General features: G+C 64.8%; 53 protein-coding genes and 1 tRNA gene (1 of these 54 running past the window's edge). 31 read left to right on the top strand and 23 right to left on the bottom strand.

What is annotated here, in order from left to right; translation table 11 throughout:
* Nucleotides 1-5309, bottom strand: the 5' portion of a protein-coding gene (locus ACED18_RS15850; protein WP_377293958.1) for a beta strand repeat-containing protein. Its footprint begins 1771 nt before the window's first position; 5309 of the gene's 7080 nt are visible here — the first part of the coding sequence; its start codon is at nucleotides 5307-5309; its stop codon lies beyond the left edge, outside the window.
* 222 nt (nucleotides 5310-5531) lie between these two features.
* Nucleotides 5532-6413 (bottom strand): LysR family transcriptional regulator, encoded by an 882-nt coding sequence (locus ACED18_RS15845; RefSeq protein WP_377294214.1) that lies wholly within the window; start codon nucleotides 6411-6413, stop codon nucleotides 5532-5534.
* Nucleotides 6414-6666: 253 nt separating this feature from the next.
* On the opposite strand from ACED18_RS15845, the gene ACED18_RS15840 reads away from it, so the two are divergent.
* The 3 genes from ACED18_RS15840 to ACED18_RS15830 all read left to right on the top strand — a co-directional run bounded on the left by ACED18_RS15840 (nucleotide 6667) and on the right by ACED18_RS15830 (nucleotide 10545).
* Complete coding sequence (locus ACED18_RS15840; RefSeq protein ID WP_377293956.1) at nucleotides 6667-8163, top strand: CoA-acylating methylmalonate-semialdehyde dehydrogenase; 1497 nt, start codon at nucleotides 6667-6669, stop codon at nucleotides 8161-8163.
* Nucleotides 8164-8369: 206 nt separating this feature from the next.
* Entirely contained in the window at nucleotides 8370-9473 is a 1104-nt protein-coding gene (locus tag ACED18_RS15835; protein ID WP_377293955.1) for a YjgN family protein, read from the top strand.
* A complete protein-coding gene (locus tag ACED18_RS15830) occupies nucleotides 9463-10545 on the top strand; it encodes a M48 family metallopeptidase (protein ID WP_377293953.1) in 1083 nt (360 codons plus the stop codon). Before ACED18_RS15835 ends, ACED18_RS15830 begins: the two co-directional genes overlap by 11 nt.
* A 160-nt stretch (nucleotides 10546-10705) precedes the next feature.
* On the opposite strand, the gene ACED18_RS15825 is transcribed toward ACED18_RS15830, so the two are convergent.
* Nucleotides 10706-11752: a Fe(3+) ABC transporter substrate-binding protein gene (locus ACED18_RS15825; RefSeq protein WP_377293951.1), complete on the bottom strand. Its 1047-nt coding sequence runs from the start codon at nucleotides 11750-11752 to the stop codon at nucleotides 10706-10708.
* Nucleotides 11753-11921: 169 nt separating this feature from the next.
* Between ACED18_RS15825 and rirA the strand changes: the two genes are divergently transcribed.
* Nucleotides 11922-12386: an iron-responsive transcriptional regulator RirA gene (gene rirA, locus ACED18_RS15820; protein ID WP_377293949.1), complete on the top strand. Its 465-nt coding sequence runs from the start codon at nucleotides 11922-11924 to the stop codon at nucleotides 12384-12386.
* 41 nt (nucleotides 12387-12427) lie between these two features.
* Here the strand turns inward: rirA and ACED18_RS15815 are convergent, their stop codons facing one another.
* Nucleotides 12428-12850, bottom strand: a complete 423-nt coding sequence (locus tag ACED18_RS15815; protein WP_377293947.1) for a hypothetical protein — start codon at nucleotides 12848-12850, stop codon at nucleotides 12428-12430.
* A gap of 154 nt (nucleotides 12851-13004) precedes the next feature.
* Complete coding sequence (locus tag ACED18_RS15810) at nucleotides 13005-13718, bottom strand: LuxR C-terminal-related transcriptional regulator (RefSeq protein ID WP_377293945.1); 714 nt, start codon at nucleotides 13716-13718, stop codon at nucleotides 13005-13007.
* Nucleotides 13719-14008: 290 nt separating this feature from the next.
* On the opposite strand from ACED18_RS15810, the gene ACED18_RS15805 reads away from it, so the two are divergent.
* The 7 genes from ACED18_RS15805 to ACED18_RS15775 all read left to right on the top strand — a co-directional run bounded on the left by ACED18_RS15805 (nucleotide 14009) and on the right by ACED18_RS15775 (nucleotide 20741).
* Nucleotides 14009-15604 carry an ABC transporter substrate-binding protein gene (locus tag ACED18_RS15805; protein ID WP_377293943.1) on the top strand — a complete coding sequence of 532 codons (1596 nt, stop codon included), beginning with the start codon at nucleotides 14009-14011 and terminating at the stop codon, nucleotides 15602-15604.
* Between the two features lie 102 nt (nucleotides 15605-15706).
* The gene (locus ACED18_RS15800; protein ID WP_377293941.1) at nucleotides 15707-16711 is read left to right on the top strand and encodes an ABC transporter permease subunit; all 1005 of its coding nucleotides are present in this window, start codon (nucleotides 15707-15709) and stop codon (nucleotides 16709-16711) included.
* 10 nt (nucleotides 16712-16721) lie between these two features.
* Nucleotides 16722-17612, top strand: coding sequence for an ABC transporter permease subunit (locus ACED18_RS15795; RefSeq protein WP_377293939.1), 891 nt, complete (start codon nucleotides 16722-16724; stop codon nucleotides 17610-17612).
* Nucleotides 17612-18460: a hypothetical protein gene (locus ACED18_RS15790; protein ID WP_377293937.1), complete on the top strand. Its 849-nt coding sequence runs from the start codon at nucleotides 17612-17614 to the stop codon at nucleotides 18458-18460. The genes ACED18_RS15795 and ACED18_RS15790 overlap by 1 nt, the downstream gene beginning before the upstream one ends.
* A complete protein-coding gene (locus ACED18_RS15785) occupies nucleotides 18460-19314 on the top strand; it encodes an ABC transporter ATP-binding protein (RefSeq protein WP_377293935.1) in 855 nt (284 codons plus the stop codon). Before ACED18_RS15790 ends, ACED18_RS15785 begins: the two co-directional genes overlap by 1 nt.
* Complete coding sequence (locus tag ACED18_RS15780; protein ID WP_377293933.1) at nucleotides 19311-20138, top strand: dipeptide ABC transporter ATP-binding protein; 828 nt, start codon at nucleotides 19311-19313, stop codon at nucleotides 20136-20138. Before ACED18_RS15785 ends, ACED18_RS15780 begins: the two co-directional genes overlap by 4 nt.
* A 258-nt stretch (nucleotides 20139-20396) precedes the next feature.
* On the top strand, nucleotides 20397-20741 hold the full coding sequence (locus tag ACED18_RS15775; RefSeq protein ID WP_377293931.1) for a RidA family protein: 345 nt from the start codon (nucleotides 20397-20399) through the stop codon (nucleotides 20739-20741).
* A 93-nt stretch (nucleotides 20742-20834) separates the two neighbouring features.
* Here ACED18_RS15775 and ACED18_RS15770 read toward each other — a convergent pair whose 3' ends face one another.
* Complete coding sequence (locus ACED18_RS15770) at nucleotides 20835-21236, bottom strand: hypothetical protein (protein ID WP_377293929.1); 402 nt, start codon at nucleotides 21234-21236, stop codon at nucleotides 20835-20837.
* A gap of 230 nt (nucleotides 21237-21466) precedes the next feature.
* Here ACED18_RS15770 and ACED18_RS15765 point away from each other — a divergent pair, with 230 nt between their 5' ends.
* Together ACED18_RS15765 and ACED18_RS15760 are read left to right on the top strand one after the other, a co-directional pair.
* Nucleotides 21467-21640 (top strand): hypothetical protein, encoded by a 174-nt coding sequence (locus tag ACED18_RS15765; protein ID WP_377293927.1) that lies wholly within the window; start codon nucleotides 21467-21469, stop codon nucleotides 21638-21640.
* A 188-nt stretch (nucleotides 21641-21828) separates the two neighbouring features.
* Nucleotides 21829-22965: an AI-2E family transporter gene (locus ACED18_RS15760; RefSeq protein ID WP_377293925.1), complete on the top strand. Its 1137-nt coding sequence runs from the start codon at nucleotides 21829-21831 to the stop codon at nucleotides 22963-22965.
* 137 nt (nucleotides 22966-23102) lie between these two features.
* Here the strand turns inward: ACED18_RS15760 and ACED18_RS15755 are convergent, their stop codons facing one another.
* On the bottom strand, nucleotides 23103-23900 hold the full coding sequence (locus ACED18_RS15755) for a response regulator (RefSeq protein WP_377293923.1): 798 nt from the start codon (nucleotides 23898-23900) through the stop codon (nucleotides 23103-23105).
* A 261-nt stretch (nucleotides 23901-24161) separates the two neighbouring features.
* On the opposite strand from ACED18_RS15755, the gene ACED18_RS15750 reads away from it, so the two are divergent.
* On the top strand, nucleotides 24162-24374 hold the full coding sequence (locus ACED18_RS15750) for a NepR family anti-sigma factor (RefSeq protein ID WP_377293921.1): 213 nt from the start codon (nucleotides 24162-24164) through the stop codon (nucleotides 24372-24374).
* A gap of 98 nt (nucleotides 24375-24472) precedes the next feature.
* On the opposite strand, the gene ACED18_RS15745 is transcribed toward ACED18_RS15750, so the two are convergent.
* Together ACED18_RS15745 and ACED18_RS15740 are read right to left on the bottom strand one after the other, a co-directional pair.
* Nucleotides 24473-24721 carry a glycine zipper domain-containing protein gene (locus ACED18_RS15745; RefSeq protein ID WP_377293919.1) on the bottom strand — a complete coding sequence of 83 codons (249 nt, stop codon included), beginning with the start codon at nucleotides 24719-24721 and terminating at the stop codon, nucleotides 24473-24475.
* A gap of 65 nt (nucleotides 24722-24786) precedes the next feature.
* The gene (locus ACED18_RS15740) at nucleotides 24787-24939 is read right to left on the bottom strand and encodes a DUF3309 family protein (protein ID WP_149738324.1); all 153 of its coding nucleotides are present in this window, start codon (nucleotides 24937-24939) and stop codon (nucleotides 24787-24789) included.
* Nucleotides 24940-25157: 218 nt separating this feature from the next.
* On the opposite strand from ACED18_RS15740, the gene ACED18_RS15735 reads away from it, so the two are divergent.
* Nucleotides 25158-25487: a hypothetical protein gene (locus ACED18_RS15735; RefSeq protein WP_377293917.1), complete on the top strand. Its 330-nt coding sequence runs from the start codon at nucleotides 25158-25160 to the stop codon at nucleotides 25485-25487.
* Nucleotides 25488-25611: 124 nt separating this feature from the next.
* On the opposite strand, the gene ACED18_RS15730 is transcribed toward ACED18_RS15735, so the two are convergent.
* Nucleotides 25612-25821 (bottom strand): hypothetical protein, encoded by a 210-nt coding sequence (locus ACED18_RS15730; RefSeq protein ID WP_377293915.1) that lies wholly within the window; start codon nucleotides 25819-25821, stop codon nucleotides 25612-25614.
* 281 nt (nucleotides 25822-26102) lie between these two features.
* Here ACED18_RS15730 and ACED18_RS15725 point away from each other — a divergent pair, with 281 nt between their 5' ends.
* The 3 genes from ACED18_RS15725 (at nucleotide 26103) to ACED18_RS15715 (ending at nucleotide 28243) form a co-directional block, all read left to right on the top strand.
* Nucleotides 26103-26267 (top strand): DUF1328 domain-containing protein, encoded by a 165-nt coding sequence (locus ACED18_RS15725; RefSeq protein WP_149738321.1) that lies wholly within the window; start codon nucleotides 26103-26105, stop codon nucleotides 26265-26267.
* Between the two features lie 157 nt (nucleotides 26268-26424).
* Entirely contained in the window at nucleotides 26425-26931 is a 507-nt protein-coding gene (locus tag ACED18_RS15720; protein ID WP_377293912.1) for a TIGR00645 family protein, read from the top strand.
* Nucleotides 26932-26989: 58 nt separating this feature from the next.
* Nucleotides 26990-28243 (top strand): NAD(P)/FAD-dependent oxidoreductase, encoded by a 1254-nt coding sequence (locus ACED18_RS15715; RefSeq protein ID WP_377293910.1) that lies wholly within the window; start codon nucleotides 26990-26992, stop codon nucleotides 28241-28243.
* Nucleotides 28244-28307: 64 nt separating this feature from the next.
* Here the strand turns inward: ACED18_RS15715 and ACED18_RS15710 are convergent, their stop codons facing one another.
* Nucleotides 28308-28859: a hypothetical protein gene (locus ACED18_RS15710; protein ID WP_377293908.1), complete on the bottom strand. Its 552-nt coding sequence runs from the start codon at nucleotides 28857-28859 to the stop codon at nucleotides 28308-28310.
* A gap of 198 nt (nucleotides 28860-29057) precedes the next feature.
* Here ACED18_RS15710 and ACED18_RS15705 point away from each other — a divergent pair, with 198 nt between their 5' ends.
* A complete protein-coding gene (locus ACED18_RS15705) occupies nucleotides 29058-30218 on the top strand; it encodes a fumarylacetoacetate hydrolase family protein (RefSeq protein WP_377293906.1) in 1161 nt (386 codons plus the stop codon).
* On the opposite strand, the gene prmB is transcribed toward ACED18_RS15705, so the two are convergent.
* Nucleotides 30215-31150, bottom strand: coding sequence for a 50S ribosomal protein L3 N(5)-glutamine methyltransferase (gene prmB / locus ACED18_RS15700; RefSeq protein WP_377293904.1), 936 nt, complete (start codon nucleotides 31148-31150; stop codon nucleotides 30215-30217). The two genes, ACED18_RS15705 and prmB, sit on opposite strands and share 4 nt — an antisense overlap.
* 314 nt (nucleotides 31151-31464) lie before the next feature.
* Between prmB and ACED18_RS15695 the strand changes: the two genes are divergently transcribed.
* Nucleotides 31465-32208 (top strand): pseudouridine synthase, encoded by a 744-nt coding sequence (locus tag ACED18_RS15695; protein WP_377293902.1) that lies wholly within the window; start codon nucleotides 31465-31467, stop codon nucleotides 32206-32208.
* Between the two features lie 4 nt (nucleotides 32209-32212).
* Here the strand turns inward: ACED18_RS15695 and ACED18_RS15690 are convergent, their stop codons facing one another.
* From ACED18_RS15690 to ACED18_RS15665, 6 genes are all read right to left on the bottom strand, one after another.
* Nucleotides 32213-33085 carry a DMT family transporter gene (locus tag ACED18_RS15690; RefSeq protein WP_377293900.1) on the bottom strand — a complete coding sequence of 291 codons (873 nt, stop codon included), beginning with the start codon at nucleotides 33083-33085 and terminating at the stop codon, nucleotides 32213-32215.
* A gap of 298 nt (nucleotides 33086-33383) precedes the next feature.
* A complete protein-coding gene (locus ACED18_RS15685) occupies nucleotides 33384-33674 on the bottom strand; it encodes a hypothetical protein (protein WP_377293898.1) in 291 nt (96 codons plus the stop codon).
* A gap of 383 nt (nucleotides 33675-34057) precedes the next feature.
* Complete coding sequence (locus ACED18_RS15680) at nucleotides 34058-35650, bottom strand: ABC transporter ATP-binding protein (RefSeq protein WP_377293896.1); 1593 nt, start codon at nucleotides 35648-35650, stop codon at nucleotides 34058-34060.
* 16 nt (nucleotides 35651-35666) lie between these two features.
* The gene (locus ACED18_RS15675; RefSeq protein ID WP_377293894.1) at nucleotides 35667-36806 is read right to left on the bottom strand and encodes an ABC transporter permease subunit; all 1140 of its coding nucleotides are present in this window, start codon (nucleotides 36804-36806) and stop codon (nucleotides 35667-35669) included.
* On the bottom strand, nucleotides 36799-37722 hold the full coding sequence (gene oppB, locus ACED18_RS15670) for an oligopeptide ABC transporter permease OppB (protein ID WP_377293892.1): 924 nt from the start codon (nucleotides 37720-37722) through the stop codon (nucleotides 36799-36801). Before oppB ends, ACED18_RS15675 begins: the two co-directional genes overlap by 8 nt.
* A 163-nt stretch (nucleotides 37723-37885) precedes the next feature.
* Entirely contained in the window at nucleotides 37886-39487 is a 1602-nt protein-coding gene (locus ACED18_RS15665) for a peptide ABC transporter substrate-binding protein (protein ID WP_377293890.1), read from the bottom strand.
* Between the two features lie 179 nt (nucleotides 39488-39666).
* Here ACED18_RS15665 and ACED18_RS15660 point away from each other — a divergent pair, with 179 nt between their 5' ends.
* The 5 genes from ACED18_RS15660 to arsK are packed head-to-tail and all read left to right on the top strand — an operon-like array spanning nucleotide 39667 to nucleotide 43178.
* Complete coding sequence (locus tag ACED18_RS15660; RefSeq protein ID WP_377293888.1) at nucleotides 39667-40026, top strand: ArsR/SmtB family transcription factor; 360 nt, start codon at nucleotides 39667-39669, stop codon at nucleotides 40024-40026.
* A gap of 8 nt (nucleotides 40027-40034) precedes the next feature.
* Nucleotides 40035-40727 carry an aquaporin gene (locus tag ACED18_RS15655; RefSeq protein ID WP_377293886.1) on the top strand — a complete coding sequence of 231 codons (693 nt, stop codon included), beginning with the start codon at nucleotides 40035-40037 and terminating at the stop codon, nucleotides 40725-40727.
* 17 nt (nucleotides 40728-40744) lie between these two features.
* A complete protein-coding gene (arsC, locus tag ACED18_RS15650; RefSeq protein ID WP_377294211.1) occupies nucleotides 40745-41170 on the top strand; it encodes an arsenate reductase (glutaredoxin) in 426 nt (141 codons plus the stop codon).
* Between the two features lie 16 nt (nucleotides 41171-41186).
* Nucleotides 41187-41939: an arsenical resistance protein ArsH gene (arsH, locus tag ACED18_RS15645; protein ID WP_377293884.1), complete on the top strand. Its 753-nt coding sequence runs from the start codon at nucleotides 41187-41189 to the stop codon at nucleotides 41937-41939.
* 18 nt (nucleotides 41940-41957) lie between these two features.
* Nucleotides 41958-43178 (top strand): arsenite efflux MFS transporter ArsK, encoded by a 1221-nt coding sequence (gene arsK, locus ACED18_RS15640; RefSeq protein WP_377293882.1) that lies wholly within the window; start codon nucleotides 41958-41960, stop codon nucleotides 43176-43178.
* Between the two features lie 65 nt (nucleotides 43179-43243).
* On the opposite strand, the gene ACED18_RS15635 is transcribed toward arsK, so the two are convergent.
* A complete protein-coding gene (locus tag ACED18_RS15635) occupies nucleotides 43244-44758 on the bottom strand; it encodes an aldehyde dehydrogenase (NADP(+)) (protein ID WP_377293880.1) in 1515 nt (504 codons plus the stop codon).
* 215 nt (nucleotides 44759-44973) lie between these two features.
* Between ACED18_RS15635 and ACED18_RS15630 the strand changes: the two genes are divergently transcribed.
* The 4 genes from ACED18_RS15630 (at nucleotide 44974) to ACED18_RS15615 (ending at nucleotide 48702) form a co-directional block, all read left to right on the top strand.
* Nucleotides 44974-45879, top strand: coding sequence for a LysR family transcriptional regulator (locus tag ACED18_RS15630; protein ID WP_377293878.1), 906 nt, complete (start codon nucleotides 44974-44976; stop codon nucleotides 45877-45879).
* 138 nt (nucleotides 45880-46017) lie between these two features.
* Nucleotides 46018-47052: an L-glyceraldehyde 3-phosphate reductase gene (mgrA, locus tag ACED18_RS15625; protein WP_377293876.1), complete on the top strand. Its 1035-nt coding sequence runs from the start codon at nucleotides 46018-46020 to the stop codon at nucleotides 47050-47052.
* 62 nt (nucleotides 47053-47114) lie between these two features.
* Nucleotides 47115-48185 (top strand): aldo/keto reductase, encoded by a 1071-nt coding sequence (locus ACED18_RS15620; protein WP_377293874.1) that lies wholly within the window; start codon nucleotides 47115-47117, stop codon nucleotides 48183-48185.
* Between the two features lie 232 nt (nucleotides 48186-48417).
* Nucleotides 48418-48702, top strand: coding sequence for a hypothetical protein (locus tag ACED18_RS15615; RefSeq protein WP_377293872.1), 285 nt, complete (start codon nucleotides 48418-48420; stop codon nucleotides 48700-48702).
* Between the two features lie 16 nt (nucleotides 48703-48718).
* Here the strand turns inward: ACED18_RS15615 and ACED18_RS15610 are convergent, their stop codons facing one another.
* From ACED18_RS15610 to ACED18_RS15600, 3 genes are read right to left on the bottom strand one after another with little or no spacing between them, the layout of a single operon-like run.
* A complete protein-coding gene (locus tag ACED18_RS15610) occupies nucleotides 48719-49102 on the bottom strand; it encodes a VOC family protein (protein ID WP_377294209.1) in 384 nt (127 codons plus the stop codon).
* Nucleotides 49102-49899 (bottom strand): RlmE family RNA methyltransferase, encoded by a 798-nt coding sequence (locus tag ACED18_RS15605; RefSeq protein WP_377293870.1) that lies wholly within the window; start codon nucleotides 49897-49899, stop codon nucleotides 49102-49104. The genes ACED18_RS15610 and ACED18_RS15605 overlap by 1 nt, the downstream gene beginning before the upstream one ends.
* Nucleotides 49896-51401, bottom strand: coding sequence for a hypothetical protein (locus ACED18_RS15600; RefSeq protein WP_377294207.1), 1506 nt, complete (start codon nucleotides 51399-51401; stop codon nucleotides 49896-49898). Before ACED18_RS15600 ends, ACED18_RS15605 begins: the two co-directional genes overlap by 4 nt.
* A 1101-nt stretch (nucleotides 51402-52502) precedes the next feature.
* Here ACED18_RS15600 and ACED18_RS15595 point away from each other — a divergent pair.
* Both ACED18_RS15595 and ACED18_RS15590 read left to right on the top strand, forming a co-directional pair.
* Nucleotides 52503-52576, top strand: a tRNA-Gln gene (locus tag ACED18_RS15595).
* Between the two features lie 157 nt (nucleotides 52577-52733).
* Nucleotides 52734-54761 (top strand): integrase, encoded by a 2028-nt coding sequence (locus ACED18_RS15590; RefSeq protein WP_377293868.1) that lies wholly within the window; start codon nucleotides 52734-52736, stop codon nucleotides 54759-54761.
* Nucleotides 54762-55003: 242 nt separating this feature from the next.
* Here the strand turns inward: ACED18_RS15590 and ACED18_RS15585 are convergent.
* On the bottom strand, nucleotides 55004-55301 hold a 298-nt coding region (locus ACED18_RS15585), incomplete at its 5' end, for a hypothetical protein (RefSeq protein ID WP_377293866.1).

The following is a 55301-nucleotide window of genomic DNA, read 5'->3' as shown; positions in this document are numbered from 1 at the left end:
GCGCTGAAGGCAGCGATCTGGTCGGCGGTGAGTGCGGCAAGCGCGTCCGTGGAGATACCGGCAATGGCGGAGGCCGTGATGGCGGCGATGTCGGCCGTGGAGAACGTATCGAGGTCATCCGCTCCGAGCGCTGCCATCTGGGTCGATGTCAGCGAGGCGATCTGCCCGGCCGTCAGCGCCTCTGCCTGTGCGGTCGTCAGCGTCTGCAGGGCCTGTGTGCCCAGCCCGCGAACGGCGCCGGAATCAAGCGCCGCCACCTGTGCCGTGGACAGCGTGGCAATGTCGTCCATGCCGAGGGCGGCGACCTGCCGCGATGTAAGCGCAGCCACCTGCCGGGTGGAAAGGGCGGCAATCTGCAGGGTGGAGAGCGCAGCGATCTGGTCGCTCGTCAGGCCCGAGATGGCGAGCGTCCCGAGCGCATTGACCTGATCGGCCGACAGCGCTGCGATCACGCCGGTCGCCAGTCCCGAAACGGCCGACGAGCTGATCGCCGCAAGATCGTCCATCGCGAAGACCGCGATGTCGTTGATTTCGAGGGCGGCCATCTGCGACGACGAAAGGGCTGCCACCTGCGCAGGCGTCAGTGCACCCATCTGCAGGGACGACATGGTGTTGATCTGGGCCGTCGAAAGCCCCGCGATCCCGGCCGGTGTCAGGGCTGCCACCTGGGCGGTGGAGAGCGCTGCAATGCCGTCGCTGCCAAGCGCCAGCACCTGGCGCGAGCTGAGCGCGGCGATCTGTGCCGTCGACAGCGCGGAGATCGAGGCCGATCCGAGTGCGCTGACCTGCGCGGTGGAAAGGCCGGCCAGAGCCGCACTGCTGAGCGCGCTCATCTGCTCGGAGCTGAGAACGGCCAGCACGCTCGCCGAAAGGCCCGGTATGGCCGCAGAGCTGATGGCCGCGATCTCTGCCGTGGTGAAGGTCGCGATGTCGTCGCTGGTCAGAACGCCGATCTGGCGCGAGCTGAGCGCCCCGATCTGCGCGGCCGTCAGCGCCTCGACCTGCTCGGCCGACAGCGCGTTGACCTGCGTCGTGCTCAGCCCGGCAATGCCGTCCGTTGAGAGCGCCGCGATCTTGATGGCGGAGAGTGCTGCGATGTCGTCGGTTCCGAGCGCGGCGACATGGCGCGAGCCGAAGGCGCCGATCTGATCGCGTGTCAGCGCCGCAACCTGTCCGGTTGTCAGCGCACCCACCTGGCGGGATGTCAGCCCTGCAATCCCCTGCGTGGAGAGGGCACCGATATGGGCACTGGACAGCGAGGCGATGACCTCGGTGGAAAGCCCGACGATCGCATCCGCGCTGATGGCCGCGATCTCGGCCATCTGGAATGTGGCGATGTCGTCGGCGCCGAGCGCCGACAGCTGTGCCGAACTCAGGGCGCGGATCTGCGTCGTCGTCAGCGCTTCGACCTGTCCGGTCGTCAGGGCGGCGACCTGTGCCGTGCTGAGCTTGGCGATGGATGCCGTGCCGAGCGCGTTGATCTGCGCTGTGGTCAGCGTTGCGATCGTCGCCGTCGGCATGCTGGAAATCGCATCCGCATTGAGCGCCGCCAGATCGGCGGTCGAGAACGTCGCCAGGGCGGATGCATCAAGAACGCCGATCTGCGTGGCGCTCAGCGCTGCCACCTGCGTCGGGGTCAGCGCCCGCATCTGGTCGCTCGACAGCGCCGTGAGCTGGCGCGTGGTCAGTCCGGAAATGCCTGCCGTGCCGAGGGAGGCGACCTGAGCGGTCGAAAGCGCGGCAAGGTCGTTGGTGCCAAATGCCCCGACCTGCGCGCCCGTCAGCGCCGCCATCTGCCGGGTTGTCAGCGCCCTGACCTGATCGGTCGTCATCGCATCCATCTGCCGGGTGCCGAGCGCGGCGAGCGCGTTGGTCGAAATCGCGGCGATCTGCTCGCTCGAAAGGCTCGCAATAACGCCCGTCGAAAGCCCGCCGATCGCATCCGGCGTGAGCGCGGCGATCGCGCGCGTCGAAAGCGCCGCAAGGTCCGCGGTATCGAGTGCAGAGACCTGAGAGGCTGTCAGGGCGGCGATCTGGCCCGTGGTCAGCGCCTGCAGCTGCTGGCTGCCGAGCACGTCGATCTGCCGGGTGGAGAGTGCCGTCACGGCTCCCGTGGAAAGGGCGGCGGTCTGCGCGGCGGTCAGCGATGCAACGTCATCCGTGCCGAGCGCGGCGATTTGCGTCGCGGTCAGTGCTGCCACCTGTTTGGTCGTCAGCGTCGAAACCTGGGTGGTGGACAGCGCCTCGATCTGGGCATTCGTGAGCTGCGGCAGGCTTGCGGCATTCAGCGCCTGAAGCTCCGCCGCCGTCATCGCGGCAAGAACGCTGGTCGACAGGCCGGAGATCGCGCTCGAGCCGATGGCTGCGATTTCCCGTGTGGTGAAGACGCGGATATCGTCCGTATCGAGCGCACTGATCTGGTCGGCGCTGAGCGCCGCGATCTGCCCGCTTGCCAGCGCCTCGACCTGCGTGGACGACAGAAGCCTGATCTGGCTCGTCGTCAGCCCGGAGATGCCGGCAGAAGTCAGCGCTGCGATCTGGGCTGTGGAGAGGGCGGCGATGCTGGCGCTGGTCAGCGCGCTGATCTGGCTGGAGGTCAGCGCGGCGACCTGCTTGGCGGTCAACTGTCCGACCTGCGCCGTGGACAGCGTTGCGATCTGCTCCGTCGTCAGTCCGGGTATGGCCACGGTCGTGATGGCCGTGAGCTTGTCGCTGTCGAGCCCGGCCACATTGTCCGTGCTGATCCCGCCGACCTGACCGACGCCGAGGGCTGCGATCTGTTTGCTGTTGAAGGCGGCGAACTGAGTCGTGCTCAAGCGGTTGATCTGTTCGCTTGTCAGCCCGGCCGCACCCGCCGTGGACAGCGCGGCAACCTGCGCCGTCGTCAGGGCTGCGATCACGGCGGTCGACAGGCCACCGATGGAACCGCGCGCAAGCGCTGCCATGTCTTCGGTCGCAAAGGTCGCAATGTCATCCGGCGTAAAGACCGAAAGCTGGGTCGAGCCCATGGCGCCGACCTGTGCCGCCGTCAGTGCCGTTACCTGATCAAGGGTCAGTGCCTCGATCTGCTCGTTCGTCAGTGCATTGACGGCGCGCGTATTGAGGACGGCGATCTTGTCCGTCGAAAGCGTGGCGAGCACCTCGGGCGAAAGGCCCTTCACCGCACTTGCCGAGATCGCCATGATATGGGCCAGCGAAAAGGTCGCGAGGTCATCCCCGTTGAGTGCGCCCATCTGCGTGGCGGTCAGCGCGGCGATCTGTGTCGAGGTGAAAGACGCGACCTGCGTCGTCGAAAGCTCTTCGATCTGGTCGGCCGTCAGGCCGGCAAGGCCGCGGGTGCTCATCGATGCGATCTGCGTGGTGGTCAGCGCCGCGACCTGCTCCAGGCTCAGCGCCGCCGTCTGGCTTTCGACGAGGGCACGAACCTGGGAGGCGGTCAGGGCGGCGATCTGCGATGTCGAGAGGCTGGCAAGCTGCGCCGACTTCAGAAGCGGGACGACGCTGAGGTTGAGCGCGGCCACCTGGCCCGGAGAGAGCGCGCCGAGTATGTCCGTCGTCAGGCCGTCCGTGGCGCTGGACGCGAGCGCGGCCATGTCGGCCGTCGAGAAGGCGGCGACCCGCTCCGGGCCGAGTGCGCTAAGCTGCTTCGATGTCAGCACGCGCACCTGCGAGGCCGTCAGCGCCTCTGCCTGCGCCGTCGTCAGGGCCTGCAGCTGCGTCGAGTTCAAGGTGAAGATCGCTGCACTCGACAGCGACGAGATCTGTTCGAGCGAGAGAGAGGCGATCGCGGTCGTCGTCAGGCCCGGAATGGCCACCGAACTGATCGCGGCCGCATCGGCTGCCGAGAGAACCGCCAGATCGTCCGTTCCGAATGCCGCGATCTGTCCCGCGCTCAGCGCGCGAACCTGCACGGGCGTAAGGGCCTCGATCTGGGCGGTCGTAAGCGCCCCGATCTGGTCGGTCGTAAGCCCGCTCATGCCGATGGACGAAAGCGATGCGACCTGCGACGTGGAGAGGGCCAGTATATTCGCCGTTCCGAGCGCGGTGACATGCTCGGCATCGAACAGCCGCAGCTGGGCGGGCGTAAGGGCCGCGACCTGCGTCGAGGACAGAGCCGCAATCTGGCCGCTGCTGAGAGAGGGGATCACCGACGTGTTGAACGAGGCGATCTGCTGCGGCGACAGCGAGGCGAAGGTTTCGGCACTCACGCCGACCACAGCGAAGCGGTTGATGGCCGAAATGTCGTCCGTGGAGAAGGTGGAGATCCGCGCCGCGCCGAGGGCTGCAAGATGCTGCGAGTTCAGGTTGCGCACCTGGGCACTGCTCAACGCCTCCGCCTGCGCGGTGGAGAAGGCGGCAAACTGCGTCGCCGTCATGCTGGGAATGCCGGCCGTGGGGAGAGCGGCCACCTGCGCGCTGGTGAGCGCGCTGAGAGCGGCGGTGGTCAGTGCTCCCAGCAGGTTGCTTCGGAATGCGCCGATCTCTTCCGGCAGGAAGACCGCGAGGTCTTCCGGTCCGAGGGCTGCGATCTGCGGCGTGTTCAGCAGACGAACCTGGGAGGCATTGAGCGCTGCCGTTTGCGCCGTCGACATGCCGGCAATCGCGCTCGCCGACAGGGCCGTGATGGCTTCCGTCGAGATGGCTGCGACCTGCGTCTCCGTAAAGGCCGTCACCAGCCCGTCGGGCATCACGGCAAGCTGCTGCGCGCGCAGCGCGCGGATCTGGTTTGCGGTAAGGGCCTGAACCTGCGCCGTGGTCAGCGATGCAAGCTGCGTCGGCGTCAGCCCGGCAATCGCGCCCGTGCTCAGCGCCGCAATCTTGTCGCTGGTCAGCGTCGCCAGGCTGCTGGCCGAAAGACCGGAAATGTTGCGGCTTCCGAGCGCGGCGATGTCATCGGTCGAAAAGGTCGCAACGTCCTGCGGCCCCAGGGCACTCAGCTGGCTTGCCGACATGGTGCGGATCTGGCCCGGCTGCAGCGCCTCTGCCTGCACGGTGGAAAAGCCTTGCAGCTGCCCGGCCGTCAGCGCCGCGACCTGTTCGGAGCTGAAGCTCTGGATGTCGAGACCGTCGAGGACCGCGATCTGGTCGAGGGTGAGGCCGACGATCGAACCCTGCGCGATGGCGCGAAGCTGCTGGCTGGAAAGGACGTTGACGTCCTCGACATCGAGAGCCGCGATCTGCGCCGACGAGAGCACATTGACCTGTCCCGTGGAGAGCTGCGACACATCTTCTGTGGTCCAAGCCTGAACGGCCGCCGTGGAGAGCGACCGGATCTGGGCCGTGCTCAGGGAAGAGATGGTTGAGCTCATGCGCGACATCCTCGACTGTGCGATGCCCGCTTGCAGCGTCCTGCCGCCGGGCCCTGGCGTCCGATCCGGCGCGATGCGCATCGCTGGCCTTCGAACGCCGCCAGGGCACGAAGATCATCCCCGCGCGAGACGGACTCCGGGCTTCTGGCGTGACAACCCTAAGGCGGATGCCTTGCCCGAGCCTGTTGTCTGCCGGAGCATTGACCGCGCGCGGTGCGGGCTTCAGTCGAACATGCTGCCGGCCTCGGCGATGAGCTCGTGCAGGAAGCTGGCGACGGCGCGCACACGCACCAGATCGCGGGCGCTTTCGTGGTAGGTCGTCCAGTAGGCGCGGCGAATGGTGATGTCCGGCAGAAGCCGTACCAGTTCGGGCACGCCCTTTGCGATGTAGTTGTGCAGGATGCCGATGCCGGCGCCGGAGCGCACAGCCTCCGTCTGGCCCGTCGCGCTCGAAATCTCGAAACCGGCATTCCAGCTGCGCAGCACCTCGGATGAAAAGTCGAGGGAGGGCGTGAAGATCAGGTCTTCCACATAGCCGATCCGCCGGTGGCTCTTCAGCGCCTCTATCGTCTCTGGCCGCCCGGCTTCGGCAAGATAGTCGGCAGACGCATAGAGGCCGAGCGTGTAGTCCACGAGCTTGGAGGAAACGAGCCGACCCTGTTCGGGCCGCTCCAGCGTAATGGCGATGTCGGCCTCGCGTTGCGACAGCGAGAAGGAGCGGGGCACCGGCACGAGCTGGATCTTCAGCTCCGGATAACGCGCCGTCAGCCGTCCGAGCCGCGGTGCCAGGAAGGACACGCCGAAGCCGTCCGGCGCGCCGATGCGCACCGTGCCGGCCACCGCCGCATCAACCCGCCCGATGCTCGCCTGCGCGGCCAGCATCTCCGCCTCCATTCGCTCGGCCGCCGCAAGAAAAACCTCCCCCTCCGGCGTCAGGTCACAGCCATTGGTGCGGCGAATGATGAGGCGGGTGCCGAGCTGCTCCTCCAGCGCCGACATGCGGCGCGACAGGGTGGCGTGGTTCAGCCCCAGCCGGCGCGAGGCGGACAGAAGTTGCCCGCTGCGGGCCACCGCAAGAAAGATGCGCACATTGTCCCAGTCCATCAGCGGATGCCCGACCAATTGACGGTCTTCTCAACCGAGGCAAGCCAGGTTGCGCACAACGGTTCCTCCAGCCGATCTCCCCCCGTGCGGGGGAGATGCCCGGCAGGGCAGAGGGGGGTAAAGCCGCACCCGAAGTTTCCCGACATCCTGCACCTCCTGAACATCAATTCATGCACAACGGATGCGTAAATCATCGCATTGTCCTGTGCAAATAAAAGCGCATACTGCCGCCATCACAAAAGGGAGGCACCCCATGTACGAACTCGGTCATTTCATCGACGGCAAGCGCGTCGCCGGCACCAGCGGCCGCACGGCCAATGTCTTCAATCCCGCCACCGGCGAGGTCCAGGCAACCGTCGCGCTCGCCTCGGATGCCGAGATTGCGGCCGCCGTCGCCAGCGCAAAGGCCGCGCAGCCGAAGTGGGCAGCCATGAACCCGCAGCGCCGTGCGCGTGTCTTCATGAAGTTCGTCCAGCTGCTGAACGAAAACATGGAGCCGCTGGCCGAAATGCTGTCGCGCGAGCACGGCAAGACCATCGAGGACGCCAAGGGCGACATCGTGCGCGGCCTGGAAGTCTGCGAATTCGTCATCGGCATTCCGCATCTCGCCAAGAGCGAGTTCACCGAAGGCGCCGGCCCGAACATCGACATGTATTCGATCCGCCAGCCGGTCGGCATCGGCGCGGGCATCACGCCCTTCAACTTCCCGGCCATGATCCCGATGTGGATGTTCGCGCCCGCCATTGCCTGCGGCAACGCCTTCATCCTCAAGCCCTCCGAGCGTGATCCGTCCGTGCCGCTGCGTCTGGCTGAACTGATGATCGAGGCTGGCCTGCCGGAAGGCGTGCTCAACGTCATCAACGGCGACAAAAGCGCCGTGGACGGCCTGCTGACCCACCCGGATATCGGGGCGATCTCCTTCGTCGGTTCCACGCCGATTGCCCGCTACGTCTACGGAACGGCGGCCATGAACGGCAAGCGCGCGCAGTGCTTCGGCGGCGCCAAGAACCACATGATCATCATGCCCGATGCCGATCTCGACCAGGCCGCCAACGCGCTCATGGGTGCGGGCTACGGCTCGGCCGGCGAGCGCTGCATGGCGATCTCGGTCGCTGTTCCCGTCGGTGAGGAAACCGCAAACCGCCTCGTCGAAAAGCTGATCCCGATGGTGGAGAGCCTGCGCGTCGGACCCTACACCGACGAAAAGGCCGACATGGGCCCGGTCGTTACGAAGGAAGCCCAGACCCGCATCAAGAGCCTCATCGACCGCGGCGTCGAGGAAGGCGCAAAGCTCCTGGTCGATGGCCGCAATTTCTCGCTGCAGGGCTATGAGGACGGCTTCTTCGTCGGCGGCTGCCTGTTCGATCACGTGACGCCCGAGATGGACATCTACAAGACCGAAATCTTCGGCCCGGTCCTCTCCGTCGTCCGTGCCAAGAACTATGAAGAAGCGCTCGACCTGCCGATGAAGCACGAATACGGCAATGGCGTTGCCATCTACACCCGCGACGGCGATGCCGCCCGCGATTTCGCCAGCCGCATCAACATCGGCATGGTCGGCGTCAACGTGCCGATCCCGGTTCCGCTCGCCTACCATTCCTTCGGCGGCTGGAAGTCCTCCTCCTTTGGCGACCTCAACCAGCACGGCACGGATTCGATCAAGTTCTGGACCCGCACCAAGACGGTCACCTCGCGCTGGCCCTCGGGCATCAAGTCCGGTGCTGAATTCGTCATGCCGACCATGAAGTGAAATCGGTCCGGCGATCCGGCCGGATTTGGTTGCAATCGGAAGGGGTGCGCTGCCGGCGCGCCCCTTTTTCGTTGTCAATCCGATGGATGGCATGGCTTGACCCCTGTTTAAGGATCATTGAAGGTTCGCGGCTGAATGCATGGGCAAAGCCGGTATCCCGACCGTCTTCGCCGATGCCGTCGAGACCGGAAAGACAGGAGTACCCCATGACCGTCGTAGACAGCGCTGAGCAGCCCGTGGCCGCAACCAGTCCGACAGAAGCGTTTCACCGGCTATCCTTCACGGGAAGCGGCAAGGAATATTTCGGCATCTGGATCGTCAACATCTTGCTGACCATCGTCACGATCGGCATCTACTCGGCTTGGGCCAAGGTGCGCCGAAACCGCTACTTCTACGGCAACACCATGCTGCTCGGCCGCGGCTTCGAATACCACGCCCGCGGCGGACAGATCCTCATCGGCCGGCTCATCGTCTTCGGCTACTTCATCATCTACAACCTTGCCCTGTCGGTCTTTCCGATCGCCGGCCTCGTGCTCGGCCTGCTGATCCTGGTGGCGCTGCCCTGGCTCGTCATGCGCGGCCTGCGTTTCTCCGCCCGCGTCACCAGCTATCGCAACGTGCGCTTCAATTTCGTCGGCGGCGTCGGCGGCGCGTTCCTTGCCTTCCTGGTCGGCCCGGTCATTGCGGTGCTGACACTTGGTATTCTGGCGCCCGTCGCCAGCCGCTGGGTGGGCCGCTACGTCGGCAACAACCTGCGCTGGGGCAACAAGAGCTTCACGACGGAGCCGCCGCTGGGGCCGATCTACGGCACGTGGCTCGTCTCGGCGCTGATCGTGCTGCTCGGCCTCGCCATCCTGGCCGCCGGCGCCTTCCTGAATTCCGCCCTGGTGATTGCGGCGATCGACGGTGACGGGACGCTTCCGGCGGACATGCAGATGTCGCTGATCGGCACGGTCATCTTCGCCTACATCGCGATCTTCGTGACCTTCGGCGTTGCGAGCCTCGTCTACCGCGCCGGCGTGCGCAACGTCGTCTGGTCGGCGACCACCATGGAAGGTGGCCACCAGATCCACAGCGACATGCCCCGCTTCGGCTATGCCTGGGTGGCAATCAGCAACGTCATCCTGACGATCCTGACGCTTGGCTTCTTCCGGCCCTGGGCGGCCGTGCGGTTGGCGCGCTACACCTACGAACATACCGCGGTGCGCTTCAACGGACCGGTGGGCGACGTAATGGCGCCGCTCGAAAAGGACGGCAATGCCGTCGGTGCCGAGTTCGTCTCCTTCGAAGGCTTCGATTTTGGCTTCTGAGGCGGGCATGGTCGCGCAGGGAAGCTGGCACGCCGCAGGCTCAAGCCATGCCGTGCCGGCGCGCCTTGTGGCGGGCGGCGATGACAGCGTTGCCTGCGTGGCGGTCGGTGCGACGGACGGCGAGGGCGATGTCGCCCCGCTGGCTGCCGCACCCTTCACGCGTCTGGAAATCTGGGAGCGCATCGGCCGCCTGCCGCGCCGCATCGCCTTCCCGGATGGCTCGATCTTCGAAACGCCCGACAACGATGCCATCGATGCGCTGATGAAACGCCGCGGCCGGCGTGGCGTCAGCCTCGTCCACCGGCTGGAGCGCTTCCATCCGCGCCTCCTGCTGCTGGCCGCCGGCACCTTTCTGCTCGGCGGTGCCGTCTATCGCTACGCCCTTCCGCTTCTCGTCGAGCTCGCCGTCCTCGTCACGCCGCCGGTGGTGCCGGAAATCATGGCCACCAGCACGCTCGAAACCCTCGACCGCACGGTCTTCGACCAGACGACGCTCGACGCCGCCACGCGCGAGCGCCTGACGGCCGGTTTCCGGCAACTGGCCGCCGCGGGCGCGCGTGGTGTCGATGGCTACACGCTGAACTTCCGGGACGGCGGCGCCATCGGTCCCAATGCCTTTGCGCTTCCGGACGGCACAGTCGTCATGACCGATGAGCTGGTGAAGCTCGCCGATGGCGACGAGGACATGCTGCTCGGCGTTCTCGCCCACGAGATCGGCCATGTCGATCTCAAGCACAGCCTGCGCCAGCTCTACCGCGCCGCCGGCGTGGCCGGGCTCATCCTGCTCATTGCCGGCGACATCGGCTCGGGTGTCGAGGATCTGCTGACGCAGGGTGCTGGTCTCGTTGCGCTGTCCTACTCGCGCGAGGCCGAAAGCGAGGCCGACCGCTATTCGGTGACCCTGATGCGCGCGGCCGGCAAAGACCCCGCAGCCCTTGCCCGGTTCTTCGTCATTCTCTCGCGAAAGCTCGGCGATACCGGCAAGACCAGCATCCTCTCCACCCACCCTGGCACACCGGAGCGCCAGAAGGCCATCGAGGATCTGGCGAAAGGGGCGGGCGGAGCAAATTGAGCCCCGCCTTCTGGCAGGTCGGCGCAAACGTGCCATGCGCGCGTCAGGCACGCCTCGGCACTGGCGCCGCGGCAGTCACGACAGACTCTCGCGCGCCTCGACAAACGAAAAGGGCCCCGGATCGCTCCGGAGCCCTTGAAGATCCTGGCAATGCCGCCGCTTACTGCGTCGGGCCGTCATTGTAGCCGACCTTGTCGACCAGTTCGGAGGCCTTCTTGCGGTTGGCCGCGATTTCGGCCAGCGGCAGGCTGTCCGGCTTGATCTCGCCGAAGGACTTCACAATCGCCGACGGTTCGGCGCCCGGCATGACCGGATATTCGAACACCTGCTCGGCGTAGATCTTCTGCGCTTCGCCGGAGGCGAGGAATTCCATGAACTTCAGCGCGTTTTCCTTGTTCGGCGCGTTCTTGGCGAGCGCCATGCCCGACACGTTCACGTGCGTGCCGCGGTCCTTGGTGTTCGGGAAGAGAACCTTGATGGCGCCGGCCCAGTCCTTCTGTTCCGGTTCCTTGTCGTTGGTCATCATCAGGCCGACATAGTAGCTGTTGCCGAGCGCGATGTCGCATTCGCCGGCAAAGATCGCCTTGGCCTGGTCGCGGTCGCCGCCATCGGGCTTGCGGGCGAGGTTTTCCTTCAGCCCCGTCAGCCACTTTTCCGTCTCCGCTTCGCCGTGATGGGCGATCATCGATGAGATGAGACCGATATTGTAGGAGTGCTGGCCGTCACGCGTGCAGATCTTGCCCTTCCACTTGGGATCGGCCAGTTCCTCATAGGTGATGTCGTTCTGGGCGACGCGGTCCTTGGAAGCGTAGACCACGCGACCGCGGGTGGTCAGGCCGAACCAGTTGCCCTCCGGATCGCGATAGGCGGCCGGAATGTCCTTTTCGATCACGGCATCGCCGACGACTGGCTGGGTCACGCCGGCTTCCTTGGCTTCCGTCAGACGGCTGATATCGACCGTCAGGATCACGTCGGCCGGAGAGTTGGCACCCTCGGCCTGCAGGCGTTCCACAAGGCCCTTGTCGAGGAACAGCACATTCGTCTTGATGCCGGTGTCCTTGGTAAAGGCGTCGAGCAGCGGCTTGATCAGGTCAGGCTGGCGATAGGAATAGATATTGATCTCCCCATCGGCAAAGGCCGGCGCCGCAGCGCTGGCCAAGAGCGCCGCCAGACCGAAAACTTTCAATCCGCGCAGTGTGTCCCGCATGTCTCTCTCCGTTTGTATAAAACCTAACTTTCGCGCTCATCTTTAAGCGGAGGCCAATCCGGGCGTCAACAGGAAAACTTGAGTTGAAGGAGAAGTGATTTCGCTTTTGGAATTGTTCCAAACTGCAGAAGCGCCTATATCAGGGAACGAGACGGCCAAGGAGCGAGCGATGCGCCTCACCAAACAGACCAATTACGCGGTGCGGATGCTGATGTATTGCGCCGCCAACGGCGACAAACTGAGCCGCGTTCCCGAAATCGCCAAGGCCTACGGCGTTTCCGAACTCTTCCTGTTCAAGATCCTGCAGCCGCTCAACAAGGCCGGCCTCATCGAAACCGTGCGCGGCCGCAATGGCGGCGTACGTCTGCCGCGCCCGGCCTCCGAGATCAGCCTGTTCCAGGTCGTCAAGGTCACCGAAGACAGCTTCGCCATGGCGGAATGCTTCGAATCGGGCGAGATCGATTGCCCGCTGGTCGACAGCTGCGGGCTGAACTCGGCGCTGCGCAAGGCGCTCAACGCCTTCTTCGAGGTGCTGCAGCAATATTCGATCGACGATCTCGTCAAGGCCCGCCCGCAGATCAACTTCCTGCTCGGCCTGGATGAGCCCGTCGCCAAGCAGACGACGGCCGCCTAGGGCCAAAATCCGGGAACGCGCCTCTTTATCGCGTCGCGATCCTAATCCCGGATCACATATTCCCGCACGAGAAATTCCACCGCAGCCGGATCGAGCTCTGATTTGTCGATCCGGAAATCGACGCCATAATCCTCGAAGGCCTGGAAATAGGGATCGTCGAGCGATGACGAGATGACCCCGACCGGCCCGATGAAGCCTGCCTGACGCAGGGCCGGCACGCTTTCACGAAAGTCGACCGTCGGCATCAGCCTGTTGTCCATCAGCACGAGGCGAATGTCGTTGCTCTCGCGAATGAAGGCCAAAGCCTCGGCGATCGTCTCGCTGTAATGCAGCTCGATCGTATGGGTGGTCACCTTCGACGCGATCCGGCGCAGGATCACTTCTTCATTGCGATCGTCATCGACGAGCAGGATCTTGATCGTATCGGACATCAGGGTGTCGGTGCTCGGGGTGTGTGCAGTCATCGCGGTTTCCGGTCCGGAATCTGTATCGTCCAATCCCGATCGTTGCTCATTTTTCTGAAAAAGATATAGCTAAAGTTGATATTTGTCAGATCCCCTGCGGCCCGCGGACGGGATGCCGGATCATGCCGCACACCGGCGGCGCCGTGAAGCCGGTTCATTGGATGATTCTTTCCCGGATGGCCTTGGCGACCATCTGCGTGCGGTTCACGACGTTGAGCTTCTTCAGGATCGTCGCCGTGTGCGAGTTGACGGTATGCTCGGAAACCGAGACGATGAGCGCGATCTCGCTGGCGGTCTTGCCATAGGAGATCCAGCGGAGAATTTCCGTTTCGCGCGGCGTCAGCCCCATGCCGGCCTTGCTGGCCAGCGCCACGCGGTAGAAGAAGTCGAAGGCGCAGACCGTCTCGTAACAGAGGGCTGCAACCTGCGCCTGCGCAAGCTCTTCCTGATCGCCGAGATAGACGACACCGTAGCGGCTGCCCGATGTCGGGGCGGCGACCGGCACGCACATCATCAGGTCGAAGCCAAGCTGGCGAAGCAGGTTGCGCCCGGCATCCATGCCGGCATCCGATGGCGTCCAGATGGATGGAATGGCCGATGTCACCAGGCTCTCGTAGACGAGGGATTCGCTGAAGCGATGCCGCTTGTCATATTCCTCCGCCATCCCCGACGGCAGGTCGTGCAGGATGAGGCGGCCCGAAAGCAGGCTTGCATCGCTGTCATTGGTCAAATGAACGATACCGAAATGATCGAAGCCGTACCGCAGCGCCATGGCACGAAAGATGCGGAAGAAATCGACCCGGTTCAGGGCCTTGTCCAAATCCCGCTCAAGGTCGTACCGGCGGTGGTTCTTCAGAATACCTGCCACGTCATTCCCGCTCCCATCCCTTTCATCGAATGTACCGCGCAATATTTGTAAGGCAACGGCTACTTCTTGGAACCTGAACTTATTGCTGAGAAAACCGGGAGGCAATTGTCCGGCAAAAAAGAAAATTAGACTACCCTAACTTTGTCGTGAATTTTTTCCGCTTGGATAAATTTCGCCGGGCGGCTTCTTGCAAAGCGACAGCAAATGTCGTTCCATCCCGGCCTGACCGAGCAGGGGGACCTGTGCCGGCTCTGAACCAAAAGAAGCAAGAACAAACTGGGAAGCAATTCATGAAGAAGCTCACCACTCTCCTTGCCGCGACGGCTCTCGCGGGACTGATGGCTGGCACCGCCTGGTCGAAGACGCTGGTCTACTGCTCGGAAGGATCGCCGGAAGGCTTCGACTCCGCGCTCTACACCGCCGGCACGACCTTCGACGCCTCCTCGCGCACCGTCTACAACCGCCTCGTCGAATTCAAGAAGGGTTCGACCGAGGTCGAGCCGGGCCTGGCCGAAAGCTGGACCATTTCGCCGGACGGTCTTGAATACACCTTCAAGCTGCGTCCGGGCGTGAAGTTCCAGACGACCGACTATTTCACGCCGACCCGCGAGCTCAACGCCGACGACGTGATCTTCTCCTTCGAGCGCCAGTACAAGGCCGACAACGCCTGGAACAAGTACGTCGCCGGCGCCTCCTGGGAGTATTTCGCCGGCATGGGCCTGCCGGAGCTTCTGAAGTCGATCGAGAAGGTGGATGACCTCACCGTCAAGTTCGTTCTCAACAAGCCGGAGGCGCCTTTCCTCGCCAACCTCGGCATGGACTTCGCCTCCATCGTTTCCAAGGAATATGCCGACAAGCTGCAGGCCGACGGCAAGATGGAACTGATGAACCAGCAGCCGCTGGGCACCGGTCCCTTCACCTTCGTCGCCTACCAGGCCGATGCCGTGATCCGCTACAAGGCCAACCCGGACTACTGGGCCGGCAAGCAGCCGATCGACGACCTCGTCTTCGCCATCACCCCGGATGCCGCAGTTCGCGCCCAGAAGCTGAAGGCCGGCGAATGCCACATCATGCCCTATCCGAATGCCGCCGACGTGCCGGATCTCAAGAAGGATCCGAACCTGACGGTTCTCGAGAAGGAAGGCCTGAACGTCGCCTATCTCGCCTACAACACGACCCAGGCTCCCTTCGACAAGCCGGAGGTGCGCAAGGCGCTGAACCAGGCGATCAATAAGCAGGCGATCGTGGACGCCGTGTTCCAGGGCGCCGCCAAGGTTGCCAAGAACCCGATCCCGCCGACCATGTGGTCCTATAACGACAAGATCGAAGACGACAAGTACGACCCCGAAGCCGCCAAGAAGGCGCTCGAGGCTGCCGGCGTCAAGGATCTGTCGATGAAGATCTGGGCCATGCCCGTATCGCGTCCCTACATGCTGAACGCCCGCCGCGCGGCCGAACTCATGCAGGCCGACCTCGCCGCCATCGGCGTCAAGGTCGAGATCGTCACCCATGAGTGGGCCGAATATCTGAAGCTCTCCAAGGAGAAAGACCGCGACGGCGCCGTCATTCTCGGCTGGACGGGCGACAACGGCGATCCGGACAACTTCCTCGATACGCTGCTCGGCTGCGATGCGGTCGGCGGCAACAACCGCGCCCAGTGGTGCAACAAGGAATTCGAGGACCTCGTCACCAAGGCGAAGGAAACCTCCGACATTGCCGAACGCACCAAGCTCTATGAAGAGGCCCAGGTCGTCTTCAAGCGCGAGGCGCCGTGGAACACGATCGACCATTCCATCGAATCCGTTCCGATGAGCAAGAAGGTCTCCGGCTACCAGATGGACCCGGTCGGCGTTCACCGCTTCGACGGCGTCGATATCGCCGAGTAACCGACGGTCTTACACCATACACGCCGCAAAGAGCGTGTTGAGCCGGCGGCCCGACAAACACGGGCCGCCGGCTTTTCCCATAAAAACAGGGATGTTGGCTCCATGTTTCGCTTTCTTCTCGGACGGCTTGCCGTCCTGATCCCGACCTTCATCGGGGTCTCCATCATTGCCTTCTCCTTCATTCGCCTCCTGCCCGGCGATCCCGTGATGCTGATGTCGGGCGAGCGCGTGATGGCGCCGGAGCGCCATGCGGAGATCATGCACGAACTCGGCCTCGACCGGCCGCTTTACGTCCAGTATCTGGATTACCTCGGCAATCTCGTCACCGGCGATTTTGGCAGCTCCATCGTCACGAAGCGGCCCGTCTTCGACGATTTCATGCAGCTCTTCCCGGCAACGGTGGAGCTGTCGCTCTGTGCCATCATCCTTGCCGTGCTGCTCGGCGTTCCCGCCGGCGTGCTCGCCGCCGTCAAACGCGGGACATGGCTCGACCAGACCATCATGGGCACCGCGCTTGTCGGCTATTCCATGCCGATCTTCTGGTGGGGCCTGCTGCTCATCATCTTCTTCTCCGGCTATCTCGGCTGGACGCCCGTCTCGGGCCGCATTTCGCTGATGTACTTCTTCCCGCCCGTCACCGGCTTCATGCTGATCGACAGCCTGCTGTCCGGCCAGGCCGGCGCCTTCAAGTCGGCGGTCACCTATCTCATCCTGCCGACCATCGTGCTGGCCACCATCCCGCTCGCCGTCATCGCGCGCCAGACGCGCTCGGCCATGCTGGAGGTGCTCGGCGAAGACTATGTGCGCACGGCGCGTGCCAAGGGCATGTCGCCCTTCCGCGTCATCGGCGTCCATGCGTTGCGCAATGCCATGATCCCCGTCATCACCACGATCGGCCTTCAGGTCGGCGTACTGCTCGCCGGCGCGATCCTGACGGAGACGATCTTCTCCTGGCCGGGCATCGGCAAGTGGATGGTCGACAGCGTCTTCAAGCGCGACTACGCCGTCGTGCAGGGCGGGCTGATGCTGATTGCCGCCGTCATCATGTTCGTCAATCTCGCGGTCGATCTGCTCTATGGGCTGATCAATCCGCGCATCCGCAAGTAGGAGGTTCGCCATGGCCACCGTCGACACCGGCACCGTGCCCCCCTCCGGCCTTTCGGAGTTCTGGTACTATTTCTCGCGCAACAAGGGCGCCGTCATCGGGCTGGGGATCTTCCTCGTCGTGCTCTTCGTCGCCGTCTTCGCGCCCTTTGTCGCGCCGCATGATCCGAGCGGGCAGAACCGCGACATCCTGTTGCTCCCGCCGGTCTTCATGGAAGGCGGCCAGTGGGCCTTCCCGCTCGGCACCGATGCGGTCGGGCGCGACATCCTCTCGCGCCTCATCTACGGCGCCCGCTTCTCGCTCTTCATCGGCGTCGTGGTCGTCACGCTGTCGGTGCTCTCGGGCGTGCTGATCGGCCTCGTCGCCGGCTATTTCCGCGGCTGGGTCGATACGACCATCATGCGCGTCATGGATATCATTTTGGCCTTCCCGTCGCTGCTGCTCGCCCTCGTGCTGGTCGCGGTGCTCGGTCCCGGTCTCGTCAATGCCATGATCGCCATCGCGCTCGTCAACCAGCCGCATTTCGTGCGCCTGACGAGGGCGGCCGTGATGACGGAAAAGACCAAGGACTACGTCATCGCCTCGCAGGTGGCCGGTGCCGGCACGCTGCGGCTCATGTTCCTGACGATCCTGCCGAACTGTCTCGCACCCCTCATCGTGCAGGCGACGCTCGCCTTCTCCGCCGCCATCCTCGATGCGGCGGCGCTGGGCTTCCTCGGCATGGGCGCCCAGCCGCCGACGCCGGAATGGGGCACCATGCTCGCCGAAGCCCGCGAGTTCATCCAGCGCGCCTGGTGGGTCGTCACCTTCCCGGGCCTTGCCATCCTCATCACCGTTCTCGCCATCAACCTGATGGGCGACGGCCTGCGCGATGCGCTCGATCCCAAGCTGAAGAGGTCGTGATGCTCTGCACGCTGCTTCTTCAGAGCGGGGGAGGGGCCGTCGTCGCCGCGCTGATCGCGACGACGGTGGCGGCTGCCGGCTGGCTCGGAAAGAGCCTGATCGGCGGCATGCTCCACTATCTCGCCGTCTGGGGTGCTGAACTCGAGCGGCTGATTGCGCTGCGGGCCGAAGTGTCGGGAAACGTAAAGGCCCAGACGGCCTATGCGGACGACCGGCTCGTGGCGCGGCTGCGCCATCGCTACGAGACGGAGCCGGATTACCGTCACTTCATTCCGCTGGTTCGCGAAAACGCCGCCTTCGATCAGATCCGCAAGGACATCACCCGTCTGCCTGAGCAGCCGCTTCAGGCCGTGATCGACTATTACAAGGCCAGCGCCCAGTTCGACACGCTGCTCGCCGCCTTCGAAAGCGAACGCTACGAGGCGCTGGGCACCGATCGCAAGGTCGAGATTTTTGCCCAGGCCGTTGCCTCAGCCAAGATCGTGGTCTCGGAAGGAAACGTCACGCTGAACGCATTGAATGCCAGCATCGATCGGCGCCGCTTCTATCGCGGGCTGCTCGTCGCCTGCTCGATCGGGCTTGCGGTTCTGGCTGGCAGTTTCGGTCTGTCGCTGGCGCAAGGCCTTCCGGCTCTCACGCGGTGCCCGGCTGAGGTGCCAGGCGAGCCGGGCGCGCTGGCGCCGGGTCAGATCAGCGGTGGCAGAATGGGCGGTCTCATGGAAGGATCTCCTGTTAGCCCCGAACGTCCTGCATTCTATATCGTAATCGCGCATGCCGCAATCAACCGCGTGGGGGCATTGCCCCGCCTGTTGCCGGCCATGACGCCTCAAAAGGGGAGACACGCCTGATGTCCCTTCTCGAAATCAAGAATCTCGTCGTCGAGTTCGATACCGCCACCGGGCCCTTCCGGGCCGTCGATGGCGTGTCGCTGTCGGTCAATGCGGGTGAAGTGCTGGCGATCGTCGGCGAATCCGGCTCCGGAAAATCGGTCTCCATGCTGGCGGCCATGGGCCTTCTGCCCTGGACCGCGAAGGTCTCGGCCGATGTGCTGACCTTCAACGGCCGCGACATGCTGACCATGTCGGCCTCCGAGCGCCGCAAGATCATCGGCAAGGAGATCGCCATGATCTTCCAGGAGCCGGTCGCGAGCCTCAATCCCTGCTTCACCGTCGGCTTCCAGATCGAGGAGGTCTTGAAGCAGCACACCGATCTCGGCAAGAAGGCGCGCCATGACCGGGCAATCGAGCTCTTCAGGCTGGTGGGCATTCCCAATCCGGAAGATCGTCTCGCGAGCTTCCCGCACCAGATGTCGGGCGGCCAGTGCCAGCGCGTGATGATCGCCACCGCGCTTGCCTGCAATCCGAAGCTCCTGATTGCCGACGAGCCGACGACCGCGCTGGACGTGACGATCCAGAAGCAGATCCTCGATCTCCTGATGAAACTGCAGGCCGAGCATGGCATGGGCCTCATCATGATCACCCACAATATGGGCGTGGTGGCCGAAACCGCCGATCGCGTGATCGTGCAGTACAAGGGCCGCAAGATCGAGGAGGCGGACGTGCTGACCCTCTTCGAAAACCCGAAGAGCGCCTATACCCGCGCCCTTCTCTCGGCACTTCCCGACAATGCCACCGGCGATCGCCTGCCCACGATCGGCGAATTCCTGACCGACAAGGACATTTTCGAAGGAGCGGTGCGATGACCCCGGTGCTCGAAGCCAGAAACCTCGTGCGCGACTATCACGTGGCCGGCAGCCTCTTTAAGCCCGCGCGCACGGTTCACGCCGTCAAGGGCGTCAGCTTCACGGTGGAGCAGGGCAAGACGCTCGCCATCGTCGGCGAAAGCGGCTGCGGAAAATCGACGCTGGCCCGCATGGTCACGATGATCGATGCGCCGACGGCCGGCGAGATGTTCGTCGATGGCCAGAAGGTGGATATCGCCACGCAGGCCATGACGCCGGAGTTGCGTCGCAAGGTGCAGATCGTTTTCCAGAACCCCTATGGCACGCTGAACCCCCGCAAGAAGATCGGCGACATCCTCGGCGAGCCGCTGGTCATCAACACCGCCCTATCCGCCGCCGACCGCAAGGACAAGGCGATGGCGATGCTGAAGAAGGTGGGTCTGGAGGAGAAGCATTACGCGCGCTACCCGCACATGTTCTCCGGCGGCCAGCGCCAGCGCATCGCCATTGCCCGGGCGCTCATGCTCAATCCGCGCCTGCTGGTTCTGGACGAGCCGGTCTCGGCCCTCGATCTGTCGGTGCAGGCGCAGGTCCTGAACCTGCTTGCCGACCTCCAGGACGAGTTCAGCCTCACCTATGTCTTCATCAGCCATGATCTGTCCGTCGTGCGCTATATCGCCGACGATGTCATGGTCATGTATTACGGCGAGGCGGTCGAATATGGCAGCCGCGATGCCGTCTTCTCCGATCCGCAGCACGCCTATACCAGGACGCTGTTTGCCGCGACCCCGCGCGCCGATGTCGAGAGCATTAGGGCGCGGCTTGCCCGCAAGTCCGCCGCCTGACCGGCGCGCGCGACTGGCTGCGTCTCGGCGTCGCTGTCCGTCATCGGCTGTTTGCCTGTGGGCAAGGCCGGCGCGGCGCGCCTCGACCAGTCGCGGCAGTTTGCATTGACGGCGGAATCCGCTAGAGGAGCGGCAGCCGGGCAAAAGCGCCCGGCGCCGCCACCCGGACGGACGCGCGCACCAGCCGCCGGCCGCCGAAAACCGCACCATTCGCGTGGTCCCGGAGCCAGCCGGTCCCGCGCCGAGCAGGAAAAAACCATGTCCATCACGCGCTATGAAGTCGGCCCCCGCATGAGCCAGGCCGTTGTCCACAACGGCATTGCCTACCTCGCCGGCCAGGTCGGAGAAGCCGGCCATGACGTCGCAACCCAGACCGCGCAGGCTCTGGCAGAGGTCGATCGCCTGCTCGCGCTCGCCGGCACCGACAAGACCAAGATCCTCACCGCCCAGATCTGGCTCGCCGACATCGCCGATTTCGCCAAGATGAACGCCGTCTGGGACAAGTGGGTGCCCGCCGGCCACACGCCTGCCCGCGCCACCGGCGAATCGAAGCTCGCAGCCCCGGAATATCTGGTGGAAGTCATCGTCGTCGCCGCCATCTGAGGCTGACAGCGACGGAAATGAGAAAGGGCCCGCCGACTGGTGGGCCCTTTCGATTCACCGGTCATTGCTCCGTTGGAAGAGCGCCTCCCGGCTTCAGTTTCCGATGCGCGCCACGCCGGTCTGGCCGTTATCGCGCACCCATTTGACCTTGCCGGGTTCGGTGCGGCTGAGTTCGAAGCACATCGGCGCGCCGTCATACCAGACGTTGAACTGCTGGCAGAGGCGGTCGCCGTCGATCCACCATTTGCCCTTGTCCTTCGGGGCGATGAACTTGCCGAGGCCGAGCGCCTGTCCGTCGCCGTCGACGACGCCATTGGTGCGATAGTTCAGCGGAAACTCTCCGCCGACCGGCGCGGCGAGATAGATGGTCCGACCCACAATGTCGCGGCGGATGTCTTCGGCGCTCAGCCGCCCGGTGTCGGCATGGGCGCTTGCGGCCAGCATGGAGGCGAGGGCACCTGCGGAAAGCAGGGCATGAAGCAGGGTCTTCTTCATCGGTGTTCTCCGTGTTCACGTGCGTGTCGGGTCATCCGGGGTTTCGGCAGCCCGCAATGCTGTCATTTGATCCGGGATACGCGCAGAAACGATTGCGGATCACTGAAAGTTTCGTGACAGTTGATATTTTCCCGACAAAGGCCGCCAGTGGCAGGGAGGAACGGGAACCATCCGTTCTGCCGTGCGTTTAAGGGCATCTTCATACATTACAGCACTCAGGAGGATGCCCCATGCTCTACTGGATTCCCCGGATCATGCTCGCCATTGTTGCCGCTGCGATCCTCGTTTTCGGCCTTGTGCCCGACAGCGTCTCTGGCATTGCCAACATCCTTCTTGTCATGCTCGCCGGCGCTGGCGCGCTGTCGCTGACGCTGGCGGTCTTTCCGCCGGAAGAACAGCGCTGACCGTCGCTGCGGTGCGGGTACCCGGGCGCTGATCGGCGAGACGAAAGCCGATTGGCGCTCCGGCTTTTGTGCCGCAGCCCAATCCTGCCGGTCCGCGTTTCAAAGCGGCGGGATAACGCTCAGGCGCAATGATCAATGAGGGGTAGTCCTCCGACGGGCATCAGGCCGGTGGAGGCGAGGGGATCAAGATGAATTTGATGAAGCGGTTGCGCGGCGGGCGGCCCGTTCCGGCAAGTGGTCTGGAGCCGGAAACGGCACCGGAGACGCCTTCCAGACGGCAGGTAACCATCCGGCGCGACGGCTTCGACTACGCCGTCATCTGGTCGATTATCGGCCTTTTCGTGCTCGCGGCTTCGGCAGCTGTCTACACCATGAAGCCTGTGTTGATGCCGGTCACCATGGCCGTCGTCGTCGGAACGGTGCTGGGCGCGGCGGCCGACAGGCTGGGTCGCTTCGGCATTCCCCCGGTACTGGGTGGCCTGACCCTCGCTCTGCTCCTGGCATCCGTCACACTGTTTCTCGTCAACCGCCTCGCCGACCCCGTCGCCAACCTCTTCACCCAGGCGCCGCAAATCCTCGAAGGCACGTTGCAGCGGCTTCAGCCACTGCTCGGGCGGGTCCGCCTTTGGGAATTGACGGCGGGAAGCGGCGGCGATGACAAGGTCATGACCGACATGGTCATGCAGCATGCGGGCACGGTGGTCAGTTTTGCCGCGAGCGGCGTGACGCCCGCCATCATCCAGATTCTGGTTTTCATCGCCGCGCTCGGCCTCTTCCTCATCGGCCGGGTCGAGCTGCGCAAGACCCTGATCATGGCAAGCGCCCATCGCGAGCGGCGCCTTGCGGCCATCCGCATCATGAACGCCATCGAGGCGGCGCTTGGCTTCTACTTCTCCACGGCCAGCCTGATGTATGCAGCGCTTGGCGTCGTCACCATGGGCATCGCTTTCGTCGGCGGGCTGGCGCTCGCGCCGATCTGGGGCTTTTTCGCCTTTCTCTCCAGCTTCGTGCCCTATCTCGGCGTCACCGTGATGACGCTGGCGCTGGCCGCCGGCGGCCTGATGACCCATGATGCGCTGCTGATCGCGCTTTTGCCGGCCATCGGCTTCTTTCTTCTGCATCTCGTCATGGAAAACCTTCTGATGCCGTCGATCCTCGGCAGCCGGCTGGAGGTTAACCCCTTCATCATCTTCACGGCCATCATCTTCTGGACCTGGATGTGGGGTGCGGTCGGCGCCATGCTCGCCATGCCGCTCTGTCTGATCGCGATGACCATCTTTGAAGAGGTGCGCCCGAAGCCACCGGAGCGCCAGCTGCCGGGCTGAGGCAGGCGAATTCGTTCACGAAAAAACCGGCCCCGCGAGAGGCCGGTTTTCGTGTCTTGAACGCGGCTTGAAGCGTCACGCCGATCAAACCCGATCTGCACTTCAGGCCACCTTGGCCGAAGCGCAAACCGGCGCCTTCAGGCTTGCGCCGTCTTCGCATTCTCATCGAAGAACAGAGCCTGGCTGATCAGCGCCCGCACCATGTCCGGGTTGAAGGGCTTGGTCACCAGGAACGCAGGCTCCGGCTTCTCGCCTGTCAGCAGCCGTTCCGGAAACGCCGTGATGAAGATGACGGGGATCGTCGCCGATGTCAGGATGTCATTGACCGCGTCGATGCCGGAGCTGCCGTCGGCGAGCTGGATATCGGCCAGCACCAGCTTCGGCTGCGTCCGGGTGAAAAGATCGACCGCCTCGGTATGCGTGCGCGCAATGCCCACCACATTGTGGCCGAGCCCGCGCACGAGGTCTTCGATGTCGAGCGCGATCAGCGGTTCGTCCTCGATGATCATGACCGTGGTCGCCACCTGTTCCTTGATGGCGCGGGCGGCACCGTCAAGCTGAGCCTCCACGGCCTCCAAGCTCTCGTCCAGAATGAGCGCCGCCTCGGCTGCGCTGAAACCTTCGACAGACACCAGCAGGAAGGCCTTGCGTGTTTCCGGAGACATGCGGGCGAGATTGACGGAAGCCTTCTGCTCCCAGCCGAAGGGCGAGGAGACGGCCGGCTCCTCGATCGACAGCGTCGGAAACACCCGGCAGAAGAGCTGGAACGTGTTGATGCGGTCGTCGGAATGCGTGGGAAACAGGCCGATATCGGCAATCAGCGCTTCCAGCACCCCGGCCACATAGGCGTCTCCCACCGTCTGCGACCCTGTCAGGGCGCGGGAAAAGCGGCGCAGATAGGGGAGGTGGGCGGCAATACGCATAGAAAGTGACATTTTGTCTGTCCTCGCCTAGACATCTTTATGATCTTCAAAACAATCGATGTCATGATCCGCCGCGGATCACTTCAAATCGTTTTGACCATGTTTTGGTGGCGAAGGAAAGTTGGTTTGAACGCCGTTTTCCACCCTGCGCCGAAGCCGGCGTGGAAGGGCTGGAGCGTGCGGGCCAGGTCGCAAAAGGACCGGGAACAATGCCGCCCTTGAGATGTTGGCAGGCGTGATGCAAAAGCGAAGGGGACGAAAGGAGCCAGCAGCATGACGGACAGCAACGGCAGGCCTCGCGCAGGTTCGATCCCGGCGGGCAAGACGGGCGCGGACACGATCTTCCCGCCAGGCGACGCCAATCGCGACATCGCGCTGCGCCTCAAGGCCCTCTATGACGACGTCGAAAACCAGCCGATTCCGGACATGTTTCTCGACCTCCTGGAAAAGCTGGACGCAGCCGAGGCTGCCGGGCGCAAATCCTGACGAGGCGGCGCTATCCGCCATGCCGATCCGATTATCGGCCCATAAAAAACCCCGGAAGCGACTGCTTCCGGGGTTTTTGCTTAGTCCCTTCGGACCGATCAGCAGGCGTCGACGTAGCGGCGGCCGTAGCGATCGCGGTAGTAGCAGCGGCCCGGCTCGTTGGCATTGCCGATCAGCGCGCCGGCGACACCGCCGACAGCGGCACCGACGGCAGCACCGCGCACGTTACCCGTCACGGCGCCACCGATGATGCCGCCCGAGACGGCACCGATGCCGGCGCCCCGTTCGGTCTGGCTGCAGGCTGCCAGCGGCAGGATAAGGGCGGAGACGAGGAGGATTTTCTTCATGTTCGGGTTCCTTTCAGGACGCGACGAGGGTTGAGCAGGCACTTCCGGGTAGTTTCACTGTGGGCTTAGATGCGGCCCATCAGAATGAGGATAAGCAAAATCACGACGACAAGGCCGAGACCACCCGAGGGACCATAGCCCCAGGAGCGGCTGTGGCCCCAGGTGGGCAGGGCGCCGATCAGCAAGAGAACGAGAATGACGAGAAGGATGGTTGACATGCGGTACGCTCCCTATGCTCCGGCTTTGAAACTCTTGTGCCGGCATCGTTTCTTGCCGCAATAACGATCCATCAAGGAATTTGTTCCCGCACGGCCACAATCACGTCAACTTTCGGTCTGCAGCCCTCGCGCGCTGTTGAATCGCGCGCCGTCCGCGCGCGGAACCTCTGTCTCGCCTGCAACGTTTGAACGGCAAATCCCTGATGTGGAGAGCCGCCATGGAACACGTTGCAGCCATTCTCCTTCTTGTCGCCTGCGGTGAGTCCAACCTCGATTGCCGCGAAATACCTGCCCCGCTCGAAGCCTACGAGACTGTCGCCGATTGCCGTGCCGACCTGCCGGCGGCAAGCCGCGAGGCGTCACGTCTTGCGCCGCGCATCCACGGCGCCTGCGTCAGCATCGATCCCGCCATGATCTACGACAATCTCGAGATCGTCTGGGACGTGACGCCGGCCGGAAAGCTCGATGTCTCCGTCAAGGTCGATCACCCCGCCATCGTAGCGCATGCGGACCACGCCGTGCCGCGGGCAACCGCGCTGTCGAAATAGACGGCCGGCCGGCGCAGAAGCCCGCAAAAGAAGAGCCGGGGCGCCGCGTCGATGATGCCCCGGCTCTTTTTCTATCCATGTGCCGCGCGATCCGGCGAGATCGTTGAGGGGCTTCTGAAGCCCTTCAATGATCCCGCGGCTTGCGGTTCTTGATTTCCGCGTCGGCAAGACGTCCCAGCAGGCCTTCGAAGTCCACCACGGCCTGGCCGTCCGTGCTCTCGGACATCAGATGGCGCAGCGTGTGCGCGATGGGTGCATTGCCGCTCTCCGTGCGCGACACGGGGCGTCCGGCTTCGACAGCCGATTTCCATATCTGTTTGACGGGCAGGGCCATGATCATTCGCCTTCAACACTGTTACCGATACGTGATTGACTGCTTCTTCTTTCATCTTGGTAGCCGCTCAACGTATCCCCGGGGACGATGGTTCCCGCATGCCTGCTCTGCATGTGCCGAACAGGGTCAAATGCCGTCGATCATGGTTAAGTATGCGTTAATTTAAGATGGAAGAGGGATATGGGGCAGCCGTTCAAAAAGAATAGAGCGACGGGAAGCCGGAACAAAATGCCGCAGCCGGCGTTTTGCTGTCATCAATTACGGACCCCAAGGAGAAACACATGCTTTACTACGCTCTCGTCTTCCTCGTCGTGGCCATTATTGCCGGTGTACTCGGCTTTGGCGGCATTGCGGGCGCTTCGGCCGGCATTGCGCAGATCCTCTTCTTCCTGTTCCTGGCCTTCCTGGTCATCTCGCTCGTCGTCGGTCTTTTCCGCCGGGCGTAAGGGCCTGATAGCAACAGACGGATGTCTGGCAAGGGGCGGTGCGACAAGCACCGCCCCTTTTGCATGGCGTCATTGCGGGACACCCGCTTGCGGCGTTCTGAAGCCTTGGCTAATCATGGCCGCATGTTTCGCACCTGCACAATGATGGCCGGGACCCATGAAATCGCTCGAACTCCTTGTTGAACGCATTATCCTGTCCAGCCGCTGGCTGCTCGTCATCTTCTACCTCGGTCTTGTCGCCGCGCTCGGCATCTACGCCGTGTCCTTCCTCTTCAAGCTGTGGAAGGTGGCGGCGCAGATCTTCGTCTACGACGAAGCCGACATGATCCTTGCCATGCTGGGCCTGATCGATGCCGCGCTGGTCGCGAGCCTCATCGTCATGGTGATGATCTCCGGCTACGAGAACTTCGTCAGCCGCTTCGACGAGGGCGAGAAGGAGGGGGAAGTCTCCTTCCTCGGCAAGCTCGACGCCGGCAGCCTGAAGATCAAGGTCGCCTCTTCGATTGTCGCCATCTCCTCGATCCATCTCCTGCAGATCTTCCTCAACACCCAGCAGTACACGGCCGACCGGCTGATGTGGGCAACGATCATGCATCTGGCCTTCGTCGCCTCTGCCGTGTTGCTCGGCTATCTCGAGCAGATCATGGCGAAGCTGAAGAAATAGACGACCGCCGTGGCCGCGCCGGCCCGTGCTGGGCAGGCGCGTTGGAAGGGAAACCATCATGAAGACAGACGTCATCGTCCTTGGCGCCGGCATTGTCGGCATTTCCACCGCGATCCACCTGGCCCGGCGCGGAAAGAATGTCGTGCTCGTCGATCGCCGCGGCGCCGGCGAGGAGACCTCCTTCGGCAATGCTGGTCTCATCCAGCGCGAGGGCGTGTTTCCCTATGGCTTCCCGCATGATTTCGGTGCGCTGTTCCGTTACGCGCTGAACAACACGATCGACGCGCATTATCATGTGCGCGCGCTGCCCGGCCTCATTCCCTTTCTCGCGCGCTACTGGTGGCACTCCGGCTTCACCCAGCATCAGGCCATCGCGCGGCTCTATGCGCCGCTGATCGAAAACTCCGTCACCGAACATGCCGATCTCATCAACGCTGCCGGCGCCGGCCATCTCATTCGCCATGATGGCTGGATGAAGGTGTTTCGTACCGAAAAGGCCCGCGACGCCGCCTATCGGGAAGCCGAGCGCCTGTCCGCCGGTTTCGGCGTCAGCCACCAGAAGCTGTCCACCTCCGAACTCAAGACCATCGAGCCGGGCATCCGGGCCGAGCTGGTCGGCGGGCTGCGCTGGAGCGATCCCTGGTCCATTCGCGATCCTCACAGCCTCAACAAGGCCTATCTCGCCTATTTCGAATCTCTGGGCGGTCGCCTCGTATCCGGCGATGCCGCGACGCTGGAACACGTTCTGGAAGGGGCCGGCTGGCGCGTCGCCACGCCGGAGGGGCCGGTCGAGGCGCTGGAGGTTGTCGTTGCCCTCGGCCCCTGGGCAGATACAGTGACCCGCAAGCTCGGCTATCGTTTCCCGCTCGCCGTCAAGCGCGGCTACCACATGCATTACGGCACCGCCGACAATGCGACCCTGAACAACTGGGTGCTGGATGCCGAAAAGGGCTATTTCCTCGCGCCCATGCTGCGCGGCATCCGCCTGACGACCGGCGCCGAATTCGCCCATCGCGATGCGCCGAAGACGCCCGTGCAGCTCACCCGCGCCGAACGCGTTGCCCGCGAATTCTTCCCGCTCGGCGAACGCCGGGATCCGGAGCCTTGGATGGGCGCGCGCCCCTGCACGCCTGATATGATGCCAATTATCGGCAAGGCCCCCCGCCACCAGGGCCTCTGGTTCGCCTTCGGCCATGCCCATCACGGCATGACGCTCGGCCCCGTCACGGGACGCGCGCTTGCTGAAGTCATGACGGGAGAAAAGACGGTGATCGACCTCGCGCCCTACCGGCCGGAACGCTTTCTGGCATAAATAAAATCCACGACAAAAAGCCGCGCCTGATCGGGCGCGGCTTTGTCGTTCCATCGGCCTGAGGTTACTGGCCGTTGCTAAGCGGCTGTCCCTGGCCACTGGTGGCCGGAGCGGTGTCCGTCGGCGTGGTGCCCGTGGTCGGTTCCGTGGTGGAAGCCGGGGGCGTGGTGGTCGTCGGAGCCGTGTCCTGCGGCGTCGTGCCGGTGGTCGGCTGCGCAGCGTCATTGGTGGCCGGCGGGGTCGTCGTGGGCTGTGCGCCCGTGGACGGGACCGTGCCGTTGTCGGTTGAGGCGGCGGGCGGTGTCGTCGTCGTCGACTGCGTGTCGGTCGCGGCCGGCTGGGTTGCCGTGTCGCTTTGGGTCGCGACTTCCGCCGGATACCAGGCGATCAGCGCCAGGATGAGACCGGCGGCCAGCACCACGAGGATCGGCCAGCCACTGCGCCCCGGGCGCGTCTCCACGGCGTTGTAGACGTTGTTTTCAACGGGGCGCTGCGCCGTGTCGCCCGGAATGCGGCGATCAATCGGCGCGCCCGTAACGGGGTCGATCGTGGTGCGGACTTCCTCGGCGGCGAGGCGGTCACGACGGTCCTTGTCGGGCCTGACATGCTCGTTCATCGGATGTCTCCTCTGTTCGTGGACGGCCTCATGCCGTTCCCTTGAACGGCGTCATGCCGTTCTCCTGTGACAGCCAACGTGCAATTCCGGCCATTGTTCCCGATCTTGTGATGCAAAAAGGTGCAGCCCGGCGTCTTTACAGGCTCCCATCACCCTGCAACATGGCGCCGCCGGACGCCGGCATCGGGAGGAAAGACCATGGCAGGATATACGAGCGACCTCTTCAACAGCGGCCATTTCGTCGGCCGTGTGCACCGTCCGGATCGCGCCGGGCCGGCACTGGTAGCGCTCCGCGCCGGCCGCGTTATCGACATCACCACGCGCGCCCACCCCACCATGCGCGACCTGCTCGAAACCGACGATCCCGTGGCGGTTGTCGATGCCGCCGATGGCGAGGATCTGGGCGCTATCGACGATCTGCTGGCCAGCGCCTTCGAGACCGCAGGCGACCCAAAGCGCCTGCACCTCCTTGCCCCGTGTGATCTCCAGGCCGTCAAGGCCTGCGGCGTCACCTTCGCCCGCTCCATGATCGAGCGTGTCATCGAGGAAAAGGCGGCGGGCAATGCCACGCTCGCCGCATCGATCCGCACCCGCGTCACCGCCATCGTCGGCGACAGCCTTCGCGACCTCAAGGCCGGTTCCGAGGAGGCCGCCCGCGTCAAGGCGACGCTGATCGAGGAGGGCGTCTGGTCGCAATATCTGGAGGTCGGCATCGGCCCGGATGCGGAGGTCTTCACCAAGGCGCCGGTTCTCTCCGCCGTCGGCCATGGCGCCAGCGTCGGCCTGCATCCGGTGTCCACCTGGAACAATCCAGAGCCGGAAATCGTGCTCGCCGTCGACAGCCGCGGTCGCGTTAAGGGTGCCACGCTCGGCAATGACGTGAACCTGCGCGATGTCGAGGGTCGCTCGGCGCTCTTGCTCGGCAAGGCCAAGGATAACAATGCCTCGGCCGCCATCGGCCCCTTCATCCGTCTCTTCGACGCCACCTACGGTATCGATGACGTGCGCCGGGCCGATCTGTCGCTGAGCGTGGAAGGGGAGGATGGGTTCGTGATGGACGGCACGAGCACGATGCGCGAGATCAGCCGCGATCCGCTCGATCTCGTCGCCCAGACCATCGGCGACCACCACCAGTATCCGGATGGCTTCATGCTCTACATGGGTACGCTGTTTGCGCCCATTCAGGATCGCGACGTCAAGGGCCAGGGTTTCACCCACAAGCGCGGCGACCGCGTCACGATCAGCAATCCCGAGCTCGGCAGCCTCGTCAACATCGTGCGCCTCTCCACCGAATGCCCGCCCTGGACCTTCAGCATCGCCGACCTCATGCGCAATCTCGCGGCGCGGGGACTTCTTTAATCCTCCACGCCGAGGTCTTCAGCCGAGATCCAGAACACCGCGTCCTGGGATTCGGCCGTCTCGATCCAGTGGAATTCGAGCTCGGGGAACTCCTCTTCGAGGATTTCCCGGCCGGAGCCGATTTCACACAGAAGTCCGCCGCCGGGGTTCAGGTGGTCGGCGGCCTCTTCCAGAATCCGCCGCACCAGGTCCAGCCCGTCCTCGCCGCCATCATGGGCCATCACCGGCTCGGCGCGGAACTCCGGCGGATAGCCGGCCAGCGCCTCGTGGTCCACATAGGGCGGATTGGTGATGATGATGTCGTAGCGCCGGCCCTTGAGCGGCGCGAAGAGATCGCCCTGCAGCAGACGCACCTGCTCGCCTACCTCGTGCTCGGCGACGTTGAGCTTTGCCACGTCCAGCGCATCGGCCGAGAGATCGACGGCATCCACCTCCGCCGCGGGAAAGAACTTCGCGGCGAGCACGGCAAGACAGCCGGACCCGGTGCAGAGATCGACCGCGCTTTCCACGGCCAGCGGGTCCGGCAGGAAGCCGGAACCGTCTTCGCCCAGATATTCGGTGAAGAGGATCTCGCCGATGTGCGAGCGTGGCACGATCACCCGCTCATCCACGTGGAAACGCACGCCCTGGATATAGGAACGGCCAGTGAGATAGGCGCTCGGCTTGCGCGTCGTCACCCGCGCCTCGATGCGCTCCGCCATAAGACGCCGCTCGTCGGGCAGCAGCCGGGCGTCGAGGAAGGGATCGAGCACGTCGATCGGCAGGTCGAGCGAATCGAGCAGCAGGAAGGCCGCGTCGTCGCTCGCCGTTGTCGTGCCATGGCCATAGCTGAGATCGGCGGCATTGAAGCGCGAAATCGCGTAGCGCCAGTAGTCGCGCAGCGTCAGAAGCTCGGTGGTGATGGCGTCCAGCGTCGGGGAGGAATGGGTCACGGGTCTCGTCTCGCTTCCAAATTTCGGCCGCGTCCCTTATTGCCGAGGGAGGAAAGCGAGGCAAGCGGTGCGCCGCGCCTTTGGATGTGGAAACGAAAGGGCGAAAGCCGTCGATGAAGGACAGTCGCAGACAGCCATCCGGGAGAGAGACGCGCCGGGATGTCGGCAAGGCGTCCCGTGGGCCGTCGGGCAAGAACGCGAGTGGCAGCAACGACGCCGGAAAGTCCGGTGCGGCCAAAGCCAGTCCCGGAACGTCCGCAGCGACGAAGGCCGGCACCGCGAAGCGGCCACCCGCCGCAGCCTCCGGGCGCCCCGTGGCAGCCCCGCCCAGCAGGCGCGTCACCCTGCCGCGCGCCCTGTCCAAACGCGGCTTCTGCTCCCGCACCCAGGCCGAAACGCTCATCCGCGCCGGCCGCGTCAGCATCGACGGACGCGTGGAGACCGACATCGAGGCCTGGGTCGATCTCGATACGGCAACGATAGCGGTCGATGGTCAGGCGATCGCCGCCGAGGCCCCTGTCTATCTGATGCTGAACAAGCCGCGCGGCCTCGTCACCACCCGCCATGATCCCGAGGGACGGCCGACGGTCTTCGACTGCCTGACCGGCGTTTCCGCAACGCATCTCTCGCCGGTCGGCCGCCTCGACAAGGCAAGCGAGGGCCTGCTCCTCTTCACCAACGACACCGTCTTTGCCCAGGCGCTGCTCGATCCCGAAACGCACCTGCCGAAGACCTACCACGTGCAGATCGACCGCCAGGCCGACGAGGCCTTCCTCGCCGCCCTCAGGGCCGGCGTGACCCATGCGGGCGAGCGCCTGACGGCGGTCAGCGTCACGGCCCTGCGCGCCGGCGAGAAGACGGCATGGCTCGAAATCGTCCTCGACGAAGGCCGCAACCGCCAGATCCGCCGGATGCTGGAAACCCTCGGGGCCGAGTGTCTCCGCCTCGTGCGCGTCGCGATCGGCACGCTGCCCCTTGGCGATCTTGAAAAGGGTGCGGTGCGGGCGCTGACGGATGCGGAAGTGGCAATGCTGAAGCGGCAGATGCGGATGCGATAGAGGCTCAGCCGCGCACGACCATGATGATGCCGGCAAGCGAAACGCCCAGGCCCACCACCATCATCAGCGACAGCGGCTCGCCGAACAGAAGGAACGCCCAGATCATCGTCACCGGCGGCGACAGATAGAGCACGGCCGTGACGCGCGCCGGCGATGTCGTCTTCAGTGCGAAGTAATAAAGGCCCCAGGCCGCGAAGGTCGCGATGAAGGCGAGCCACAGAACGCCGCCGATGAAGCCAGCTTCGAGCAGCGGCGCGACGCGGCCTTCATGCCAGGCAAAGAGCGCGAAAACCGCCGCCGCCGCGAGGCATTGGATGCAAAGGCTTTGGTGCACGGGAAGGCTGGTCGCTGCGCTCCGCCTCAGCAGCAGCGTCACGAAAGCAAGCGATAGGGTACCAAGCAGCGGCAGGCCGTAGGCCCACAAGGGCACGTCGCCGGCATGAAGGGAACTGCTGGAGGCCGCCAGGACGCCGATAAAGCCGAGCGCCGTGCCCAGCCATTGGCGACCGCTCAGGGTCTCGCCCAGCACCGGCCATGACAGCAGCGCGACGGCCAGCGGCAGCATATCGGTGATCAGCGCCGTCAAGCCGGTGGGAACACCGTGCTCGATCGCAAGCGCAAACCCCGCGAGATAGAAGGCCATGGCGAAGACGCCGAAAACCGCCTGGGTGAGGGCGGCCCGCCATGGGATCGGCGGGCCGATCGTCAGCGCGAATGGCAGCAAGATGAGCCCCGACACAAGGCTGCGCCAGAGAAGTATGAGGAAGAGCGGCGCGTGATCGATCGCAAATCGGACGCCCACGAAGCCGCCGCTCCAGGATATCACCAGCAGCGCTTCCGCCAGAAGCGTGATCGCCAGCCCGCGGCGAGCCGTCATGGGCCCGGCGGGCGGAAGGGGATGGGTGCCAGCACTCATGCGCGTTCGATCAGCTCGCAGCCACGCGAATGCGACCGGACACATGCTGCGCAGCTTCCCGCAGGAGGATCTTGTCGAAAAGGCGTTCCGGCATCATCTCAACCCCAAATTGAGGGTATCGGTCCACCGAATTTGCCCGAATGTCAAGGCGAAGGCCCCTTCGTCCGGCCTGCGGTGCGCCGGCTCGCAAAAAAGCAAAAGACCCATGACGGCGTCATGGGTCTCGTTGCGGACGGTAAAGCGCAGGCGGTTGCGTGGATCAGTGAATCGCGGCGCTGACCATGCGGTAGGGATGCGTGGCGTTGAACTGCGAGATGATCGCCGTCGCCTCGGCCATGGCGCGGCCGGAATGCTCGGGATCCTGGCGCGCAAGCTCGTCGGCATGGACGCGGATCGCATCCGCCATGTTCTTCGACAGAACCGCAAACTGCTCGTCACCTTCGACAAAGGCTTCGCGGGCGTTCCATTCAAGCGTACGGGCCAGATTGACGAAGACTTCTTCGCGCTCTTCGATGCTCATCATGGCGATATGATCGGTGATCTGTTCCATCTTCGTCACTCACTCCTGTCAGACGTGCGACACGGCCGGGCTCTGTAAGCCCCGGCCTCATTACAGAGTTGGTGTCATGATGTGGTCATGTCAAGGGGTGATGGATTTAATGTAATGATTTCTGATGGTTATGACGATTTTCGTCGTGCTGGCGGCACCCCCCTCTGCCCTGCCGGGCATCTCCCCCGCAAGGGGGGAGATCAGCAATAGGGAACGTGCCGGCTCTATCTTGTAACCTGCGGACACAAAGGTCGTGCTGCCGCATCGCAAAGACATGGCAGTAGGGCTGAGCGGAAGCAAACAGCCGATCTCCCCCCTTGCGGGGGAGATGCCCGGCAGGGCAGAGGGGGGGGCCACGCAGGCAGACGCCCCGGCTGCCGCCATCACCCCCCGAACGCCGCCTTCATCAGGTCGCGCGTATATTGCGCGGCCGGCTGGTTGATCACCTCGTCGGCCGGACCTTCCTCCACCACGGTGCCGTCCTTCATCACGATGATGCGGTCCGACAACGCCTGGACGACGGCCAGATCGTGGCTGATGAAGAGGTAGGACATGCCGTGGCGGGCCTGCAGGTCGCGCAGCAGATCGACGATCTGGCGCTGCACGGAGCGATCGAGCGCCGAGGTCGGCTCGTCGAGTACGATGAGCTTGGGCTTGAGGATCAGCGCCCGGGCAATCGCGAGGCGCTGCCGCTGGCCGCCGGAAAACTCGTGCGGATAGCGGTTGCGGCTCTGCGGATCGAGGCCGACTTCGCGGAAAGCCTCGATGGTGCGGGCGTCCACCTCACGCTTGCCAAGCTGGGGCTCGTGGACGGAAAGTCCCTCTGCCACGATCTGCCCGGCGGTCATGCGCGGCGAGAGCGAGCCGTAGGGGTCCTGGAAGACGATCTGCGCCTCGCGCCGGAGCGGCCGCATGCCGTCGCGGTCGAAGCCGCTCACATCCTTGCCGAGCAGCACGACGCGCCCTTCGGACGGCGTGAGCTTCAGGAGCGCGCGCCCGAGCGTCGACTTGCCCGAGCCGGATTCGCCTACCACGCCCACCGTCTCGCCCCGCCGGATGGCAAGCGACACACTCTTCACCGCATGAAACTGGCCGTCCGGCTTGAAGATCGACCCGGAATCGATGCGGTAGTAGACATCGACCGCCTGCGCCGAGAGCAGGATCGGCGCGTCGGCCGGCACGGGCGGCTTGCGACCCGTGGGTTCGGCGGCGAGCAGCATCTTGGTGTAGTCGTGCTGCGGGCTGGTGAAGATCGCCTCGATGTCGCCTTCCTCCACCTTGTCGCCCCGGCACATGACGGCGACGCGGTCGGAGAAGCGCCTGACAACGCCGAGGTCGTGGCTGATGAAGATGATCGACAGCCCGATCTTGCGTTTCAGCTCGGCGAGCAGATCGAGGATCTGCGCCTGGATCGTCACGTCGAGCGCGGTCGTCGGTTCGTCCGCGATCAGCAGATCCGGATCGTTGGCAAGCGCCATGGCGATCATCACGCGCTGGCGCTGCCCGCCCGACATTTCGTGCGGATAGGCATCGATGCGCCGCTCCGGCTCTGGGATGCGCACGAGCTTCAGAAGCTCGATGGCGCGCGCCCGTGCCTCGGCCTTGCTGAGCCCGCGATGCGCCCGCATCGGCTCGGCGAGCTGGAAGCCGATCGTGTAGAGCGGATCGAGCGAGGTCATCGGCTCCTGAAAGATCATGGCGATGCGGCTGCCGCGGATCTTGTTCAGTTCCGCCTCCTTCAGCCCCACCAGTTCCTGTCCGCGGAAGCGGGCCGAGCCCGTCACGCGGCCGTTGGAAGCCAAAAGGCCCATGATCGCCATCATGGTCTGGCTCTTGCCGGAGCCGGATTCGCCCACGATCGCCAGCGTCTCGCCTTTCTTCAGCGTCAGCGAGAGATCCTTGACCGCCTTCACCTCGCCGTCGGGCGAAGCAAAGGTCACGGAGAGGTTTTTCACGTCGAGCAGGCTATCTGTCATATCAACGGTCCCCATCTCAGCGATCCCTCGGGTCGAAGGCGTCACGCAGGCCGTCGCCGATATAGTTGAGCGCCATCAGCGTCACGACGAAGAACAGCGACGGATAGAGCAGCAGCCAGGGGCTTGCCTCGATGGCGCCGGCGCCCTCGGAGATCAGGAAGCCCCAGGAGGTCAACGGCTCCTGCACGCCGAGCCCCAGGAACGACAGGAAGCTTTCGAGCAGGATGACCTGCGGCACCAGAAGGGTGACGAACACCACCACGGGGCCGATCGTGTTGGGGATGATGTGCCGGCGGATGATCGCCCAGTCCGAGAGCCCCATGGCGGTCGCCGCGCCGACGAATTCGCGGCGCTTGAGCGACAGCGTCTGTCCGCGCACGATGCGCGCCATGTCCAGCCAGTTGATGGCGCCGATGCCGATGAAGATCAGCGCGATGTGTCGGCCGAAGAACACGACGAGCATGATGACGAAGAAGATGAAGGGCAGCGAATACATGATCTCGACGAAGCGCATCATGATGTTGTCGACCCGCCCGCCGAGATAGCCGGAGATCGCGCCATAGGTCACGCCGATGACGAGGGCCACGATCGTGGCGAGAATGCCGACCATGAGCGAAATCTGCCCGCCCACCATGATGCGGGCCAGCATGTCACGGCCGTTGCGGTCGGTGCCGAGCAGGAAATATTCGCGGTTCACATGGCCTTCGATCGTCGCCGTCGTCTTGTCGGCGCCCGTCTCCTTGATGACGGCGCCGTCGAATTCGTCGGGGCGGTCGAGATAGCGCACGATGCGCGGGTCGATCTCCTTTTCGGAGGAAATCGTCGCCTCGTAGGTCTTGCCCGAGACGGTGAAACTGTCGAGCTTGGCGCGGCCGCGCTCCACGGCGCCCGCCATGACCTCATGCAGCGTGTCCTCCGCCGGATAGGCCGAAAGGCTGGGCGGCACCGCCACATAGGACTGGTAGACGGTCGAATAGCTGTGTGGGTTGAAGAACGGGCCGACGAAGCAGATCAGCGCGACGATGGCGAGCACGACGATCGAGGCTGTGGCGGCGCGGTTGCGGTAGAGGCGGGCGAGCGCCATGGCTGCGAGGCTGCGGCCCTTCACGGGTCCCTGCGCCGGTTCGGGTGCGGAGGTGGAAACGAGATCAGTCATGGCGGATCCTCGGATCGACGAAGGCATAGATGATGTCGACGATGAGGTTGAGGACGACGATGAAGACGGAGATCAGCACCACCGTTCCCATCACCAGCGTATAGTCGCGGTTGAGCGCGCCGAGCACGAAGTAGCGCCCCACACCCGGCAGCGAGAACATCTGCTCGACGATGATCGAGCCCGTCAGCACCGAGGCGGCGACCGGTCCGAGATAGGAGATGACCGGCATCAGCCCGGCGCGCAGCGCATGCACGCCCACCACGCTGCGGGCCGGCAGGCCGTAGGCGCGCGCCGTGCGCACATGGTCGGCACGGAGCGCCTCGATCATCGAGCCGCGGGTCAGGCGCGCGAAGACGGCGAGCTGCGGAAGAGAGAGGACGACGATCGGCAGCACCAGATGCCGGAAGTCGCCGCTGCCCCAACTGCCCGTCGGCAACCAGGCGAGAGAGACGGCGAAGATCAGCGTCAGCACCGGCCCGATCACGAAGTTCGGCACGGTATTGCCGAGCGCCGAAATGCCCATCAGCAGGTAATCGGCCCAGCTGTTCTGGCGCAGCGCCGCATAGACGCCGAGCGCGATGCCGCCGAAAACGGCGATGACCAGCGCCCAGGCGCCCAGCACCAGCGAGTAGGGCAGGGCCTGCATGATGAGTTCGGAAACCGTGTAGTCCTTGTAGACGAAGCTCGGCCCGAAATCGCCGTGCAGCACGTTCCAGAGGTAGAAGACGTATTGTTTCCAGACCGGCTGGTCGAGATGGTAGACGGCGTTGAGGTTGGCCAGCACCTCCGGCGCCAGCGGACGCTCGAGATTGAACGGGCCGCCCGGCGCCAGCCGGATCATGAAGAAGGACAGCGTCATGACGATGAAGATCGTCGGCGCCGAGGACAGAAGGCGCGATAGAATGAAACGTAGCATGGGCCACTCCCTCGCTCCGGCCGGCCGGCGCATTGTGGCGCATCAGCCTTCCAGTTCGGAAATCGCTTCAAGACGGACGGCGCGGCATCACGGCCGGCCGCATGAACGGACGCCGCCCGCGCATCCCTTTCAGGAGACACGCGGGCGCAGCAGCCGCTGACGATTACTCGATGGAGAGATATTTGGTCAGATGCTCGTTGACGGCATTCTGGCTGAAGCCCTTCACCTTGCGGCTGACCAGCCACAGGTTGGCATTGTTCATGAAGGGCGTGACCGGATATTCGTTCAGAACGATGGCTTCCGCTTCGGCGAGGATCGCCATGCGCTTGGCCGGGTCCGTCTCGGCATAGGAGGCCTTCATCAGCTCGTCATACTTCGGGTTGCTGTAGTGCCCGTAGTTGAAGGCCTTGTTGGTGGAGACGAGCAGGTTCAGGAAGTTTTCCGGGTCGGCATAGTCGGCCGACCAGCCGGCGCGCGCCACGTCGAACGTGCCGCCTTCCTGCAGATAGGCATAGTGCGACTTCACGTCGAGGTTCTGGATGGTGACCTCCGCGCCGATCGCCTTCCACATGTCGGCGACGGCAACGGCCACCTTCTTGTGGTTCTCGTTGGTGTTGTAGCGGATGTCGATCTTCAGGGGCTTGCCGCCTTCACCGTAGCCGGCTTCCTTCAGCAGTGCCTTGGCTTCGTCTTCGCGATCCAGCTGGTCCTTGTCGGCATCGGCCGGCTTGGGCGAAGTGTAGCCTTCCATGCCCGGCGGCACGAAGGTGTAGGAGGGCAGCTGGGTGCCGCCATAGACCTTCTCCGACAGGAAGTCGCGATCGACCGCGATGGACAGCGCCTTGCGCACGCGCACGTCATCGAAAGGTGCGTGGCGGCTGTCGAAGGCATAGTAGTAGGTGGCGAGCGCAGGCGAGGCCTGCACCTGGTCTTCGCCGAGCTTCTTCGTCAGGAAGTCGCGCTGGTCGGCCTGGAAGTTGTAGGCGATGTCGATTTCGCCGGCCTCGAAGGCGCGGGCAACGGCGGCCTGGTCTTCCGAGGGGTTATAGATCACCTTGTCGATCTTCACATTCGCGGCGTCCCAGTAGTCCGGGTTCTTCACGGCGGTGATGTGGTCGTTGGCGACATATTCGGTCAGCTTGTAGGCACCGTTCGAGACGAGGTTGCCGGGCTTGGTGAAATCAGCGCCGAATTTCTCGATGTTCGCCTTGTTGACGGGAATGGCGGTGTAGTGGGTCATCAGCTGCAGGAAATAGGGCGTCGCCCGCTCCAGCGTGATTTCCAGCGTCTTGTCGTCGATGGCCTTCAGGCCAAGCGCATCGGCCTTGCCCTTCGAGGTGTTGAAGGCTTCGGCGCCCTTGATCGGATAGAGGATATTGGCATAGCCGGCAGCGGTCGTGGGATCCAGCACGCGGGTCATGGAGTAGACGAAATCGCCGGCAACGACCGGGCTGCCGTCGGACCACTTGGCGTTGTCCCGGAGCTTGAAGGTGTAGACCGTGCCGTCATCGGAGATCTTCCAGCTCTCGGCCACGCCCGGCTGAACCTTGCCGTTGGCGTCATACACCGTCAGGCCCTCGAAGAGGTCGCGAACGATGAAGCCTTCGATGTCGATGGAGATCTTGGCCTGGTCGAGCGTCTGCGGCTCGCCGCCATTGCCGCGGCGGATGACGGTCTCGGCAAAAGCCGTGGACGACAGAAGGGCGGCAAGCGCGACGGAAGCGAAAATTTTGCCAACGGTGCGGGACGAAACTCGGTAAGTCATGGAAATTTCTCCTTTTTTTATCCCAGAAGCTTGAGCTTATTCTGACCAAATGGAAAAGAAAAGAGTGAGATATGCCGTAAATCTTGCAGTCCTGCGTGCATTTTGCCTATCCAGCGCGGCGAAACGACGGGCCGCACAGCGTCTATTGACGTGAAAAATAAATCCATTATTCTGGATATATGGATGAAAAAGAAACAATCGCGGCGCTCGCCGCCCTGGCCCAGCAGACCCGGCTGCAGACCTTCCGCCTGCTGGTGCGATGCGAGCCGGAGGGCATCCCCGCCGGCGAGCTCGCGCGCATGATCGGCGTTCCCCAGAACACCATGTCGAACCATCTGGCGATCCTGTTGCAAGCGGGGCTTGTTACCGACGAGCGACAGGGCCGCTCCATTCTCTACCGCGCCGACTTCGACACGCTGCGCGCCCTGACACTCTATCTTTTGAAGGACTGCTGCGGTGGTCGTGCCGATCTCTGCCAGCCGTTGATCGACGACCTGACCGGATGCGCAAGCGCCTGCGCGCCCGCTGCGAAGAATTGAGCGAGCCCATGCCTGACGCCACCCGCCGCCTGACCGCCGAAGCGCTCGGAACCGCCATCCTCGTCGCCACCGTCGTCGGCTCCGGCATCATGGCCGATCGGCTGAGCGATGACGTCGCCGTCTCGCTTCTGGGCAACACGATCCCGACCGGCGCCATCCTGATGGTGCTCATCACCATTCTCGGGCCGCTATCGGGCGCGCATTTCAACCCGGTCGTCACGCTGGTGTTCGCGCTGCGCCGAGAGATCGAGGCGGGAATGCTTCTGCCCTATATCCTCGCGCAGATCGCGGGCGGCATCGCCGGCACGCTTCTCGCCCACGCCATGTTCGATCTGCCGATTCTGCAGGTGTCGCAGACCGTGCGCAGCGGCACCGGCCAGTGGACGGCGGAGGTGGTGGCAACCGCCGGCCTGCTGCTGACGATCCTTGGCGGCCTGCGCTTCCGCGCCGAGGCCGTTCCCATGCTGGTCGGCCTCTATATCACCGCCGCCTACTGGTTCACGGCCTCGACATCCTTCGCCAACCCCGCCGTGGCGATTGCCCGCAGCCTGACCGATACCTTCGCCGGCATCCGCCCGGTCGATCTGCCGGGCTTCATCATCGCCGAAATCGCCGGAGCGCTCCTCGGCGCCCTCATCGGCGGCTGGCTGTTTGCGCGTGAGCGCGCGGCCGCCGCCCCGCTCACTGTTCCCCAATCCTGATCGAGAGAATGGCTGCCATGGACGTCACCATCTACCACAATCCGAAATGCGGCACCTCGCGCAACACGCTGGCCCTCATCCGCCATGCCGGCATCGAGCCCACCGTGATCGACTACCTCGCCCACCCGCCGGCAAAGGACGTGCTGGCCGGCATGATCCGCGACGGCGGCCTCACCGTGCGCCAGGCGATCCGCGAAAAGGGCACGCCCTATGAAGAACTCGGCCTTGCCGATCCCGCACTGACCGATGACCAGTTGCTGGACGCGATGATCGCGACCCCCATCCTCATCAACCGGCCCTTCGTGGTGACACCGCTCGGCACGCGCCTGTGCCGCCCCTCGGAAGCCGTGCTGGATATCCTGCCGCCCGACGCCTTTACCTCCGCCTTCGTGAAGGAAGACGGCGAGGCGGTTCTGGACGAGACCGGCAAGCGCATCGCCTGATTGAACGGATACCGCCATGACCGACCCCGTCGACCCCGCCACGCTCGGCCCCGCCATCACCGCAGCCGATCTGCCGGCAGCCGACCTCGGCCATCTGCGGATGCCGGATCGCGATGCGCTCCGTCCGGCCTTCTCCACCCATCCGCCGCGCATCCTCATCCTCTACGGATCGCTGCGGCAGGTTTCCTACAGCCGCCTGCTGGCCGAGGAGGCGGGCCGTCTGCTGACGCATTTCGGCGCCGAGGTCCGCTTCTTCAATCCTTCCGGCCTGCCGCTTCCCGATGATGCCCCGGTCAGCCATCCGAAGGTGCGCGAGCTGCGCGCGCTTTCGGAATGGTCCGAGGGTCAGGTCTGGGTGAGCCCCGAGCGCCACGGCACCATCACCGGCATCATGAAGGCGCAAATCGACTGGATTCCGCTGTCCATCGGCTCCATCCGGCCGACCCAGGGCAAGACGCTGGCCGTCATGCAGGTCTCGGGCGGTTCGCAATCCTTCAATGCGGTCAATACGATGCGCCTGCTCGGCCGCTGGATGCGGATGATCACCATCCCCAACCAGTCCTCCGTCGCCAAGGCCTTCCAGGAATTCGACGCCAGCGGCCGCATGAAACCGTCCTCCTATTACGAGCGCGTCGTTGACGTCTGTGAGGAACTGATGAAATTCACGCTTCTCACGCGCGATTGCTCGGCCCATCTGACGGATCGCTACAGCGAGCGCCGCGAGGATGCGGCAAAGCTCGAAGCGCGAACCAGCCTGAAATCGATCTGACGGCGAGGAGGCCGGCTGATGAGCGAACCCAGCATGCCGGTCGCCGCCGTTCTCGGCCTCGGCACCACCCAGATCATCGGCTATGGCACGCTCTATTATGCCTTCAGCATTCTCGTGCCGGATATCGCCCGCGACATCGGCCGGTCCGAAAGCTGGGTCTTCGGCGCCTTCTCTGTGGCGCTGCTCATCGGGGGGCTCGCCGCGCCCGTCGCCGGCCGGCTCGCGGATCGCCACGGGGCAGGCCGTGTCCTGTCGGTCGGCTCGCTGGCCGCGGCGCTCAGCCTCGTCCTTGCCGCGGTGGTTCCCGGTGCCTTTGCCTTTGCGGCGGCGCTGGTGACCATCGAGGTCGTCTCGACCACCGTGCTCTATGCCACCGCCTTCACCGCCATCGTGCAGGCCGGCGGCGCCACCGCCCGGCGCTCCATCACCCATCTCACGCTGATTGCCGGCTTCGCCTCCTCCCTCTTCTGGCCGCTCACCGCCTGGCTGCATGGCTTTCTCGGCTGGCGGGAGGTCTATCTCGTCTTCGCGCTCCTCAACCTCGTCATCTGCCTGCCGATCCATCTCGCGCTGATGAAGCTGACGCGCCGCGTCGCGCAGCCGGAGGCGAAAACGCATGCGGGTGGTGTTGCCGAGACCGGTCTTTCGCCGGGGCCGCTGGTCTTCACCCTCATGCTCGCGGGCTTTGCCATTGAGGGCTATGCGCTCTCGGCCATGCTGGTCCATATGGTGCCGCTCACGCAGGCGCTCGGCCTTGGCGGCGCGGGGCTGGTGATCGCCGCGCTCTTCGGCCCCGCGCAGGTGGCAAGCCGTCTGATCAACCTCGTCTTCGGTCGGGATCTGCGGCAGGTCTGGCTCGCCGTCATCGCCGCTGCGCTTATGCCGATCGGCATCGCCGTGCTGCTGGCGGCAACCGGCGCACCGTCCGGCCCCTGGCTGCCGGGCGCCGTGCTCTTCGCCATCTGCATGGGCCTCGGCTCCGGCCTCACCAGCATCGTCGGCGGCACGCTGCCGCTCGAACTGTTCGGGGCGAAGGGCTACGGCCGCCTGATGGGCTGGTCGACCGCCGCCAAGCAGGTGGCGGCGGCACTCGCCCCGCTCGGCATGTCGCTCTCGCTGGAACGGCTCGGCACCACGCCGTCCCTCGTCATCATCGCCGCCACCGGCCTTGTCGGCACGCTCGCCTTCGCGGCCATTCCGCTCGTGGCGGAACGCCGCGTCGCGCCCGTGGCAGGCTGAGCGCCCGCAAAAAAGCCGCAGCAACCCTTCGGTAACTGCGGCTTCATCAGTCAGTCAGTCAGTTCTTACTGGAAGTCTTCCGGCAGCAGGCCGGCCGGCATGTTCTGGTAGGAGACCGGGCGCAGGAAGCGGCGGATGGACATGGTGCCGACGCTGGTGGCGCCGAAGTTGGTGGAGGCCGGGTAGGGGCCGCCATGCACCATGGAATCGACCACTTCAACGCCCGTCGGGAAGCCGTTGACCAGCACGCGGCCTGCCTTGCGCTCGAGGATCGGGCGCAGGCGCTTGGCCTCGTCCAGGTCGCCCTCATCCATGTGGATCGTCGCCGTCAGCTGACCCTCGAAGTTGCGGGCAAGCTTTTCCATCTCGGCGATGGAGCCGACGCGCACGACGAGGCCGAGCGGGCCGAACACCTCTTCTGACAGCGCATGGTCGGCCATGAACTGGTCGCCGGAGATTTCAAAGAGGTTCGGCGAGGCCTGACGCTCGTTCGATTCCGTCGTCAGCAGCGGCTTGACAGAATTGCGGCTCTGGAAACGCTCCTGCCCGTCACGATAGGCCTTGGCGATGCCGTCCGTCAGCATGGTCTGGGCAGCCACCTTCTCCAGCGCCTCGACGGTCGCCTTGGTGAAGCGGTCGGCGTCCGGGCCGTCGGTGACGATGGCAATGCCCGGATTGGTGCAGAACTGTCCCGCACCCATGGTGAGCGATCCCGCCCAGCCCTGGCCGAGCGTTTCGGCGCGCGCCTTCATGGCTTCCGGCAGCAGGAACATCGGGTTGACCGAGCCGAGTTCGCCGAAGAAGGGGATCGGCTCCGGGCGGGCGGCGCACAGATTGAAGAGCGCGCGGCCACCGGCGAGCGATCCGGTAAAGCCGACCGCCTTGATCAGCGGATGCTGCACCACAGCCTCGCCCACCTGACGATTGCCGCCCTGGATCAGCGAGAAGACGCCCGGATGCACGCCGGTCTTCTTGATGGCGGCGAGGATGGCATCGGCGATGATTTCGCCCGTGCCCGGATGGGCCGAGTGACCCTTGACGACGACGGGGCAGCCGGCCGCAAGTGCTGCGGCCGTATCACCGCCGGCGGTCGAGAAGGCGAGCGGAAAGTTGGAGGCACCGAAGACGGCGACCGGGCCGATCGGCCGCTGGATCAGGCGGATTTCCGGGCGCGGCAGCGGCTGGCGGTCGGGGAGCGCCGCATCGACGCGGCGGTCGAGATAGTCACCCTTCTCGATGTGGTCGGCGAAGAGCCGGAGCTGGCCGGTCGTGCGGCCACGCTCGCCCTGCAGGCGGGCGACGGGCAGGCCGGTTTCCTGCGTGCCGATTTCCGTGATGGCATCCGCACGCGCCTCGATCTCGTCGGCGATGGCGCGGATGAAGGCGGCGCGTTCCGCCCGCGAGGAATAGCCGTAGGAGAGGAAAGCCTCTTCGGCCGCTTCCGCCGCCTTGTTGACGATCTCGACGGTGCCGACGGCAAAATCGTGCGAGGGGCCGTGGGCGGGCGTCGAGGCAAAGGTGCCGTTGCCCTCAAGCCATTCGCCGGCCACGAGGTGTTTGCCATTGGGGGTGAAGCTCATTGCATGTATCTCCGTGTCGCAAGGGTGCGGTCGAATCGGTCGGTCTTGCCGGGCCTCGCGCAGGGGCTCCGGCAGGTCGCCACCCGAAGCGGCGGCTGCGACCATTGAGCGCCACCGGATCGGTTCCGGTTGCGCACGACATCAGCTCCTCCCGCTCCGTTTCCGGCGCGGGGAAGGGTTTCCCACGTTTTGCGCCGAAAGAGAATGGCTTTGCGATGATCTCCATGCGGAATGAGCTGTCAGACCTTTCCGTCTTCCTGCTGATCGTGCGCCATCGCTCGTTTCGCAAGGCCGCCGATCAGCTGGGGCTTTCCGTTTCGGCCCTCAGCCACCGGATGAAGGCGCTGGAAGCCCGTCTCGGCGTGCGCCTTCTCAACCGCACCAGCCGCAGCGTCTCGCCGACCGCCGCCGGTGCCGCGCTGGCGGAAAAGGTGGCAGCCGGCCTCGACATCATCCATGAGGGCATCGAGGAATTGCAGGGCCGCTTCGGCGGCATTTCCGGGAGCGTGCGTATCAATGTCCTGCGCGATGCGGTGCCGCTGCTGCTCGCGCCGGTGCTGCCGGTCTTCCGCGAACGCTATCCGACCATCGAGCTTGAGATTGCCGCCGACGATCACTTCCTCGATGTCACCGCGGAAGGCTTCGATGCGGGCCTTCGCTATGCCGGCTCCATCCCCGAAGACATGATCGCCGTCACCGTCACCGAACCCCTGATGTGGGTCGCCGTCGCAGCCCCCGCCTATCTGGAGCGCATGGGCCGCCCGCAACACCCGAGCGATCTGCTGCGGCACAATTGCGTGCGGCTGCGCACCGGGCGCGGCCAGATCGTCCGGTGGGATTTCGACCGCGGTGAGGAGCATCTGGAAATCGATGCGCCGGGCTCCCTCATCTCCGGCTCCACCGATATCGCGATCTCGGCGGCACTCTCCGGCACGGCTGTCGTCTACTGCCTGGAGCGGCTGGCCCGCCCGCATGTGGAGGCCGGCCGGCTGGAGATCCTTCTGCCGGAATGGGCCTCGCCCGGCCCGCCGCTCGCCTTCTACTATTCCAGCCGCCGGCAGGTGCCGCACGGCCTGCAGGTGCTCATCAAGACGATCCGCGAATTGCGCCCCACCGCGTGAGTAATCGTTGATTCTGGCGAAACGATCCATTGAATTGCCTGCGATTGCCGAAACCATCCGCCTCGCTTAGTCATAGGGCAAAGGCGGGCCGCCAAGGGTCGGCCGGCGCCCCCATGGCGCACACAAGGGAGACACCCAATGCAGACACAATACGTTCCGGCAGCCGATCGTTACGAGAACAGGGACTACCGCCGCGTCGGCAAGTGGGGCCTGCGCCTGCCGCCGATCTCGCTCGGCCTGTGGCATAATTTCGGCGGCACCGACGTGTTCGAGACCGGACGCGCCGTGGTGCGCCGTGCGTTCGACCGGGGCGTGACACACTTCGACCTCGCCAACAATTACGGCCCGCCCTACGGCTCGGCGGAAGAGAATTTCGGCCAGATCCTCAGCAAGGATTTCGCAAGCCTGCGCGACGAGCTCGTCATCTCCTCCAAGGCCGGCTGGGACATGTGGCCCGGCCCCTATGGCATCGGCGGTTCGCGCAAGTATCTCATGGCCTCGCTAGACCAGAGCCTGAAGCGCATGGGCCTCGACTATGTCGATATCTTCTATTCGCACCGCCCGACCTCGGATGTGCCGCTGGAAGAAACCATGGGCGCGCTGGTGCAGATGGTACGTCAGGGCAAGGCTCTCTATGTCGGCATTTCCTCCTACGGTGCCGAACGCACCCGCCAGGCCGAAGCCATCCTGCGCGCCGAAGGCGTGCCGCTCCTCATCCACCAGCCGTCTTATTCCATGCTGAACCGCTGGGTGGAGCAGGAGCTTCTCGGCACGCTCGACGCGCTCGGCACCGGCTGCATCGCCTTTTCGCCGCTGGCGCAGGGCCTGCTGACGAACAAGTACCTGAACGGCGTTTCCGCCGACAGCCGTGCGGCCCGCGCCGGCTCCTTCGACGAAAGCCTGCTGACGGAGGACAACATCGCCCGCGTGCGTGCGCTGAACGACATCGCCGCCCGGCGCGGCCAGTCGCTGGCGCAGATGGCCATTGCCTGGGTGCTGCGCGATCCGCGCATCACCTCCGCCCTCATCGGCGCGCGCAATGTCCAGCAGCTCGACGATTCGCTGGATGCGCTGAACAATCTCGCCTTCACGGATGAGGAGCTGAAGGAGATCGACCGCCACGCCAGCGACGGCGGCATCGACCTGTGGCGCAACGTGATGCAGGACAACTAAGGTCGATCGGCCCGCCTTCCCATCCGGACGGCGGGCCTTTCATCAAACGGGAGGAGGACAACATGGAATACAGACTGCTCGGCCGTTCCGGCCTCAAGGTTTCCACCATCACCATGGGCACCATGACCTTCGGCGGCGTGGGCTGGGCCAGGACCGTGGGTGATCTCGGCGTGGCCGATGCCCGCCGCATGGTCGATCTCTGCCTCGACCACGGCGTCAACCTGATCGACACGGCGGATGCCTATTCCGCCGGTGTGTGCGAGGAGATCATCGGCGAAATCCTCGGCGGCACCAGAAAGAACGGCGTGCTGATCGCCACCAAGGCGCGGTTTCCCATGGGCGAGGGGCCGAACGACTGCGGCCTGTCGCGCCATCATCTCATCGCCGCCTGCGAGGCCAGCCTGAAGCGCATGAAAACCGATGTCATCGACCTCTATCAGGTCCATGAATGGGACGGCCAGACCCCGGTCGAGGAGACCATGGAGGCGCTGGATACGCTCGTGCGCCACGGCAAGGTGCGCTATATCGGCTGCTCCAACTTCTCCGGCTGGCACATCATGAAGGCGCTCGGCGTTTCAGAACGCAATCGCACGCAGCGCTTCGTCAGCCAGCAGATCCACTACACGCTGGAAAGCCGCGACGCCGAAAACGAACTCGTGCCGATCAGCCTCGACCAGGGCCTCGGCATCCTCGTCTGGAGCCCGCTCGCCGGTGGCCTTCTGTCCGGCAAGCACCGCCGCAATCAGGCCGCGCCCGAAGGCACCCGCCAGTTCGCCGGCTGGACGGAGCCGCCGATCCGCGACGAAAACCGCTTGTGGGACATCGTCGATACGCTGGTTGCCGTGGCCGAGGCGCGGGGCGTCTCCGCAGCCCAGGTGGCGCTCGCCTGGCTTCTCGGTCGCAAGGGCGTCACCTCCGTCATCGTCGGCGGCCGCACCGAAGCCCAGTTCCGCGACAACCTCGCCGCTGCCGATCTCAAGCTGTCGGAGGAGGAGCGCCGCCGCCTCGATCAGGTCAGCCAGCCCTGGCTGCAATATCCCTATTGGCACCAGCGCAACACCGCCAGCGATCGCCTCGGCGATGCCGATCTCAGCCTGATCGCGCCCTATCTGAATGCGGCGGCAAAGGGCTGAGGGCAGGGGATATCCTCCGGCAAGACCCGAACGGCCCGGCAATCCGAAGGGATTGTCGGGCCGTTCTGATTGAGGCGCGGGGCAGGGGCGGGCGAAGCGTGTCCGCTCCACCTCTCGCGACCGTATCGGGATCCCTCATGTAGGACGAAGGGCTTAGAGGCTGGAAGCGCGCATCGCTTGCCCCCTCCCGGCCTTTGTGGAACGATGCCACCACCGCAGGAGGAGCGCTAAAATGTTGGAACTGTTGATCTCCCAGCTCACGGACCCGTTCCGCATCGGCCTCGTCCTGTTCCTGCTCGTCACCGCCATCCGCACCCGCGCGGCCACCGGGCTGTGGACCCCGCTTGCCGTCGGCATCCTCTTCGTCGCCGTGCTGATTCCGCTGACGACGGGCGCTGCCGCTGCACCCGACAATGCTGCCCGCCTGACGGCCATGGGCTTCGGGGTTGTCGCGAATGCGCTGCTTCTGGCGGTGATGCTGGCCGGCTGGCTTGGCTGGCAGCGGCTTCGGGGATAGGCGAGGGGTCGCCGTCCTATTCCGGCCGCTCGCAGACCGCAGCCAGCTTGTTCCCGTCGTGATCCCGAACGAAGGCCGCGTAGAAATGCGCATGGAACGGCCGCAGGCCCGGCGCGCCTTCATCCGTGCCGCCCTCGGCAAGCGCAGCGGCATGGAACGCATCGACGGCCGCGCGGCTTGGTGCCTCGAAGGCGATGGTGACACCATTGCCGAAATGCGCGGGCCTGCCATCGAACGGGGTCACTACCCAGAAGCGGCAGCGCACATCGCCCGGCGCCATATAGCCGATCTCGGTTTCATCCTCCCGCTCGCGGCGGAAGCCGAGTGTGGCCATCACACGGTCATAGAAGCGGCCGGCGCGGGAAAGGTCATTGCTGCCGACGGTGGTGTAGAGCAGCATCATGCGTCCGCATCCGGGCCCGTGAACGCGTCCACGTCCTCGTCGACAACCGTATCCGCGTGTTCGGCATCCTCGGCACCGTCTGCGTCGTCGGCGCTGCGGGCACGGCGGCCCTTGAAGCCCTTGGCGAGCAGGAACATCTCGACGGACTCGGCCCGCGAGGACGGCGGCTTGACGTGCACGACCTGGCGGAAATTCTGCTTGAGCATGGTGAGCAGTTCGCGCTCGGCTCCGCCCTGGAAGGTCTTGGCGAGGAAATGCCCGCCCGGAGCCAGCACATCCACCGCGAAATAGGCCGCGACCTCGCACAGATGCATGGTGCGCAGATGGTCGGTCTGGCGGTGGCCGGTCGTCGGTGCCGCCATGTCGGACAGCACCACGTCCGGCGCACCGCCAATCGCCTGCTTCAGAAGCTCCGGTGCGGTCGGATCGAGGAAGTCGAGCATGAGGATGTTGACGCCCGGCAGCGGGTCCATCTCCAGAAAGTCGATGGCCGCCACCCGCGGGTCCGCATCCGTCGATCCCGTCACCTTGGCGGCGATCTGCGACCAGCTGCCGGGTGCCGCCCCCAAGTCGATGATGCGGCGCGCGCCCTTGAGGATCGCATGCTTCTCGTCGATTTCGAGCAGCTTGAAGGCCGCGCGGGCGCGATAGCCCTCCAGATTGGCGCGCTGCACGTAGGGATCGTTGATGTGTCGCTCCAGCCAGCGGCGGGAGGAGGCCTTCAGCTTGCCCTTCTTGACCTTCTGGCCAAGCTTGCGGCCGGTGCGGTTGCCGCCGATCGGTGGCTTGGTCATGGCTTGGCTCCCCCTGTGGTGGCGCTGTCGTCGCGGCCGTTGCGCCCTTGCCGGCGGCCGCGGCGCCAGGCGCCGTCATCGGCCATCATATCGGTCAGAAGCCCTTCGCGAAGCCCCCGGTCGGCGACCCGCATGCGTGTTGAGGGCCAGCGGCGGCGGATCGCTTCCAGAATGGCGCAGCCGGCGAGCACGAGATCGGCGCGATCCGGCCCGATGCAGGGGTTTGCGGCCCGGGCGGCGAAATCCCAGGAGAGAAGCCGCGCCTGCATGGCCGAGACCTCGTCATCGGTCAGCCATACGCCATCCACTCGGCGCCGGTCATAACGCGGCAGATCGAGATGCACGCCGGCCAGCGTCGTCACCGTGCCGGAGGTGCCGATGAGATGGAAGCCCGATTGCGGATCGTCGCCCGTCAGCGCCTCCACCGGCGGGCTTTCGAAATGCGACAGCATGCCGGCCACTTCCACCACCATGGCCTCGAAGCGCTCCGGCGTGACATCCCGCCCGCCATGGCGCTCCGACAGCGTGACGACGCCGACCGGCAGCGATGTCCAGTGGGTGATGTGATTGGCCAGCCGGCTCGAACGGTTCTCGCCGATCCGGATCACCGCAATCTCGGAGGAGCCGCCGCCGATATCGAAGAGCACGACCGATTTCGTCTCCCGCCCGACGAGTGACGAGCATCCGGAAACGGCAAGACGCGCTTCCGTCTCGCGGTTGATGATCTCCAGCGTCAGCCCCGTCTCGTTGGCCACGCGCTCCAGAAAGGCCTCGCCGTTTTCGGCCGCGCGCGCCGCTTCGGTCGCGATCAGCCGGCTCATGCGGATCTGTCGGTTGCGAAGCTTCGCGGCGCAGATGCGCAGCGCCTCCACCGAGCGCTCCATCGCCTCGTCCGAGAGCCGGCCAGTGGCCGCAAGCCCTTCGCCGAGGCGCACGATGCGCGAGAAGGCATCCACGACGCGGAACTGGCCGGGCCGGGTGGGCTGGGCAATCAGCAGGCGGCAATTGTTGGTGCCGAGATCGAGCGCGGCATAAAGCGGCGCCTCCTGCAAGGCCGCCTCGCCACCGCGCTGGCGGTGGCTGCCCGACGCATCGCGACTGTCGCTGCCGCGTCCGCCGTCCTGTCCGCCGTGACGGCCTTGGCCCGGTGGGAAACGACGCCCTGCATCGCTGCGCAGCAGCGGCCGCCAGCCGCCATCGACACCTTCCACAAGTCCCGCGTCACCGGGGCCGCGGCCCTGTTCCATGCGCGGACCGGATGTGCCGCTGTGCCGCTGCTCCTGGCCGTCCCGTCGTGCCGGGCCCTGGCCGCGGCCACCATGCGCCGTGCGTGCTGCCGCCTCGGCGTCCTCCCGGCCGCGCGCGCCGTTGGGATCGCGGGGTGGCCGGTGATGGCCGGTCCGGTCCGGTCCTGTCGGTGGGGTGGGCCGATCGGCCATCCGCTCGCCAGCGCGGACCGCCTGTCCGTCCTGCGGGCGTTCCGCCGCCCTGGCCGCCTGCACGCCGTCCCGCAGGGGCGCACGCTCCTGCGCCCGCTCCGGCGTCAGCGGCCGACCCTGAAGCGCACGCTGTCCACGCCCCGATTTGCCGCCATGGCGGTTGCCCTGCCGCTCTCCACGATTCGCCTTGGATTGCTTGTGTCCCGATGGCGCTGCCTGCCGCTCGGCACCGGCCCGATCGCCTCCGGAAAGCGCGGCGCCACGATCACCCGCGCGACGCATCTCCGCGCCCGCCGGCGTGCCGTCCGTCCGGGCGCCATCATTTGCTTCGCGGCCGCGATCGCCGCCGCCTTTCGCGCGCCCTGCCAGCGCCGACGCGGAATGGCCTGCCGACGAGCCGGCCCCTGACGCTCCCCCAACGCTTCCGCCGGATGCACGCCCGTCCGCGCCACGCTGACCAGCGGCCGCAGCCGGCCCACCTTTCGAAGACGATGCGCCTTGGAACGCGCCACTCTGGGAAGGGGCTGCCTGAAAGGCTCTGCCATGCGCAGCAAGGCCCGGAGCCGGAAGCCCCCCGTTCGGAATGCCCTCGACCACGAGACCCTGGTCCGCGACACCTTTGCCGGCGACACCTTTGCCCGGCACGCCATGGCTATGCACGATTTGTCCGGGCGCACCTGCGCCCTTGCCACGCCGACGGCGCTTGCGCTTGCGGACCGGCGCCTCTGCCGGTCCCTCGTTCTGGGGACGCCGTACCAGGCCGCCATCGGGCACCTGGCTGGCATGCGGATGGGCCTTTGCAGTGGCACGCCGCCGCCTGCGCTTACCCTTCACCGCGCGGGAACCGGACGGCCCCTCGACACGATCTGCTGCCGACGCCCCGGAAACAGACGGCTTGTCGCCGTGTTCGGGGTCCATCACATATTGTCCATTGCGCCGCGCATGGCCGCTTCGGGCCGCTCAAAGCGCTTTCCTGAGTGTTGTTGGTCAAAGTTTACCAGCGCAGCCCGCGTTCGCCAAACGCTTTTTTAGCCGGCCACTCCCCACCCACCCGCACGGCTGGACCATCATCCCGGTGATTTTTTGCAAAAAGGGTCTTTGCAAACCCGACGCTTTCTGTTTATAAGCCCGCTCACTACCGCGGCGGACAAAACGCTGCCTTGTTGGGGAATAGTTCAACGGTAGAACGACGGACTCTGACTCCGTTAATCTTGGTTCGAATCCAGGTTCCCCAGCCAATTCTCCCAAATTCCTGTTATCCTTCAGTTTTCCAGCCGCGCCGGATCCCGTTTTGGCATCATTGGCGACCTGATGCCCAGAACTGATGCCCAGAGGTGATGCCCAGGCCCCGAAGCGGGCGACGGCGCCAGCTCTGGAACGACAGGGCATTTCGTCATGGCCGTTCGCCACGAGGTCGAGAATCTCATCCGCCGCGGAAACATCTTCTACTGGCGGCCGCGCATCCCGGCGCACTTCACCGCCTGTCCGAGCGGCAGCCGGCTTTCACTCAGCCTTCAGGTTTCCGATCATAGAAAGGCGCAGATGGTTGCGCGCCGGCTGAACACCCGGCTCGCGGAGATGCGGTTTGTCGAACGGGAACGCATGTCGACACGGGAACAGCTACAGAAGCTCTTCATCCAGGTTCGAGACGAGATGCTCGATCACCTGGAGGACGTCAGCGTCGCAGCCAAGCGCAACGGCCGCGCCGACGATATCGAGGAGCTCGAGCACGATCTGGAAATGGGCTGGGCCTACAAGCTGCTCGCCCAGTTCGGGCTTCGTCGCGAACTGACGCTGGAAGACGATTGCAGCGGTACGACCTATCTCCTGAAAAACGGCGTACCGGCCTCCCACATCCCGGCAATCCGGGCAAACTATCGGAGCGAGCTCAAGCGCTCCATCCAGCCGAGCTTCGAGAACAGCATCCGCAAGCTGATGCAAGCCTTCGATATCGACGACAATCCGATCAATCGTGAGAAAGCGGCTTCCCGCTTCTTCGAAGGCAAAGCGGAAGCCCTTCTCGACGTCGACGATCGCCATCCCCTTGCCGACCGCACTCTCAGCGAGTTCACCGGCGGTGGCCGTCCAGCACTGACGCTTGTCCCCAACGCAGCCGAGGAGCCAAAAACCAAGCAAGCGGCGTCCTCGCCAGAACCCGTCATCGCGGCGGACGATACAAGCTCTCCGCCGAATGAAGTGAAGCCCGCCACCGATCCGCAACCCGTCGTAGCCCTCGCTGCGTTCGAGAGCGAATGCAACAAATTGATCGCGAATATGGGAGCGGAATGGGAGCCGGCCACGGCGCGCGACGTCCTGGCGCTCGTCCGCCTGTTCAAGACTGTGCTCGAAGAACACCGCGTCGAACATTCTGGGCAGATCACTCAGTATCACATCGGCAAGCTTCGCCAGCACTTTAACGACATTCCGGCGCGCTGGGGCCAGAGCCACCGCATGCGTGCCATGTCCGCACCGGAGCTTCGGGCCGAGGGCGAGAAGCTGAGAGCCGCCGCAGCCGTCACGGGCGAAAAGGCCAAGGTTGGACTGACAGCGGGCACCGTCAGGAAGCACTTCGGCAACCTGCAGCACTTCCTGAAGCACATCCGGGGGCACGGCTTCGAGATCACCAACTGGACCTTCGAGGGCCTTCGCCCACGCAAGCCAGCCAAGGGATCGATCCGGTCGCAGCAGTTCAAGCCGACGCCTGAAGACATTGCCCCGATCTTTTCGTCTCCGATCTATACGGGCTCGCTCAACAGCGGGCGCGGCCGGAGCAAGCCTGGCAATCAAGTTTACCACGACTCGCTCTACTTCCTGCCGATCATGCTCACCTATCTCGGCGCGCGGCGGAGGGAGTTTGCGGCGCTCGAAGTCGATGACATCTACCGTGAGGCTGGTAGCTACATCATCAATCTCAAGCCGAACTCGCTGCGCCGCCTCAAGAACGAGCAATCGCAACGCATCCTGCCGCTCCCTGACGAACTGATCCGCCTTGGCATTCTCGACTATCAGAAGGCGATCCGGAAGCTCGGCTATGTTCAGCTGTTCCCGGACCTGTTCTCAGACAAAACGGACAACGACCCAGGCGATCGATTCTATGACGCCTTCACGCCGATCATGAGGAAGGCGCTTCAGGACAAGATGTGGAACAGGGCGTTGCACGCGCTTCGACACGGAATGGCAAACACGCTGTTTCAGGCCGGTGTTCCGCCGACTGTCATCGATGACATCTCCGGACGTCTTGGCGATGAGAGCGAGACGGCAACGCGTTACACCGACATGGCAGGTCTGCCCCTGATGCGGGAGGCGCTTTCCAAATATCCCATCATCACGGCGGGCGTCGAAAGAAAGCCTATCCAGCTTCTGCCCTGGGTCGAGAACAAGCAGCCAGCGCCCTGGGCGAGACGCGGAAAGAAGGACGCGTAAACAGGAAACAATTTCCGGACAACGCTGAAGTAGCTGGTCGGTCGAGGCGTCCTGCTGCCCCACCGAATCTTCAACAAATCCGATTCCTCGGCAAACGGCGTTTTACGAAGTAATGGGGGGAGAACACTGCACGTGGCAGGAAAAGCAAACGGCGTTTGCAAGCATGCAGGCCGTAACGGCGCACAGGACGGCGGCGCGACCTCTCGGGCACAGAAGCGCCTGGGCCCCTGACCTGACCAGGCTCACTCGTCGGCCTCGGCCCCGTCCGGCGGCCCGTCCGGAAAGAGCAGATGCAGCTTGCGCCGGAACGGGGGCTCGCCAGTCCGGTACTTTGAGATGAGGTCATCCAGGACCTCCTCGCACAGCCGCTCATCAAAACCCTGCTCGACCAGCATTCCCACGGTGCGGTCCCTGTATTTGTCGAGCATGCCCGGCTTCTCGTTGCTCGCGGCCACGCGGATCGTCCAGAAGAGAACAGTTCGCGCGACGTCGTCCCGGTCAGGTCGCTTCGCCGCCGTGTTCCGACGCCGTGCCTCCTGC

The sequence above is a fragment of the Rhizobium sp. SG2393 genome, from assembly GCF_042610495.1.
GTDB lineage: Bacteria > Pseudomonadota > Alphaproteobacteria > Rhizobiales > Rhizobiaceae > RU20A.
The sequence above is the reverse complement of the archived record's forward strand: the minus strand, read 5'-3'. Positions and strand labels throughout refer to the sequence as shown.

What these genes read in the sequence shown, in the direction of transcription:
- ACED18_RS15845 (WP_377294214.1), bottom strand. Translation starts at nt 6,413, where the DNA reads ATGGACTGGGACAATGTGCGCATCTTTCTTGCGGTGGCCCGCAGCGGG.
- ACED18_RS15840 (WP_377293956.1), top strand. Translation starts at nt 6,667, where the DNA reads ATGTACGAACTCGGTCATTTCATCGACGGCAAGCGCGTCGCCGGCACC.
- ACED18_RS15835 (WP_377293955.1), top strand. Translation starts at nt 8,370, where the DNA reads ATGACCGTCGTAGACAGCGCTGAGCAGCCCGTGGCCGCAACCAGTCCG.
- ACED18_RS15825 (WP_377293951.1), bottom strand. Translation starts at nt 11,752, where the DNA reads ATGCGGGACACACTGCGCGGATTGAAAGTTTTCGGTCTGGCGGCGCTC.
- rirA (WP_377293949.1), top strand. Translation starts at nt 11,922, where the DNA reads ATGCGCCTCACCAAACAGACCAATTACGCGGTGCGGATGCTGATGTAT.
- ACED18_RS15815 (WP_377293947.1), bottom strand. Translation starts at nt 12,850, where the DNA reads ATGACTGCACACACCCCGAGCACCGACACCCTGATGTCCGATACGATC.
- ACED18_RS15805 (WP_377293943.1), top strand. Translation starts at nt 14,009, where the DNA reads ATGAAGAAGCTCACCACTCTCCTTGCCGCGACGGCTCTCGCGGGACTG.
- ACED18_RS15800 (WP_377293941.1), top strand. Translation starts at nt 15,707, where the DNA reads ATGTTTCGCTTTCTTCTCGGACGGCTTGCCGTCCTGATCCCGACCTTC.
- ACED18_RS15795 (WP_377293939.1), top strand. Translation starts at nt 16,722, where the DNA reads ATGGCCACCGTCGACACCGGCACCGTGCCCCCCTCCGGCCTTTCGGAG.
- ACED18_RS15790 (WP_377293937.1), top strand. Translation starts at nt 17,612, where the DNA reads ATGCTCTGCACGCTGCTTCTTCAGAGCGGGGGAGGGGCCGTCGTCGCC.
- ACED18_RS15785 (WP_377293935.1), top strand. Translation starts at nt 18,460, where the DNA reads ATGTCCCTTCTCGAAATCAAGAATCTCGTCGTCGAGTTCGATACCGCC.
- ACED18_RS15780 (WP_377293933.1), top strand. Translation starts at nt 19,311, where the DNA reads ATGACCCCGGTGCTCGAAGCCAGAAACCTCGTGCGCGACTATCACGTG.
- ACED18_RS15775 (WP_377293931.1), top strand. Translation starts at nt 20,397, where the DNA reads ATGTCCATCACGCGCTATGAAGTCGGCCCCCGCATGAGCCAGGCCGTT.
- ACED18_RS15770 (WP_377293929.1), bottom strand. Translation starts at nt 21,236, where the DNA reads ATGAAGAAGACCCTGCTTCATGCCCTGCTTTCCGCAGGTGCCCTCGCC.
- ACED18_RS15765 (WP_377293927.1), top strand. Translation starts at nt 21,467, where the DNA reads ATGCTCTACTGGATTCCCCGGATCATGCTCGCCATTGTTGCCGCTGCG.
- ACED18_RS15760 (WP_377293925.1), top strand. Translation starts at nt 21,829, where the DNA reads ATGAATTTGATGAAGCGGTTGCGCGGCGGGCGGCCCGTTCCGGCAAGT.
- ACED18_RS15755 (WP_377293923.1), bottom strand. Translation starts at nt 23,900, where the DNA reads ATGTCACTTTCTATGCGTATTGCCGCCCACCTCCCCTATCTGCGCCGC.
- ACED18_RS15750 (WP_377293921.1), top strand. Translation starts at nt 24,162, where the DNA reads ATGACGGACAGCAACGGCAGGCCTCGCGCAGGTTCGATCCCGGCGGGC.
- ACED18_RS15745 (WP_377293919.1), bottom strand. Translation starts at nt 24,721, where the DNA reads ATGAAGAAAATCCTCCTCGTCTCCGCCCTTATCCTGCCGCTGGCAGCC.
- ACED18_RS15740 (WP_149738324.1), bottom strand. Translation starts at nt 24,939, where the DNA reads ATGTCAACCATCCTTCTCGTCATTCTCGTTCTCTTGCTGATCGGCGCC.
- ACED18_RS15735 (WP_377293917.1), top strand. Translation starts at nt 25,158, where the DNA reads ATGGAACACGTTGCAGCCATTCTCCTTCTTGTCGCCTGCGGTGAGTCC.
- ACED18_RS15730 (WP_377293915.1), bottom strand. Translation starts at nt 25,821, where the DNA reads ATGGCCCTGCCCGTCAAACAGATATGGAAATCGGCTGTCGAAGCCGGA.
- ACED18_RS15725 (WP_149738321.1), top strand. Translation starts at nt 26,103, where the DNA reads ATGCTTTACTACGCTCTCGTCTTCCTCGTCGTGGCCATTATTGCCGGT.
- ACED18_RS15720 (WP_377293912.1), top strand. Translation starts at nt 26,425, where the DNA reads ATGAAATCGCTCGAACTCCTTGTTGAACGCATTATCCTGTCCAGCCGC.
- ACED18_RS15715 (WP_377293910.1), top strand. Translation starts at nt 26,990, where the DNA reads ATGAAGACAGACGTCATCGTCCTTGGCGCCGGCATTGTCGGCATTTCC.
- ACED18_RS15710 (WP_377293908.1), bottom strand. Translation starts at nt 28,859, where the DNA reads ATGAACGAGCATGTCAGGCCCGACAAGGACCGTCGTGACCGCCTCGCC.
- ACED18_RS15705 (WP_377293906.1), top strand. Translation starts at nt 29,058, where the DNA reads ATGGCAGGATATACGAGCGACCTCTTCAACAGCGGCCATTTCGTCGGC.
- ACED18_RS15690 (WP_377293900.1), bottom strand. Translation starts at nt 33,085, where the DNA reads ATGACGGCTCGCCGCGGGCTGGCGATCACGCTTCTGGCGGAAGCGCTG.
- ACED18_RS15685 (WP_377293898.1), bottom strand. Translation starts at nt 33,674, where the DNA reads ATGGAACAGATCACCGATCATATCGCCATGATGAGCATCGAAGAGCGC.
- ACED18_RS15680 (WP_377293896.1), bottom strand. Translation starts at nt 35,650, where the DNA reads ATGACAGATAGCCTGCTCGACGTGAAAAACCTCTCCGTGACCTTTGCT.
- ACED18_RS15675 (WP_377293894.1), bottom strand. Translation starts at nt 36,806, where the DNA reads ATGACTGATCTCGTTTCCACCTCCGCACCCGAACCGGCGCAGGGACCC.
- oppB (WP_377293892.1), bottom strand. Translation starts at nt 37,722, where the DNA reads ATGCTACGTTTCATTCTATCGCGCCTTCTGTCCTCGGCGCCGACGATC.
- ACED18_RS15665 (WP_377293890.1), bottom strand. Translation starts at nt 39,487, where the DNA reads ATGACTTACCGAGTTTCGTCCCGCACCGTTGGCAAAATTTTCGCTTCC.
- ACED18_RS15660 (WP_377293888.1), top strand. Translation starts at nt 39,667, where the DNA reads ATGGATGAAAAAGAAACAATCGCGGCGCTCGCCGCCCTGGCCCAGCAG.
- ACED18_RS15655 (WP_377293886.1), top strand. Translation starts at nt 40,035, where the DNA reads ATGCCTGACGCCACCCGCCGCCTGACCGCCGAAGCGCTCGGAACCGCC.
- arsC (WP_377294211.1), top strand. Translation starts at nt 40,745, where the DNA reads ATGGACGTCACCATCTACCACAATCCGAAATGCGGCACCTCGCGCAAC.
- arsH (WP_377293884.1), top strand. Translation starts at nt 41,187, where the DNA reads ATGACCGACCCCGTCGACCCCGCCACGCTCGGCCCCGCCATCACCGCA.
- arsK (WP_377293882.1), top strand. Translation starts at nt 41,958, where the DNA reads ATGAGCGAACCCAGCATGCCGGTCGCCGCCGTTCTCGGCCTCGGCACC.
- ACED18_RS15635 (WP_377293880.1), bottom strand. Translation starts at nt 44,758, where the DNA reads ATGAGCTTCACCCCCAATGGCAAACACCTCGTGGCCGGCGAATGGCTT.
- ACED18_RS15630 (WP_377293878.1), top strand. Translation starts at nt 44,974, where the DNA reads ATGATCTCCATGCGGAATGAGCTGTCAGACCTTTCCGTCTTCCTGCTG.
- mgrA (WP_377293876.1), top strand. Translation starts at nt 46,018, where the DNA reads ATGCAGACACAATACGTTCCGGCAGCCGATCGTTACGAGAACAGGGAC.
- ACED18_RS15620 (WP_377293874.1), top strand. Translation starts at nt 47,115, where the DNA reads ATGGAATACAGACTGCTCGGCCGTTCCGGCCTCAAGGTTTCCACCATC.
- ACED18_RS15615 (WP_377293872.1), top strand. Translation starts at nt 48,418, where the DNA reads ATGTTGGAACTGTTGATCTCCCAGCTCACGGACCCGTTCCGCATCGGC.
- ACED18_RS15610 (WP_377294209.1), bottom strand. Translation starts at nt 49,102, where the DNA reads ATGCTGCTCTACACCACCGTCGGCAGCAATGACCTTTCCCGCGCCGGC.
- ACED18_RS15605 (WP_377293870.1), bottom strand. Translation starts at nt 49,899, where the DNA reads ATGACCAAGCCACCGATCGGCGGCAACCGCACCGGCCGCAAGCTTGGC.
- ACED18_RS15590 (WP_377293868.1), top strand. Translation starts at nt 52,734, where the DNA reads ATGGCCGTTCGCCACGAGGTCGAGAATCTCATCCGCCGCGGAAACATC.